The 48,268-nt window shown below is 35.8% G+C and carries 46 protein-coding genes (1 of these 46 only partly in view); 12 read left to right on the top strand and 34 right to left on the bottom strand.

Features of this window, described 5'->3' with window-relative positions; translation table 11 throughout:
* From ACY2RS_RS07800 to ACY2RS_RS07790, 3 genes are all read right to left on the bottom strand, one after another.
* Nucleotides 1–239, bottom strand: a 239-nt coding sequence (locus ACY2RS_RS07800; protein WP_490098070.1) for a hypothetical protein, incomplete at its 3' end; no start/stop codon positions are given.
* A gap of 180 nt (nucleotides 240–419) precedes the next feature.
* Nucleotides 420–896, bottom strand: a complete 477-nt coding sequence (locus ACY2RS_RS07795) for a hypothetical protein (RefSeq protein WP_490098069.1) — start codon at nucleotides 894–896, stop codon at nucleotides 420–422.
* A 28-nt stretch (nucleotides 897–924) separates the two neighbouring features.
* Nucleotides 925–1,875 carry an NAD-dependent epimerase/dehydratase family protein gene (locus ACY2RS_RS07790; RefSeq protein ID WP_490098068.1) on the bottom strand — a complete coding sequence of 317 codons (951 nt, stop codon included), beginning with the start codon at nucleotides 1,873–1,875 and terminating at the stop codon, nucleotides 925–927.
* Nucleotides 1,876–1,989: 114 nt separating this feature from the next.
* On the opposite strand from ACY2RS_RS07790, the gene ACY2RS_RS07785 reads away from it, so the two are divergent.
* Both ACY2RS_RS07785 and ACY2RS_RS07780 read left to right on the top strand, forming a co-directional pair.
* Nucleotides 1,990–2,583 (top strand): hypothetical protein, encoded by a 594-nt coding sequence (locus ACY2RS_RS07785; protein WP_490098067.1) that lies wholly within the window; start codon nucleotides 1,990–1,992, stop codon nucleotides 2,581–2,583.
* Between the two features lie 61 nt (nucleotides 2,584–2,644).
* On the top strand, nucleotides 2,645–4,690 hold the full coding sequence (locus ACY2RS_RS07780) for a M13 family metallopeptidase (protein WP_490098066.1): 2,046 nt from the start codon (nucleotides 2,645–2,647) through the stop codon (nucleotides 4,688–4,690).
* 172 nt (nucleotides 4,691–4,862) lie between these two features.
* Here the strand turns inward: ACY2RS_RS07780 and ACY2RS_RS07775 are convergent, their stop codons facing one another.
* The 3 genes from ACY2RS_RS07775 to ACY2RS_RS07765 all read right to left on the bottom strand — a co-directional run bounded on the left by ACY2RS_RS07775 (nucleotide 4,863) and on the right by ACY2RS_RS07765 (nucleotide 8,816).
* Complete coding sequence (locus tag ACY2RS_RS07775; protein ID WP_490098065.1) at nucleotides 4,863–5,669, bottom strand: Rossmann-fold NAD(P)-binding domain-containing protein; 807 nt, start codon at nucleotides 5,667–5,669, stop codon at nucleotides 4,863–4,865.
* Nucleotides 5,670–5,683: 14 nt separating this feature from the next.
* Nucleotides 5,684–8,026 carry a M28 family peptidase gene (locus tag ACY2RS_RS07770; protein WP_490098064.1) on the bottom strand — a complete coding sequence of 781 codons (2,343 nt, stop codon included), beginning with the start codon at nucleotides 8,024–8,026 and terminating at the stop codon, nucleotides 5,684–5,686.
* Nucleotides 8,027–8,459: 433 nt separating this feature from the next.
* The gene (locus tag ACY2RS_RS07765; protein WP_490098063.1) at nucleotides 8,460–8,816 is read right to left on the bottom strand and encodes a DNA gyrase inhibitor YacG; all 357 of its coding nucleotides are present in this window, start codon (nucleotides 8,814–8,816) and stop codon (nucleotides 8,460–8,462) included.
* Nucleotides 8,817–8,955: 139 nt separating this feature from the next.
* Between ACY2RS_RS07765 and ACY2RS_RS07760 the strand changes: the two genes are divergently transcribed.
* Nucleotides 8,956–10,260, top strand: a complete 1,305-nt coding sequence (locus ACY2RS_RS07760) for a phenylacetate--CoA ligase family protein (RefSeq protein WP_490098062.1) — start codon at nucleotides 8,956–8,958, stop codon at nucleotides 10,258–10,260.
* 386 nt (nucleotides 10,261–10,646) lie between these two features.
* On the opposite strand, the gene ACY2RS_RS07755 is transcribed toward ACY2RS_RS07760, so the two are convergent.
* The 7 genes from ACY2RS_RS07755 to ACY2RS_RS07725 all read right to left on the bottom strand — a co-directional run bounded on the left by ACY2RS_RS07755 (nucleotide 10,647) and on the right by ACY2RS_RS07725 (nucleotide 18,491).
* On the bottom strand, nucleotides 10,647–11,456 hold the full coding sequence (locus ACY2RS_RS07755; protein WP_490098061.1) for a glycosyltransferase family 2 protein: 810 nt from the start codon (nucleotides 11,454–11,456) through the stop codon (nucleotides 10,647–10,649).
* Entirely contained in the window at nucleotides 11,425–12,780 is a 1,356-nt protein-coding gene (locus ACY2RS_RS07750; RefSeq protein ID WP_490098060.1) for an exopolysaccharide biosynthesis polyprenyl glycosylphosphotransferase, read from the bottom strand. The genes ACY2RS_RS07755 and ACY2RS_RS07750 overlap by 32 nt, the downstream gene beginning before the upstream one ends.
* Nucleotides 12,781–12,785: 5 nt before the next feature.
* On the bottom strand, nucleotides 12,786–13,775 hold the full coding sequence (locus ACY2RS_RS07745) for a UDP-glucuronic acid decarboxylase family protein (RefSeq protein WP_490098059.1): 990 nt from the start codon (nucleotides 13,773–13,775) through the stop codon (nucleotides 12,786–12,788).
* 49 nt (nucleotides 13,776–13,824) lie between these two features.
* Nucleotides 13,825–15,135 (bottom strand): UDP-glucose dehydrogenase family protein, encoded by a 1,311-nt coding sequence (locus ACY2RS_RS07740; protein ID WP_490098058.1) that lies wholly within the window; start codon nucleotides 15,133–15,135, stop codon nucleotides 13,825–13,827.
* A 90-nt stretch (nucleotides 15,136–15,225) separates the two neighbouring features.
* Nucleotides 15,226–16,452 carry an O-antigen ligase family protein gene (locus ACY2RS_RS07735; protein WP_490098057.1) on the bottom strand — a complete coding sequence of 409 codons (1,227 nt, stop codon included), beginning with the start codon at nucleotides 16,450–16,452 and terminating at the stop codon, nucleotides 15,226–15,228.
* Between the two features lie 54 nt (nucleotides 16,453–16,506).
* A complete protein-coding gene (locus ACY2RS_RS07730; protein ID WP_490098056.1) occupies nucleotides 16,507–17,253 on the bottom strand; it encodes a WecB/TagA/CpsF family glycosyltransferase in 747 nt (248 codons plus the stop codon).
* A gap of 29 nt (nucleotides 17,254–17,282) precedes the next feature.
* A complete protein-coding gene (locus ACY2RS_RS07725) occupies nucleotides 17,283–18,491 on the bottom strand; it encodes a glycosyltransferase family 4 protein (RefSeq protein WP_490098055.1) in 1,209 nt (402 codons plus the stop codon).
* Nucleotides 18,492–18,947: 456 nt separating this feature from the next.
* Between ACY2RS_RS07725 and ACY2RS_RS07720 the strand changes: the two genes are divergently transcribed.
* On the top strand, nucleotides 18,948–19,787 hold the full coding sequence (locus ACY2RS_RS07720; RefSeq protein WP_490098054.1) for an O-antigen ligase family protein: 840 nt from the start codon (nucleotides 18,948–18,950) through the stop codon (nucleotides 19,785–19,787).
* 11 nt (nucleotides 19,788–19,798) lie between these two features.
* Here ACY2RS_RS07720 and ACY2RS_RS07715 read toward each other — a convergent pair whose 3' ends face one another.
* The 13 genes from ACY2RS_RS07715 to ACY2RS_RS07655 all read right to left on the bottom strand — a co-directional run bounded on the left by ACY2RS_RS07715 (nucleotide 19,799) and on the right by ACY2RS_RS07655 (nucleotide 35,085).
* Complete coding sequence (locus tag ACY2RS_RS07715) at nucleotides 19,799–21,553, bottom strand: right-handed parallel beta-helix repeat-containing protein (RefSeq protein WP_490098053.1); 1,755 nt, start codon at nucleotides 21,551–21,553, stop codon at nucleotides 19,799–19,801.
* A 187-nt stretch (nucleotides 21,554–21,740) separates the two neighbouring features.
* Nucleotides 21,741–23,063, bottom strand: a complete 1,323-nt coding sequence (locus ACY2RS_RS07710; protein WP_490098052.1) for an O-antigen polymerase — start codon at nucleotides 23,061–23,063, stop codon at nucleotides 21,741–21,743.
* Complete coding sequence (locus ACY2RS_RS07705) at nucleotides 23,050–24,243, bottom strand: hypothetical protein (RefSeq protein WP_490098051.1); 1,194 nt, start codon at nucleotides 24,241–24,243, stop codon at nucleotides 23,050–23,052. Before ACY2RS_RS07705 ends, ACY2RS_RS07710 begins: the two co-directional genes overlap by 14 nt.
* Nucleotides 24,236–24,736 carry an acyltransferase gene (locus ACY2RS_RS07700; protein ID WP_490098050.1) on the bottom strand — a complete coding sequence of 167 codons (501 nt, stop codon included), beginning with the start codon at nucleotides 24,734–24,736 and terminating at the stop codon, nucleotides 24,236–24,238. Before ACY2RS_RS07700 ends, ACY2RS_RS07705 begins: the two co-directional genes overlap by 8 nt.
* The gene (locus ACY2RS_RS07695; protein ID WP_490098049.1) at nucleotides 24,726–25,916 is read right to left on the bottom strand and encodes an MATE family efflux transporter; all 1,191 of its coding nucleotides are present in this window, start codon (nucleotides 25,914–25,916) and stop codon (nucleotides 24,726–24,728) included. The genes ACY2RS_RS07700 and ACY2RS_RS07695 overlap by 11 nt, the downstream gene beginning before the upstream one ends.
* 92 nt (nucleotides 25,917–26,008) lie before the next feature.
* The gene (locus ACY2RS_RS07690; RefSeq protein WP_490098048.1) at nucleotides 26,009–26,998 is read right to left on the bottom strand and encodes a hypothetical protein; all 990 of its coding nucleotides are present in this window, start codon (nucleotides 26,996–26,998) and stop codon (nucleotides 26,009–26,011) included.
* A gap of 1 nt (nucleotide 26,999) precedes the next feature.
* On the bottom strand, nucleotides 27,000–27,857 hold the full coding sequence (rfbD, locus tag ACY2RS_RS07685) for a dTDP-4-dehydrorhamnose reductase (protein ID WP_490098047.1): 858 nt from the start codon (nucleotides 27,855–27,857) through the stop codon (nucleotides 27,000–27,002).
* Complete coding sequence (gene rfbC / locus ACY2RS_RS07680) at nucleotides 27,854–28,399, bottom strand: dTDP-4-dehydrorhamnose 3,5-epimerase (protein ID WP_490098046.1); 546 nt, start codon at nucleotides 28,397–28,399, stop codon at nucleotides 27,854–27,856. The genes rfbD and rfbC overlap by 4 nt, the downstream gene beginning before the upstream one ends.
* A 109-nt stretch (nucleotides 28,400–28,508) precedes the next feature.
* Nucleotides 28,509–29,366 carry a glucose-1-phosphate thymidylyltransferase RfbA gene (gene rfbA / locus ACY2RS_RS07675; RefSeq protein WP_490098045.1) on the bottom strand — a complete coding sequence of 286 codons (858 nt, stop codon included), beginning with the start codon at nucleotides 29,364–29,366 and terminating at the stop codon, nucleotides 28,509–28,511.
* 21 nt (nucleotides 29,367–29,387) lie between these two features.
* A complete protein-coding gene (rfbB, locus tag ACY2RS_RS07670; protein ID WP_490098044.1) occupies nucleotides 29,388–30,404 on the bottom strand; it encodes a dTDP-glucose 4,6-dehydratase in 1,017 nt (338 codons plus the stop codon).
* Nucleotides 30,405–30,417: 13 nt separating this feature from the next.
* The gene (locus tag ACY2RS_RS07665; RefSeq protein WP_490098043.1) at nucleotides 30,418–32,100 is read right to left on the bottom strand and encodes a DUF6909 family protein; all 1,683 of its coding nucleotides are present in this window, start codon (nucleotides 32,098–32,100) and stop codon (nucleotides 30,418–30,420) included.
* Between the two features lie 587 nt (nucleotides 32,101–32,687).
* Nucleotides 32,688–34,202 carry a GH3 auxin-responsive promoter family protein gene (locus ACY2RS_RS07660; RefSeq protein WP_490098042.1) on the bottom strand — a complete coding sequence of 505 codons (1,515 nt, stop codon included), beginning with the start codon at nucleotides 34,200–34,202 and terminating at the stop codon, nucleotides 32,688–32,690.
* Between the two features lie 16 nt (nucleotides 34,203–34,218).
* Nucleotides 34,219–35,085 carry a M23 family metallopeptidase gene (locus ACY2RS_RS07655; RefSeq protein ID WP_490098041.1) on the bottom strand — a complete coding sequence of 289 codons (867 nt, stop codon included), beginning with the start codon at nucleotides 35,083–35,085 and terminating at the stop codon, nucleotides 34,219–34,221.
* A 120-nt stretch (nucleotides 35,086–35,205) separates the two neighbouring features.
* Here ACY2RS_RS07655 and ACY2RS_RS07650 point away from each other — a divergent pair, with 120 nt between their 5' ends.
* Nucleotides 35,206–35,385, top strand: coding sequence for a Sec-independent protein translocase subunit TatA/TatB (locus tag ACY2RS_RS07650; RefSeq protein WP_490098040.1), 180 nt, complete (start codon nucleotides 35,206–35,208; stop codon nucleotides 35,383–35,385).
* A 54-nt stretch (nucleotides 35,386–35,439) separates the two neighbouring features.
* On the opposite strand, the gene ACY2RS_RS07645 is transcribed toward ACY2RS_RS07650, so the two are convergent.
* Nucleotides 35,440–36,180 (bottom strand): lysophospholipid acyltransferase family protein, encoded by a 741-nt coding sequence (locus ACY2RS_RS07645; RefSeq protein WP_490098039.1) that lies wholly within the window; start codon nucleotides 36,178–36,180, stop codon nucleotides 35,440–35,442.
* Between the two features lie 104 nt (nucleotides 36,181–36,284).
* Here ACY2RS_RS07645 and trpS point away from each other — a divergent pair, with 104 nt between their 5' ends.
* From trpS to ACY2RS_RS07630, 3 genes are all read left to right on the top strand, one after another.
* Complete coding sequence (gene trpS, locus ACY2RS_RS07640; protein WP_490098038.1) at nucleotides 36,285–37,253, top strand: tryptophan--tRNA ligase; 969 nt, start codon at nucleotides 36,285–36,287, stop codon at nucleotides 37,251–37,253.
* Between the two features lie 129 nt (nucleotides 37,254–37,382).
* Entirely contained in the window at nucleotides 37,383–38,519 is a 1,137-nt protein-coding gene (locus tag ACY2RS_RS07635; RefSeq protein WP_490098037.1) for an ATP-binding protein, read from the top strand.
* Nucleotides 38,519–39,256: a metallophosphoesterase gene (locus tag ACY2RS_RS07630; protein WP_490098036.1), complete on the top strand. Its 738-nt coding sequence runs from the start codon at nucleotides 38,519–38,521 to the stop codon at nucleotides 39,254–39,256. Before ACY2RS_RS07635 ends, ACY2RS_RS07630 begins: the two co-directional genes overlap by 1 nt.
* On the opposite strand, the gene ACY2RS_RS07625 is transcribed toward ACY2RS_RS07630, so the two are convergent.
* The 4 genes from ACY2RS_RS07625 to amaB form a co-directional block, all read right to left on the bottom strand.
* Nucleotides 39,253–39,621 carry a carboxypeptidase-like regulatory domain-containing protein gene (locus ACY2RS_RS07625; protein WP_490098035.1) on the bottom strand — a complete coding sequence of 123 codons (369 nt, stop codon included), beginning with the start codon at nucleotides 39,619–39,621 and terminating at the stop codon, nucleotides 39,253–39,255. The genes ACY2RS_RS07630 and ACY2RS_RS07625 overlap by 4 nt on opposite strands.
* Before the next feature lie 183 nt (nucleotides 39,622–39,804).
* Nucleotides 39,805–40,377: a hypothetical protein gene (locus ACY2RS_RS07620; RefSeq protein WP_490098034.1), complete on the bottom strand. Its 573-nt coding sequence runs from the start codon at nucleotides 40,375–40,377 to the stop codon at nucleotides 39,805–39,807.
* 25 nt (nucleotides 40,378–40,402) lie between these two features.
* Nucleotides 40,403–41,350 (bottom strand): OmpA family protein, encoded by a 948-nt coding sequence (locus ACY2RS_RS07615; protein ID WP_490098033.1) that lies wholly within the window; start codon nucleotides 41,348–41,350, stop codon nucleotides 40,403–40,405.
* Nucleotides 41,351–41,546: 196 nt separating this feature from the next.
* Complete coding sequence (gene amaB / locus ACY2RS_RS07610; RefSeq protein ID WP_490098032.1) at nucleotides 41,547–43,100, bottom strand: L-piperidine-6-carboxylate dehydrogenase; 1,554 nt, start codon at nucleotides 43,098–43,100, stop codon at nucleotides 41,547–41,549.
* Between the two features lie 247 nt (nucleotides 43,101–43,347).
* Here amaB and ACY2RS_RS07605 point away from each other — a divergent pair, with 247 nt between their 5' ends.
* Nucleotides 43,348–44,007, top strand: coding sequence for a DUF4395 domain-containing protein (locus ACY2RS_RS07605; protein WP_490098031.1), 660 nt, complete (start codon nucleotides 43,348–43,350; stop codon nucleotides 44,005–44,007).
* Nucleotides 44,008–44,072: 65 nt separating this feature from the next.
* Here the strand turns inward: ACY2RS_RS07605 and ACY2RS_RS07600 are convergent, their stop codons facing one another.
* The 3 genes from ACY2RS_RS07600 to ACY2RS_RS07590 all read right to left on the bottom strand — a co-directional run bounded on the left by ACY2RS_RS07600 (nucleotide 44,073) and on the right by ACY2RS_RS07590 (nucleotide 45,862).
* Nucleotides 44,073–44,558: a hypothetical protein gene (locus ACY2RS_RS07600; RefSeq protein WP_490098030.1), complete on the bottom strand. Its 486-nt coding sequence runs from the start codon at nucleotides 44,556–44,558 to the stop codon at nucleotides 44,073–44,075.
* A gap of 5 nt (nucleotides 44,559–44,563) precedes the next feature.
* Nucleotides 44,564–45,103 carry a 3-hydroxyanthranilate 3,4-dioxygenase gene (locus tag ACY2RS_RS07595; RefSeq protein ID WP_490098029.1) on the bottom strand — a complete coding sequence of 180 codons (540 nt, stop codon included), beginning with the start codon at nucleotides 45,101–45,103 and terminating at the stop codon, nucleotides 44,564–44,566.
* Nucleotides 45,104–45,358: 255 nt separating this feature from the next.
* The gene (locus tag ACY2RS_RS07590) at nucleotides 45,359–45,862 is read right to left on the bottom strand and encodes a CAP domain-containing protein (RefSeq protein ID WP_490098028.1); all 504 of its coding nucleotides are present in this window, start codon (nucleotides 45,860–45,862) and stop codon (nucleotides 45,359–45,361) included.
* Nucleotides 45,863–46,102: 240 nt separating this feature from the next.
* Between ACY2RS_RS07590 and ACY2RS_RS07585 the strand changes: the two genes are divergently transcribed.
* The 3 genes from ACY2RS_RS07585 to ACY2RS_RS07575 all read left to right on the top strand — a co-directional run.
* Nucleotides 46,103–47,161 carry an isoaspartyl peptidase/L-asparaginase family protein gene (locus ACY2RS_RS07585; RefSeq protein WP_490098075.1) on the top strand — a complete coding sequence of 353 codons (1,059 nt, stop codon included), beginning with the start codon at nucleotides 46,103–46,105 and terminating at the stop codon, nucleotides 47,159–47,161.
* Nucleotides 47,162–47,320: 159 nt separating this feature from the next.
* Nucleotides 47,321–47,749, top strand: a complete 429-nt coding sequence (locus ACY2RS_RS07580; RefSeq protein ID WP_490098027.1) for a hypothetical protein — start codon at nucleotides 47,321–47,323, stop codon at nucleotides 47,747–47,749.
* Nucleotides 47,750–47,782: 33 nt separating this feature from the next.
* Nucleotides 47,783–48,268 carry the 5' end (the start) of a bestrophin family protein gene (locus tag ACY2RS_RS07575; RefSeq protein ID WP_490098026.1) on the top strand. It continues 570 nt past the right edge of the window, so only the first 486 of its 1,056 coding nucleotides appear in the window; its start codon is at nucleotides 47,783–47,785; its stop codon lies beyond the right edge, outside the window.

Raw genomic sequence — 48,268 nt, 5'->3', positions numbered from 1 at the left:
ATTTGCGAGCTGTTGTTCATTTTCAGTAACGACTTGTTTACCTTTTTTTCCCGATGTTGTCGGGACAGGTCATGCGCTAAACTTTCCTTTTTTTGCAAAGAATCTATCTTTTCGCTATCGCGGGTATCTGCGTCAAATGTCCACTGGACATTTGGTTTTTTCAAAACGTCACTAGATACCGTAGCGAGCACATCAATTTTAGTGATGTTTTTAATGTAGTTTTTTGTGAGCCGTTTCACTTTATTCTAGAACGACTTGATTTCCTTTTTTTCCCGATGTTGTCGGGACAGGTCATGCGCTAAGGAGTTAATTATGTTGAGAAGTCGACGAGTTTAGGGGTTTAGTTTTTTGGCTTCAGTTTCGTTCCGATAGCTATCGGGATCGATTTCAAAAGGTAATCTTTAGTAGAAAAGGAATTTTTACAGGGAAGTAGTTGTGATGCTTTTAAAATATCCTTCAACGATATCTTTATCTTTTTGGGTCTTTAACACAAGCAAATCATGTTCTTTATGTGTTTTGTATTGCATCATATATTTTGTCTTTCCACTTCTCGTCATTTCTTTAAAAGATAGCTGAGATGGATCATACTTTTCAGTTAGTACCAGCGTTTCGATAGTTTTGTTTTTGTGTTTTTTTAGTTGTGAAAAGCTACCAGTGGTTTGATTTAAATGAAATTCATTGTATTCCCATGAAGATGTTATTCTGTAAAGGGAATAACCAATGCCGGCTAGCATTCCTGCAACAAGTCCTTGAAACCAGCCCACCCAATAAAATAATGGTAGAAATACAATAACAGGAACTATAAGTACTTCTTTCCATTGAAAAGACACTTGATCTGACAAGATGTGTATGTCTTCTACTTTTGAAATTTTGAAGTAATCCTCGTTTTCGTTCATGCTATAAGAGATCTCAGAAGAAGGATCTTTAAGAATATTCTTTTTTCAAATTTTCAATCATCACCTCTGTCATTTGGTCCAAATTCAACTCATGTTCCCAACCCCAGTCTTTTCTTGCTTCACTGTCGTTTATGCTTTGTGGCCAAGAGTCGGCGATAGCTTGTCTAAAGTCTGGTTCGTATGTGATGGCAAACTCTGGAATGTGTTTTTGGATGCTTGCAGTAATTTCTTCTGGATTAAAGCTTATGGCCGCTAAGTTGTAGGCGTTTCTAATTTTCACATCTTCTTTAGCAGCTAGCATGATATTTACAGTTGCTCGAATAGCATCGTCCATGAACATCATGGGTAAGGTAGTTTCAGCATTTAAGAAACAGATGTATTTTTTATGTTTTAATGCTTTGTGATAAATATCTACCGCATAATCTGTAGTACCACCTCCAGGGAGCGTTTTGTAGCTTATTAATCCAGGATAACGAATACTTCGTACGTCTACATCATAGCGTTTGTTGTAATACTCACACCAACGCTCACCCGTTTGTTTGCTTATTCCATATACTGTAGAAGGCTCCATAACTGTGCGCTGTGGTGTATTTGTTTTAGGAGTTGTAGGTCCAAAAACAGCAATACTAGAAGGCCAAAATATTTTTTCAATTTTCTTGTCTTTGGCCAGATTTAATACGTTAAATAAAGAAGTCATATTTAATTCCCATGCTTTCATCGGGAACTTTTCTGCTGTGGCACTTAGCATGGCAGCCATGAGATATACATCGGTAATTTCATAACTAATTACAATGTCTTGAATGGCATCATAATCCATGGCATCAAGAATTTCAAAGGGGCCGCTTTCCATGACTATGTCACTAGCTTCACGTATATCACTTGCAATTACTTTATGATTTCCATAGATGCTTCGTAAGTACATGGTGAGCTCTGTTCCAATTTGTCCGGATGCTCCAATGATTAAAATTCTTTTTTTCATAGCAGTATTTTCAAAATTTTGACTGTAAATATAGCATTATTTCATTCGTTAAAATAGTATAAAAATGCCTCAAATGTAACAGAAAAGCTATATTTGTAGTCCTTACAGTACTTTATGAAACGGGACTACGTATTATTTTTATTTCTAGGCTTTTTTTTAAGTATTCTAAGTTGTGGTGATACTGAAAATTTAGATACTCAAACTGCATTAGAAGATGCGACACAAGATCAAGTGTTTGGTGTGAAAAATAAGCCACTTCCTACCTTTACTGAAAACGCTGCAAACTATATTGCCACCTGGCCCGTTTTTGAAGATGTTACCAGCGAAGTAAAAGCCATAAATGGCGCAACGCTCAAAGAGATTAAAGAACGAAGTGCTTTCCTTGTCTCCAGAATGGATTCGCTCACCAAAAAAATTCCTGATACGCTATATACACAAGCCATTCTTTCTCGTGTTATAGTAGCCAAAACAAGAGCTGCAATTATACAACAAGAAGCCAACAAAGGGAGATTAGATTCTCTTGGGATGCAGAAAGCAATTCAAGAGATGCATACAGCTACTTCAAACTTAATCGTTCAAATCAATGAAAAGTTTGAGAAGGATAGTGAAGATAGAAAAGTAAAAGACAACGAAAAGAAAGAGATGGAATTGCGCAAAAAGCGTTTAGATTCTATTTATAAAGCAGAATTAAAAGATCAAAATAAATAGTGGTGGTTTCTTGTAACATTTCAGAAGAAAACACTACTAACCTAATCAAAAATAACCAAGTATGAAAACTAGAATATGGCTCTTTGCAGCCGCTGCAAGTATTGTATTTACAGCATGTAACAACAAAGAAACCGCTAAAGAAGAACGCGGTATCATATTATCTAACATGGATACCACAGTAAGTCCAAAAACTGATTTTTACAATTATGTAAATGGAAATTGGATGAAAAACACAGAAATCCCAGCAGACCAAGTGCGTTGGGGTGGTTTTGGTGTATTACGTAAAAGTACAGATAAAGATGTATTGGCTATTTTAGATAAGGCCGATAAAAGTGGCACCTATGCTGCGGGAACAGATCAAGCAAAAGCCATTGCTATATTTAACACAAAATTAGATACAGTTGCTAGAGATAAGGCGGGTATTGCACCATTACAACCTGCTTTAGATGCTATTGCTGGGATACAAACAGTAGCAGATTTTCAAAAGGTTATTACGCAATATGCTACGAGTGTTTCACAACCATTTTTTGGATTAGCAGCGTTTTCAAACCCATCAAACAGTGCGATTAATTCTGCATATATCACACCTGGTGGTTTAGGTTTACCAGATAGAGATTACTACACAAATACAGATGCAAAGTCTATAGAAATTAGAGAACAGTACGTAGACCATATCACTAGAATGCTTCAGTTTTTAGGAGATGATGAAGCTAGTGCTCGTTCACAAGCTGAAACTATTTTAGCTTTCGAAACAGCACTTGCAATGCCAAGATTGGATAAAGTTCAGAGCCGTGATTTTAGAAACTTCAATAATCCAAGATCTATGGCGCAAATTCAAGAAATGGTGCCAGCAATTACTTGGAAAACGGCCATTAAAGATTTGGGTGTAGAAAAAGAGTTAGATACCCTTATTGTAATGCAACCAAAATACATGGAAGTAGTACAAAACACCTTTGCAAAAGGAGATATTGACACTTGGAAAACAGTAATGCGTTGGGCTACATTTAACGATGCTACCGGACAACTAACAACCGAAATAGAAAAAGCAAATTGGGATTTTTACAGCAAAACATTGAGTGGTGCTAAAAAACAACGCCCAGCAGATGAGCGTGCACTCGGAACTGTAAACGGTACTGTTGGAGAAGCTTTAGGAAAATTATACGTTGACGAAATGTTTCCTCCAGAAGCAAAGGATAAAGCAGAGAAAATGATTGGAAACGTAATTGCTGCGTACCAAGATCGTATCATGGCATTAGACTGGATGAGCGACGAAACGAAAACCAAAGCTGTGGAGAAGCTAAATAAGTTTACCGTAAAAATTGGATATCCAGATAGCTGGGAAGATTACAGTAAAATGGAGGTAAGCGCAGACAAGAGTTATTATGATAACATGCAAGCAGTAAGTGCTTGGGGTTTCAAGAAAAACTTATCTGAAATCAACGAGCCAGTAGACAGAACAGAGTGGGGAATGTCTCCACAAACTGTGAATGCTTATTTCAATCCGTTTAACAATGAGATTGTATTCCCTGCAGCTATTTTACAGCCACCTTTCTACGATTATAAAGCAGACGACGCTGTAAACTATGGTGGTATTGGAGCTGTTATCGGACATGAAATTTCACACGCTTTTGATGATAGTGGCGCTCGTTTTGATGGTGATGGTAACCTTGTAAACTGGTGGACCGATGAAGACTTAAAGCAATTTGGAGAACGTGGTAAAGCATTAGCTGACCAATACAGTAAAATTGAAGTAATTGATAGTGTGTTTGTAAATGGTGAATTCACCTTAGGAGAAAACATTGGAGATCTAGGAGGAGTTTTAGCTGCTTATGATGGTTTACAACGTCATTTTAAAGAAAACGGAAGACCAGAAGATATCGATGGTTTTACAGCAGAACAACGTTTCTTTATGAGCTGGGCTACGGTTTGGAGAACGAAGCAACGTGATGAGTCATTACGTACACAAGTAAAAACAGATCCGCACACGCCAGGGCGTTGGAGAGCGACAGAACCTCTTAAAAACGTAGATTCATTTTACGAAGCCTTTAATATTGTAGAAGGAGACCCAATGTATGTTGCCCCAGAAGATAGGGTACGTATTTGGTAGAGTATTAAAACAGAAATTTTAAAGACCTTATAAAAAGTTGAAAATTAACTTTTTGTCTGGTTGAGCGCAGTCGAAACCTATCTTAAATTGTTAAGTGGGTTGTAGTTCTCTCCCGAAGCTTCGGGAGCGCTCGAACAGACATCTACGTTTGCTTTTTATAGGGTCTTTATTATTATATCATTTCTTTAAAGGTATACCCAAGGATTTTTTCTAGATGAAGCGAATTTATTTGTTTGACAGTATCCTTTTCTGTTTCCTCTAAAAATTCTGGTGGTGTAAGTTGAAGCGCGAGTGCTTTTTCTTTATAATATTCTTTTTTTAAAGGGTGTTTTGGGTGTACGCCGTTAAAAATATGTCCGTAGGCTTCTTGTCGTATGATCTTGCTAATAATACCAATGCAATCGTTTCTATGAATAAGATTTACGGGCGCATTTGCACCACGCAATTCGGTTCTACCAGCAAGATACTTTACGGGTTGCCTAGAGCCTCCAATAAGACCTCCAAAGCGTAAAATGCTTGTCTGTAATCCAGGAGCGTTAAAAAATAATTGCTCTACCTGAAATAATTGTCTCCCAGCTTCAGTGCTTGGTTTGGGGATGTCCTTTTCAGTCACTACTCCTTGGGTGTCGCTATATACAGAAGTGCTACTAATAAAGATAACATGCTGCACTTGGGCTTTTAAAATTTCAGAAAGAAAATGAGACATTTTTAAGACATAATCTGCTCCAGTGTTTCTTCGCAAACCAGGGGGTATCATGATTACTAAGGTCTCCACATGTTTTAAAAAACCTTGTACGGGACCTACAACCCCATCTTCTGTACAATTTACAGCATAGGCATCGATGCCATTTTGTTGTAAGGTGGTTGCTTTATCCTGTGAGGTAACAGAACCTTTGGTGGCATACCCTAATAGATTTAAATGCTGGGCTAAGGGGTTTCCTAACCAACCTAATCCAGCAATAGCGATTGTTTTTTTCAAGCCGAAATTTTAAATTATTGAAGACTGTCTTGTTGTGTTCTAAAGTCGTCTATGCTAAATGATTTTGCATTGATCACGGCATCGGTATTCACAAAGGGTTTGGGCGTCATATCCTTACCTCTTGGTGCTACATTTAACATTGGATTACTTAATAAATCAAAGCCATATTCGAGTACTTTAAATCTTGGAACTGGCGCTTTGTCGGGTAAGGAATAGGATACATGCAACGAATCTGTATCGGCCACATAATATCGAAGTAACCCATCATTTTCTCTGTTAAAGAAATACTGACCGAGGCTGTCTTTTTCTGAAACGTTCACCCCATTAAAGGCAAGCGATGTAAAATCAATGTCTTTGTTAGTGTACAATCGCATTTGATGCACATCTCGTTTTGGTGTAATGGTATATTTCACAGTACGCATCCCGTTTTGGACACTATCTTGATGCACTTGAACGTCAAACGATGGAATAGCAACCACAGGAGCTTTTGCTGCAAATTGATATCCTGTGTTGTATTTGCTACCCGCTGCACTCTCTACATAAGTAGCTGCTTCTTTTGGATCTTCTCCTAGATAGGTGCGTGTCCAGTCATCTAGTAGGTCATCATAGGTAACCCAATAGGCTTCTCCTGTATCAATGTTATTATAATAGGATAAACTATTTGGTTTTTGACGTACCTCAGAAAAAGAGCTTTGTAGGTGTGAAATAATAAAAAAGACCAAAGCAAGTCCTAAAAATAGATAGGATAAGATGTTTTTAAGTTTGTAAAAACCAAAAATGGGGAGTAAAAGACCAAATAGGAATACCGTAAACACACAACTTATCACAATATGATCTGATCCTAAACCAATAGGGAAAAATTGAATCAACGGTGCAAATAAAAACAAAGCCGGAGCAGCTAGTAATGCCATGCCAATAAAACTTGGATTTGGCCATTTTATAAGGATGAACCATGAAAGGAGTCCGAAGAATACTGGAATAATAAAGAAAGCTGCTCCTTTTAAGTATATAAAAACAACCACATTAATAACGAGCCATAAAAATAAGGGAGCTGCCAGTAAATTAACAACACTGTTGTGTTTACCAAAAGAGTGGTATATTTTAAATAGTATACCAATACATAGGGCTACAAAAAACCCAATATAAACATGACCATTGTATTTAAATCCGTGTTGTATTTCTCCATATTGTGGGTAGATAGCTTCTAGTAATTGCCAGCCATAATAACCAATAAGACCACAAATTACTAGGGCTAGAAGTAAAGGTATAAATCCTTTTAAAATACCATTAAGATGTAGTTTGTGTTTTGCAAGGCCATAGGCTAAAATGACAATAAATAGTACAAATGCTAGGATAAGCATTGGTAAAATCCAAGCAAAGGGATAATGAATAAATGTTACTAGCGGCATGTTTACATATACCGAGTCGTCTTCTGCTTTCAAGCTACTTAGATCTGAAGCAGCAAAGTGATGTAACAAAGGAAGCAAGTAACTTCCTTGGTGTTGTAGGGTTTCAATATCAAGATTCTCAACCGTGTCGTTAGCGGTATGGTAATCGAAATGGTCGTCTATAAAAGCAAAAAACATGCTTTCTATATCGCCGTCTTCCCTAAAAATGGTAGAATCTGTATCGTTGGGGAGCATTTTATAAACGCTATACATAAGCGAAGAGGCTACTGGGTATTGAACATCTGCTGCTGTAAATGCCTTGATCAGGTTGGTATTTCCGCCATTGGTTTCTACAATCATGTTGCTTTGTCCGCCACTTCCTCTTGCTTCAAAGTTGAGCACAAGACCACTATTTTGTGCCCAAGGATGTTGCTTTACAAAAAGAGAAGCACCATCGAGTCCTATTTCTTCGGCATCGGTAAAGAGCACAATAATATCATTAATCGGACTAGCGCCACTCGCGTTATAGGCTCTAAGACTTTCGAGTATGGTAACCACACCACTTCCTGCATCACTAGCCCCAAAAGATGGCACTAGCGCACTATCATAATGAGATAGTAGGACCAATGCTTTTCCATTTCCAATTCCTTTTAAACGGGCTACAATATTTTTTGGCTTGATAAGACCTTGGTACGAATTGCTAAGTATAAAATCTTCTTGAACCTGTGTTTCTAGTCCTAGTTTTTCTAGTTCTGAAATGATATAACTCCGTACGCGGTTATGTTCATCGGTACCATGGTAATGGGGTGCTTTTGCAATTTCTCGAAGTGGTATTAAAGCACGTTCTGCAGAAAATTCGGTATCTGGAGCTGAAGCTGGAGTGGCACTGGAAGGTAATAGGCTGTCAAAACTTAAGCCAATAAGAAGCCCAATGACTATAAACGAAACAAGAGCACTAATGTATTTCATGGTAAGGGAGTTGGTTGGTTGTTGTATGTATTATTATAATTTGTAATTAATCTTACACATTTTAAATGTATTAAAGACAATTAATCAATAATGTTAAAATCTAAAGTTTAATATATTCTTTTTTGCATTGCCCAAAAAAGAAATCTACAAAGGAGATTCACGAACACTTAAACAATAAATACGCGTAAGCTAATCAAAAAAGTCTAGCCTTAACCTAACAAGTCACCCAAAACGCTTAAAAAAGCTAAACAAAATGAACTCGCCTTTACTTTTAAAATTAACTGAAATTAATATATTTAGTTAGGCTCAAACAGCCTTTTGTTTTGACGCTTTTTCAAACTATGGGTCCCGACTTCTTAGCTTAGGGCGATTTTTCACTCAATAAAATAAATCATTATTTCTTTAAAGTACAATATAGAATATTGAATATGCTTTATAAAGTGATATCTACTTTTACGAGTAGGTACCAATCGTTGTCAAGTGCTAAATAGCCTTGATCATATACATAATGATACACAGATCCTGTTTTTGTTACATACTGACCGGTATAAAATTTAAAACTAAACTGGTGTTTTAGCAGCGTTTCTTTTTTGACTTTCGTTTTGTCTTTGCTGTTTAATGTTTTTAGGATACGATAGTTTTTACGAAGCCTGTTATTAATATTTCGCACCAGATTATTGCCGTCTTTATTGAGGTTGTTATTATGCGCATTGCGACAGCCATCACTACAGAATTTTTTATCTGCACGGCCAATAATTTTATCGCCACATTCTGGACATGTTTTTTCCATAGCTTTAAAGATACTAAATACTAGCCGTTTACAAATAGTTGTTATTGAATTTAGTTTCTAATAAAATCTGCTTACTGCAACTGAATACTGAGTACTTGATTATTACTATCTTTAACCCCTCACTACCAACAGTACTTTTTTGAGTTTATTTAATTTTAGTCTTCGCGTTAACGGATTTCCTATTGAGGAAGCCAAAAAACAGTTACAGCAAATCCAAGCCGTTCCTGAACAAGACTATGAGGCTTTTATTTTAAAAAAGCGAAGTGAGATAGTAGCCTATCATCTAGCGAATAATGACTATTACAAAGAACTTGTCGGGGCAAATCATACAGATTGGTTATCCCTTCCAGTACTAACCAAGGCCGATTTACAGCAGCCTCTGCAAAAACGATTATCTAAAGGTTTTACACCCAAAAATAGTTATGTGAACAAAACCTCTGGTTCTAGCGGACATCCTTTTGTCTTTGCTAAAGACAAAATGTGTCATGCCTTAACATGGGCAGAAATCATGGATAGGTTTGGTTGGTTTGATATTGATTTTAACAGCACTTTGCAAGCCCGTTTTTATGGGATTCCGTTGGATAAAGTAGGCTATTTTAAAGAACGTTTAAAAGATCGCTTAAGCAGCAGGTATCGCTTTCCAATTTTCGATTTGTCAGATACAAAACTAGCCTCGTTTTTAGGACATTTCCGTAGGAAAAAGTTTGAGTATATTAATGGCTATACTAGTTCGATTGTCTTGTTTGCAAAGTATGTAAAAAAGCAAGGGTTTGTACTCAAAGAAGTATGTCCATCACTACGCTATTGTATTGTGACCAGTGAAATGTTGTTTGATAGTGACAAAGCATTGCTTCAGAAAGCTTTTGGCGTTCCTGTGATTAATGAATATGGAGCAAGCGAATTAGATTTAATAGCATTTACCAATGCGCAGGACGAATTTGTGGTTAATAGTGAGACGCTTTTTGTTGAAATTTTAGATGCTCAAAATAAGCCCGTCCCTCACGGAACAGAGGGGCGTATTGTAATTACAGCTTTGTATAATAAAGCCCATCCCTTAATTCGATACGATATAGGAGATACCGGAAGTTTTACAGAAACGAGCACGTTTAAAAAACCCGTATTAAAAACCTTGATTGGCCGCACCAACGATGTAGCAACCCTACCTAGTGGGAAAACGGTGCCAGGTTTGACCTTTTATTATGTCACCAAAAGTGTGATTGAAGATGACGGAAATGTAAAAGAGTTTGTGATTGAGCAGTTGGCATTAGACCACTTTAAAATTATATATACTTCAGAACGTCTTTTAACTGATATAGAAGAACAGCATATTAAAGACGCTTTATACACCTATTTAGAACCAGGTTTGACCTTGGTATTTGAGCGTGTAGAAATTCTTGATAGAGCGAACAGAGGGAAGTTGAAGCAGTTTGTTTCTCGAATTTAGACCACTTACTCCTTCGCTTAAAGCTACGGCGGCACAAGGTCGCTGCTAGAAGATGGACCATTGTGCCTCCGCTAAAGCTTCTGCGACACGCGGACGCTTGCGCTCATTGATAGAAGTTAGATCGTTCACTTTGTTCACTGGTAGAGGATAGAAGTTTAAGTGTTTATATGTTTAAGAGCTTAAAGGAGTAGCAAAAAAGGGTTTACAAATCTTTCGCTCGTCACTCGTATATAAGTTTTAAAGGCGCAAAGGTGCAAAGATGCAAAGGGCCAAAGTAGCAAAAGGGGGATTTTTCAAAGTATTACATTAGTAATTTTCAAATTAATTTCACCCGTCACCCGTATTGAAGTTTCAAAGACGCAAAGACGTAATTTCAGAGTATCACCTTAGTAGTTTTCAATTTGTTTGGGGCGATGTATAAAGTATTCCCAGAAGAAACGCAGTAAATGCATAGAAGATTTGAGTGTTGAACAGCCTAAATATTCTTTATAAAAGGCATAATTGTATTTAATTAAGTTTAGTTTGTTGCCACTCATATTGTTTTCGTGAACTCTATAATACGCCAAGTCTTCTTGGATGCCTAGAGCTGGTTTGCCGCTTTTTTTGATGGCTTCTAACCAAACCGCCCAATCTTGACGCTTGCGAATGTTAGGGGCAATTATTTTACCTAGTGTTTTGCAATTGTAAATGCCCGTAAGATTTCCGATGTAGTTATTACTGTGTTGTTTTTGGTAAGAAAGAGTAGGAAGGGCTTTGATACGTTTTTGTAATGGGTTTCCTTTTCCGTCAATGTGTGTATAGCTTGTGTAGGATACTTCACATTGCTGTTCTTGCATAAAAGAAATTTGGCGCCCTAACTTTTTCGGGTGCCATAGATCGTCAGCGTCTAAGAAGGCAATAAAATCTCCTTGTGCTAGTGTTGTTGCTTTGTTTCGACAATGGGCAGCACCTTTATTTGTAGTGCCTTTAACCAGTTTTATTCTAGTGTCTTTTTGAGCTAGTGTTTCAACAATTGAGATACTGTTGTCTGTAGAAACATCATCTACAATAATATGTTCCCAGTTTGAGTATGTTTGGGATTGTACCGAATGTATGGTTTGTGAAATGTAGGGAGCTGCATTATACAGCGGTGTGATAATGGAAACCAGCGGTTGCTCAAGGGGGTTAGTATGCTTTTTCTTCTCCTCTAATGGCATTGTAAATGGTTTGAAAAACAATTTTAATATCCATGATTAAAGACCAGTTTTCTAGATAGAAAATATCGTGCTTTACTCTATTGATAATATCTGAATCTGATTCTACCTCACCTCTATAGCCACTTACCTGTGCCAAACCAGTAATACCAGGCTTTACAAAGTGACGTACCATAAATTTGTCAATTTTTTCGGCATACATGTGGGTATGACTTACCATATGAGGTCTTGGACCCACCACAGACATATCGCCTTTGAGGACATTTATAAATTGTGGCAATTCGTCCATACTCGTTTTTCGAATAATACGACCTACTTTAGTTACCCTTTGGTCTCCTTTGGTGGCTTGGTACAAATCTGCTGTAGGACTCGGTTTCATAGACCTGTATTTGTAACAATTAAATTCTTTGTAGTCTAAGCCGTTTCTTTTTTGTTTGAAGAAAACAGGGCCTTTAGACTCTAGTTTAATAAAGAGTCCTAGAAGCGGTGTCAACCAAGATAAAATAAATACAATTACAAACAGCGATAATGCAATATCAAACGCTCTTTTTATAAATTTATTGAAGGGCTCGTCGGTAGGAATTTTTCTTAGAGATAGAATTGGCAGGTATCCATAATATGAGAAATCAAGCTGTTTTCCGAAGATTTCTTTATTGTCTGGCAGAAATTTTAGCACCTTTAAATTATTGTCGGCAAAATCTATTACTTTGGCCATGCAGGCGTCACTTAATTCATTTACAGAGGCATACATTTCATCTACATTACTTTCGCTTATTTCTTTAAAAACACTCTCAAGAGTATTGTCATCATCATTCTCTATGTCATAGCTTTTTACAAGGGTATAGCCATATTCGGTATTGACATTAAAAAAGTGGGCAAGTTCTTTTGTTTTGTCATTTACGCCAAGAATAACCACTCTTCTAACATTTCCGCCGAGAAAACGCCTATATTTTTTAAGTAGAAAATAAATAGAGGTTTTAATTAAAATAATGACACCCATCACGGTACCCACATATTTTAAAATGGTGCCAGCTTCTTGTTCTAGTTCTTTGTAAAACCCAAAGAAAGCAAATACTAATAGTAAAAAAATGATGGCTTGTTTGGAAGCTAATGAAAGGATTTTTATAAATTTAGTAAACCTATAAATCTCATAAAAATTAAGAATCATGGAAGAACTTACCCATGCAATAGACATAAAAAAGATGTAATTGGTATACGTAGAGCTTCCTTCAAATAATAGGTAGGCAAACCCATGAATGACACATAAATCTATGGCATACGAAATAGGTCTTAAAAACCCTGAATATCGACCTCTTTTAAATATCATGTACCTTAGGCTCTTATGTGTTTTGAAAAATCTTTATGTTCACTTTTAAAGAGTTCTTCTTTTGTCAAGCTTTTAAAATAGTTGTAGGTAATTTGCATGCCGTCTTCTCTTGAAACTTTTGGCTCCCAGCCTAATATTTTTCTCGCTAAGGTAATGTCTGGCTCGCGCTGTAAGGGATCATCTTTAGGTAACTCTTTAAAGATAATTTTTTGTTCTGTACCCGTTAGTTTGATAATCTCTTTGGCAAAATCTAGGATGGTAATTTCTTCTGGATTTCCAATGTTTACTGGGTCACTGTAGTCGCTTAATAATAGTTTGTACAAGCCATCTACTTGGTCATCTACATAACAGAAAGAGCGTGTTTGTAATCCGTCTCCAAAAACTGTAAGATCTTCTCCTCGTAGCGCTTGCCCAATAAAAGCAGGGATAACACGACCGTCATTGAGTCGCATTCTCGGACCATAAGTATTAAAAATTCTTGCAATACGTGTTTCTATGCCATGAAAACGATGGTAGGCCATGGTGATCGATTCTTGAAAGCGTTTCGCTTCATCGTATACCCCACGAGGGCCAATGGTATTTACATTTCCGTAATAGGTTTCTTTTTGCGGGTGCACTAACGGATCACCGTATACTTCGGAAGTAGATGCGATCATAAATCGCGCATTTTTCTCTTTCGCCAACCCTAATAAATTATGCGTCCCTAAAGACCCCACCTTAAGGGTTTGAATAGGGATTTTTAAATAATCTATAGGACTCGCAGGAGAGGCAAAATGTAAAATATAATCTACATTACCAGGTACGTGAACAAATTTGGTAACATCATGGTGGTAAAAGTCGAAGTCCTCTAACTGAAAGAGATGTTCGATGTTGCGTTTATCTCCAGTAATAAGGTTGTCCATACCAATCACTTTATATCCTTCGGCAATAAATTTATCGCAAAGGTGTGATCCTAAAAACCCAGCAGCTCCAGTAATTAAAACAGTTTTTTTCATGTGTTTTTTTTATACTTTCTGAAATTTTATTGGTTCAGAAAATAGTTTGTTACCCAACATCGTTTCTACCAATCGAAATATATGTAAATGCCTCGGCTTGCATATCGTTTGTATTGTATAGGTTTCTACCATCAAAGATGACAGGTTGCTTGAGAAGTTGCTTCACTTTTTCAAAATCTGGTGTTCTAAAAATACTCCACTCGGTACAAATGCATAATGCATCTGCTCCATCTAAAGCTTCATACATGCCTGAAGTGTATTTGAGTGAGTCTCCAAAACGTTTTTTGATGTTTGGCATTGCTTCAGGATCAAACACTTGTAAGGTAGCACCTCTTTCTAAGAGCCCTTTCATCATATATAAAGAAGGTGCTTCTCTAATATCATCTGTTTCTGGCTTAAAAGCAAGTCCCCAAATAGCAATGGTTTTACCGGTTAGATCGCCCTTAAAATGACTTGTTATCTTAGGGAGTAAAATTGTTTTTTGAGAATCATTTACTTGAATAACCGAGTCTAATATTTTGAAATCATAGGCAGCATCACGTCCTGCTTTTTGTAATGCTTTTACATCTTTTGGGAAACAAGATCCTCCATAGCCAATACCAGGGAATAAGAATCTTTTTCCAATTCTAGAATCGGTTCCCATACCTACACGTACCTTGTCAACATCTGCGCCTACCTTTTCACAGTAGTTGGCAATTTCATTCATGAAGGTAATCTTGGTCGCTAAAAAAGAGTTAGCAGCGTATTTGGTAAGTTCTGCACTCTTTTCATCCATGGTAATGATTGGGTTTCCTGAACGCACAAACGGACTGTATAATTTTTGCATTAACGCCGTTGCTCTTTCACTACTAGATCCAATCACAATACGTTCTGGTTTTAAGAAATCGTCTACCGCAAATCCTTCTCTTAAAAACTCCGGATTAGAGACCACATCAAAATCGCAAGAAGCATTTTTGGCGATGGTCGCTTGTACTTTTTCGGCAGTACCTACGGGCACTGTACTTTTGTCTACAATTACTTTATAGCTTTTAATTTTTTGACCAATGTCTTCACTTACACCTAAGATGTATCGTAAATCTGCACTTCCATCTTCGTCTTCAGGGGTGGGTAAGGCTAAAAATACAATATCGCCATGGTCTAGGCCTTCGTCCAAAGAGGTGGTAAACGTTAATCTTCCCGCGTTGATATTGCGTTCAAATAATACATCTAAGTGAGGTTCATAAATGGGTACAACACCGTTTTGCATTTTGGTCACTTTGTCTGCATCAATATCTACACACACGACTTCATTTCCCGTTTCGGCGAGACAGGTTCCTGTTACTAAGCCTACATATCCAGTTCCAACTACGGTTATTTTCATAGAAAATTTTATTTAGTCATTTCCGCGAAAGCAGAAATCTAATTTTTTTATTTTTTATAAGATGCTGCAAAAATACACTTTGCTAGCTTTTTATGCTTCTTTTGGGGCATCGATTTCAGTATAAGTGCGGTTTGCCAATACAATTATGAGTATTAATCCAACATAATACACACCTATTTGACGATGAAAGATATTTTCAATCATGGCATACTCAATAAATGTGCATAAAATAGCTGTTTGAAAAAAGTGCTCTCGATTTTTCATAAAGGTCCAAACTAAAAACAAGCCAAAGAATAGCAGCCCCACATATCCACTACTTAGTAGGATATCCAAAAATTGATTATGACTATTGTATCGTTGCGACACAAAGAGTTCTTTTTTTTCTGGATTAGATATTTTTGCATCATAGCAAAGCGCCAATGCATCTTTAGTTGCTTTAAAGCCTATTCCGTTTAAAGGAAGCGCTTCGTTTTTTAATATTTCAGCACTACAACCCCACGTAATTAATCTTGTTTCTGTGGTGTGTGACGCTTTTAGATTTTTGTTTAAAAAAGAGGCAAATGAAATAGGCGTTGTGCTTGTTTTTTGTTGCTGAAATTTTAGATAAAATAACCCAGCTATTAAGAGACCCACAAAACCAATAGCAATGGGAATACGAATGTTTTTTTTGCTGCCGTACACTTGACGCAATAATAATAGCCCAAGTAATATAAGTCCTGCAATTTTTGAAATCACTAAGACAATAAACAAGAGGTTAATGATAATGGCGGCTAAATAATACGCATTGTGTGGATGGTATGTTTTGCGCATAGAACGGTACGAAAACAAAATACTTAATACGCTTATGAGGCCAAGATACAACCTGTCTACCAGTAGTGCTTCTATCATCATGCGACTATCTCCAAACATGAAATTTGGGTTGGTGTTGGCGCTATACACAATACTAATTACCGAAAAGACAATGGCTGCAATGGAGGAGGCGATCACTGCTTTTTGCACTTTTCTATCGTATTGTATGGGGAGGTATAAAATCACGAGGCCCAGTGCAATCGCTATTTTTTTTAGTACGGTGACATCTGTTTCAAATCTCCCAGAGAGTAGGCTATTGAGTACAAGATACCCGAAGAATAATAAGAATAAAAAGAAAGGGACTTTTTTAATTTTCTGAAAATGCTCTCTTTTAATAATTGCCGGAAAGGTAATGGTAAGGATGATGAGTAGAATATTTGGCAATGCACGAATGTAATCATCAAAAGGAATGATGAAAAATAAGAGCATAAATGCAAAGGGGTAAATAGAAGCAAGTAGTATTCTCATAATATTTCCGAAGCCATTAAAAGGCTCAAGGTACTCAACAATGTGCAGATAGCCTTATGCCTTTTTAAATTTTTCTTTGAGTACCAAATAGATAAATTTACTGTTCCCAATTAGGTATCGTTTCCACATGCGCTTGGGTTCTTGTAAAAATCGATAAAACCATTCCAATCCGGCATTTTGCATCCAAACAGGAGCTCTTTTGGTGACACCCGCAATGACGTCAAAACTACCGCCGACGCCCATTTTAAAATTAACGTTTTTCAGGATTTCTTGATTTCTGTACAAGAAATTTTCTTGAATAGGAGATGTAATGGCTACAAAGAGGATGTTAGCCTTACTTTCCACAATACTTTGGGCAATTTCTGTTTCTTGGTCTCTTGTAAAATAACCGTTTCTGTATCCAGCAATAACAGATGCGTCATATTTGTTCGTGTAGTTTTTGATAACACCCGTTACGACTTCTTCTTTAGCCCCTAAGAAAAATATTTTATATCCTTCTTTGTGAGACATTGCAACCAAATTTTCTAACAAGTCTATCCCTGCTACTCTTTCTTTTAATGGCTTTCCTAGAAATTTAGAAGCCCAAATAACAGCTTGTCCATCTGCTTGTATTACCTCGCTTATTTCGATGCTAGTTTTTAACTCAGGGTCTTCATTTATTTGAATAATTTTACCCGCATTGATATCGGCTAGGTTTATGCTTTTGTTTTGCGAAATAACATCCTTTACCATTTCAATGGTTTCCTGCATCGTAAGGTTGGCGATGGTGTTATTTAATATAGAAATAGTATTTAAATTCAATTGTATTGTTTTAATTTCCTAACGAAAGACTAATGTAATACCGAATGATAAAGATTTACATAGCGTTCTACATTTTTTATCCAACTTTTATTATCAATTACGTATTGTTGCGCATTTGTTATAATACGGTCCTTTTCGTTGAGGGGCATAGCGCTTATTTTTAAAAGAGCATCTTTTAAGGATTGTTTGTTTTCTGCTTTAAACAAAAGGCCATTTTCATTGTGCGTTATTATTTCTTTGATACCGCCAACATCACTCCCAAGCACTAGCTTTTTATATGCAAAAGCCTCTAGTGGTTTTAAGGGCATTACAGAGTTTGTAACATTATTACTTAATCTTGGATTTACAATAATGTCTATAGTGTTAAATGCTTCGTGGATTTTATCTGAATCAATACGCCCTTTAAAAACAATATTTTTTAAATCGGGTCGTGATTTTATTTTATCAATAACGTTAGCTTGACTAATACCGCCACCGTACAATACTAGATCAAATACATGACCTTGATCTGCTAATTCTTGAAAAGTTTCAACAAGAAATTCGATTCCTTCATATGCTGTTAAGGTTCCAATATAACCAAATACCATTGCTGTATTTTCTTTTTTAGAAGGTACAATGCTATTGTTAATTAAGGTAGTGTTTATAGCATTGTTTACAACAGTACTGTTATTAAAATGATATCCTTTTTCTGTAAAATAAGTTCTTAGTTTATCATTTAAAAAAACCGCATGTGTCGCTTTTTTTAAGGTAAACGCTTCGATTTTAAGGAGTAAAGATTCTGTGTATTTTTCAAAACGATTTTTTACAGTTTCTTTTTTCTGAAACATCCATAGCGATCTAAATTCGTAAACCACAGGTTTTTTTAGCAATTTGCCAACAAGAATAGACGGGATACCACAAAAAAACATGGCGTGTGCATGAATGATGTCTGGCTTCTCCTTTTTTGTAAGTTTATACAAAGCAATTGCAAAGGTTACAATCGAAAATAATTTACCAATTCTTGATAAAATACTTTTTTGTTGGTCTGAAATAGAATTAATCTTTGTTTTTGAAGTTCTATAATAGTTAATTGAATGAATTTGATCACAAGCAGTACCAGTTACTGAATTTTGAAAGGGAGATGTTATAGCAAGTACATCAATACCTTTTTCTTTTTGTGAAAGTAAGATATCTCTACTTCGAATACTAGATCCAGAAATTTGAGGTAGCGATTGATATAATACGTGAAGAACTTTCAATTTAATTTATTGTAATGTGTTTATAAAAATTTATATTATAGCTTTGCAAAGCTACATTAATCTATGACTGTTTTACCTAAAATAAATAAACATTTTGCTGGACTTTTTTTGCTCATATTTTTTGTTGCAAGCCTCCCTTTAAAAAATAATATAAATAGTATTGCAATTATATTATTGTCTGTTTATAGTGTTTACTTTCAATATAAACATCGTAGTTTTAATAAAGAGATATTCAAAAAACTTTTCCCTTTTGTACTCTATTTTTTAATGGCCTTACTAAGTGTTTTATACTCTGAAGATGTTTCTAGGGCTTTTAAAACAATAAATAGATTACTCCCTTTCTTGCTTTTCCCTTTTGTTTTTTCTACACTATCGATACAAAAAAAGGAGATATCTGTTCTATGTAAGTTCTTTGCAATTTGGATTGTTTTTCTATGTCTGTTCTCGCACACGCAAATGCTTATTAAGCTATACAATAATAACGATGTGTTGTTTAATTTTTTTAATAGCCATTACTCATACATGAGTTTGTCTAATGAGACTTTGGGCATCCATAGTACATATTACGCTTATTTTGTCCTTATCGCGATTATTCTTTTTGTAGACCTACTTATAAGAGAGCATTCTTTGAAATGGAAAGTTATATGGCTCTTAGCAATAGGCTATCTAACATTTTTTATTTTTCACCTTTCGGTGCGATTACCTATCGCAACACTTTTTCTACTCTTTAATATTGCCATAGTGTATTATTTCATGAAGAAAAAGGCATTAAAGAAAGGAGTATTGTATTTATTGTTACTATACGGACTTACGTTCTTTGTAGGATATAATGTGAGAATTACACGATATCGTTTTCAACAGGTCTTTGGGTTTACTTATGCTGGCGGATATGAATACAATGATGGAGCAAATAAACTAAAACAGTGGGAGGCAGGAATAAAGGCAAATACAAATGTACTTTTAGGAGAGGGAATTGGTGATGCTAATAATAGCATATATGCTTCTAATAGAAATTTAGGTTTAGATGAATATGCCGAAAAAAAGTACAATGCTCACAATCAATACATACAAACATATGTTGGTATAGGAGTGCTTGGAGTACTTGTTTTGTTATGGATATTTGGAAATAGCTTGGTCAGTTACTTTAGGCGACGAAACTTTGTAGGGATTCTATTTGTAACTAGCTCATTCATGCTTTTTATTACAGAATCAATTTTAGAAAGACATCATGGAATAGCCTTATTTTCTTTTTTAGTTTGCTTTTCTTTTCTGATGAATCCGACAAAAAAAACCTAACATTTCAGAATTTAATCTTCAAACTTTATCACTTTAATAGTACCATCTGGTAATTTTATTTTTAATTTATTGTCGTTAGCGTCTAAAAATATAGTTCCGTATTCGTTGTTATACTCAATTTCTTGAGGAGCTACTTTTTTAACACCAACTGATGTTGTAAGTAAATTTGAAGATAATCGCATGAGGTTATTCTTCAACCTTTCTAAATGAATATCGAAATCGTTCACCCCGTCTCCCCAATTTAGTTTACCACTATTTTCGAGACTAAAATTTGGTGCATAAGATGCTTCTGAATCTCTTAATGTTGTTTGAAAAACAGTCTCTTTGTTTGAGTCGTTTTGGTATTCAATAACACTATTTTTATTGTACACTTTAGAGGTTCCTTCGGCTGTAAGGTCATCATAAAAACTTGCTTTCTGAGAGGGATCTCCATCAAAGGTTATTTTTTTAGTGTTTTCATTTAATAGTTTCCAATGGCTGCCTTTAATAACAGTACCTCTTGCTTCTTTTCCTAGATGTATTACAGATTTTGTGTCTACATTTTTAACACCAAAAAAGTAATTTGAAATAATAGAAGTTCCTACAGTATATTCTATGTCAATTTCGTGGGCATCATCATTATAGATTCCATTTCCACCAAAAAGGCTTCCAATAATTAAAGGGGCGTCTGTATATTTACTATCGGTCCCTTGAATTTTAATGCCTCCTTGTCTGTTTGCATTAAAAGAACAGTATGATACTACTGTTTGTTCACTTGCATATAGACGAATACCATAATTTCTATTTCTAGTAAATTGTGTGCCTAAAATAGTACAGTTAGAGGCAACCCAGTTTAATAAGATACCACTTTCTCCATTATTAGAAATAGCGCAATTATTCACTTCTAAATGATTAGACAAGAGCGAAACACGAATACCATAGCCTTCGTTGAGTTCTATCGTAGAATTTAGAACAGAGAGCATAGAACCATCTTCAAAAAAAATACCGTCTCCTTTGTGTCTATAAATAGTTACATCTGAAACTACAATAGCATCTCCTCTTTGGGCAAATCCATCTCCATCCCACGGATCTGCAAATTCATTATTAAATGCGTATGCAATATGAATACCATTATTTCCTCCTCCAAGTTGGGCCTTTATGTAAAGTTTTTTAAACCCCATACCATGCACTCTATTTTCATTGGTACCAATGGCTTCGATGGAATTTTTATTATCTGAAATATTATAAATCACAGAGCCGTCTCCTTCACCTTCAAGTTGTACTTTGTTTTGCATACGAATAGTATCATCAATGATATAGGTTCCAGCAGGAAAATAAACGGTTCCTCCTCCACTTTGGTTACAAAAAACAATGGCTTTGTTTATGGCTGTTTGATCTGGAATGTTGTCATTCGTTTTTGCGCCAAACCATTGTGGGAAAAAGCGATCTGTGGTTGGCTTCCCTGTAACGGTAAGACCGCTACTTGTGTCAAAAATTTGATGCAGCCCGGCTTGGATACTTGCATTAACATTTATTGTTCCTTTGCCTTTAAAAAGACCACTAGTTTCAAAAACTAGATGAATGGATGCGGGTATGGTGTGTTTTTTTTTGAGAAGAACATTTCCAGTAACTTTAAGGGTACAAGATTTTGAGCCAATCTCTCTTAAAATAGATTTTAATTGTTTGTCTGTGGTGGCTTCCGTTAAAATATATTCGCAGGGGTTTTGAGAGAATAGGGTGGATGTGGCAATGAGGAATGTTAGGAAGAGAAGGATATGTTTTTTCATTGTATGTGAAGTTGTATTTCTTACAATATACTTAATACCTTTTATATATTACAATCTTCATTTAGGACATCTTAATTATTGGCATTTAATATGTTACTAATGTCAAAACTAATTTCATTAAATAGAAATTATTCACTATGTTCAGGTGTAGAAAATGAAATCGGTGTGGATTTTTAGTTAATTAAACTCATTCTTCAACTTTAATGATTTTAGCTACAGAAACATAAAAGAGTATGATGATATATGCTACGAGGTATTCAAACTTGAAAAACCCGCGATGGTATAAATGTAAAAACTGTGTGAGTGTAATTACATATAAGAGTTTGTTTACGTCACTAAAGAATGATTTTTTGTAGAAATAGTAGATAAGTAACGAGATAAAAAATAATACGACAACCGTTCCATATTTAAAATCCATATACAAAGCGCCAAAAATTCCAGGGGTAATACCGCCTCCAATTCTAGAGTTGTATAATTGTTTTGAAAGTAAAATACCCGGAGATATTTGCTCACCAGGCAGCAGCGTGGCTATTTCTGAAAAGAAGATGGGATAATCGAACCATTTATTGTAAAAGTTGTTACTCACAATTTTTTCGGTAATACCCACAGTTTCTCTAAGTGAAAAATACAAAGGAGCTATTAAAATATAATACCAAGTAACTTTTGAGAAATAACGCATTACCAAGTCGTTTGTTGAGATAAATGCATCCGAAAATATTCTTCGTGTGTAATAGGTTATTTGTATCAATAAGAAGGAAAGGAAACCATACTGATAGATTCTAAATTTATACTTTTTCCAGAGGTCACTATCGCGTAAGTAATAGCGTCTATTTCTTGGAAACCCCTTTAGAATAAAAAGGATCATTAAGGACATGACTATAATTAAAACCGTCCCTCTACTCCCAATAAAGAATGGTGGTATGAGTGGGAGAATGATAAAAAATAAGATATTCTTTTTGCTAAATTGAGATCTATTGAAAAAGACTATAAATAGTGGAATGTATAAAGTAGATTTTAAAATGTACGCTATTTTAGGATTTAAAAAGAAACGTAATTCTTGGTTCACAAGTATGTTTCCAATACTAACATATACATACGCCAAGATAGCAAATACAATAAGCAAATGCAGTAAAACAAAATCTGTAAGCCTTTTTGTAACGACCAGTTTTGAATACGGCTTTGGGATTAATTTTGCATTAAAATTTCCGATAGAAAATAAAAACGGAAGTAAAATACAAATGATCCCTATCGTGTAGAGCCTTAATGTTTCAAATGATATAATACCCCTGTAGGTCGATATATTAAGAAAAGGGATAAAGTAATATAGAAACAAAAACAACGCAAGAAACTTCGTATTTAGTGATTTTCTAACAACAACAACTGTAAACAGAAATAAAGAAAATAAGATATGCGTTAGTTCATAAATTTCGAACGGGATAGTAATTATTACAGTGATAAGTAAACACACTAACAGGGTGTCGTGCATTTTTTTGAATCTAACTAATTTCATTACTGCTTATTTTAAAATTAGTATAAAGTAATATGCATAAATATAGTGCTATTGGCGCATTATTAAAAAATGTTCCTGAGAGAAAAGCAATACTTAAAAGTAATGTTATTTGTACTTTTCCAAAACGATCTAAGCTTGTAAATTTAATAATATGCTTAAAATAATACCCAAGGTAGATACACCCTCCTAGGATGCCAAAAAACAAGAATACATCTATAAAATCAAATTCTACACGATATTTTGTAAAGTTAGTGCCACCCACAATATAGTTTAAAAAAGACCAATGCGCTTCTACCATGTCTAAAAGATCAGTCTTTAAATTTATATTTCGATAGGAAGTTGCCATAGTGATAAATCCGCTTTCATTATAGACGGTAACCAAGACTTCAAATGTCTTTTCTAAAACAGATAGAATAGCATTTTTAAAAATTAAAAATACAAGGAAAGCGCCACCTACTAAACCATAAAATAATTTGCTGAGGTAAAATTTATAGACTACAAAAAGATGTAGCAGTGTCAGAAATGTAAATAAGAGTAATGCTTTTGTGCCTACTAATAAACTTGCTAGAGAAGCAACTATAAATAGTACTTTATAGCGCATAGCGTGATTCCATTTATAAGCCAAATAGCTAAGTGATATGGCATAAAAAAATGTTGAAATGCTTGGTACTAAAAATAACCCACTAAAACCAAAACGTGTGCCTTGGTAGGTTTGAAACATCTTAATATCAAACAAAAAACCTATAAAAATAAGAACAGTATTTACGATAATGATCCACTCAAAAGCGGTGAGTACCTTTTTGTTTATAGGGATGTTTTGTATGCCATTGTAAAAAAGAAGTATGGAGAAAATAAATAGAAATCTCGAGAAGAAAATGAAGTTTTTAAAGAGGTGTTCTTCAAAGCCATAAGGTGAAAAAACATAGTGTCCCACAAAAAAGAAACCTGTAAGCACGGTAATAAACAAAAGAGTTTTTTTTCTAAAGGGAGTTAGGTGTAACAGACTTACTAGAATGCTTATTCCAAAAAATAAACCTCTTGTAACCGCACTAAAATTATGAAAATCGCAATGTGCATATACACAAATTTTCACCATTGCATCACCCACAAATAGGAGCAACAACACGAATAGAAGCGAAGTACTGCTTTTTGTAAAAGAGATGATTTTTTCTTTAAGCATTTGCGCCTATTTTTTTTAGTACTCTGCAAGGATTTCCAACCACCAAAGATCCGTTTTCAATATTTTTATTCACCAAAGTATTAGCTGCTATAACGCAGTTGTCTTCAATAGTTACTCCTGGAAGGATGGTAACATTAGAGGCAATCCAAACATTTGAGCCAATAGTAACTTTTTTTTGAGTGTATCCTTGTTGGTAGATAGGCGTGTGTACATCTTCAAAATTATGATTCTGACTATAAATAGTAACGTTTGGACCAATTAGAACATCATTCCCAATTTTAATTCCGCCTCCAGCATGTAGAATACATCTTCTGTTTATGGACACATTATCTCCGAGCTCTAATTTGCTAGGAGAATCAATATGTGTGTGGTCCCAAATACGTACTTTTTTACCATTTTTATAGGGTAAACACATATTTCTAATACGGCACCCAATGCTACCAGGAATAGCTTTTAAAAATGATAATACCCATAACTGTAGTTCATACATCATATGCTTTCATTTTTAATTGTTTTAAAGAATTATAATACCAAATAATAATTCTTGAAACCCAAATTAATAATATAGACAGCGTTACAATTTCAATGCTAGTCATATACGAATATCCAATCCATAGTATTAGAACAATGAAAAACAATGATTGAAAATTTGCATTTCGTATCAATTTTACTGAACCAATAGCGCCAAGTACCGAGGATAGTAGGCTATAATTAATTCTAGTGACTCCTAAGAGCACTAACAAAATAATCAGTATCCAATCTCTTTCAAAAGAAATAGCAGGAATCAAATCAACCTTATTTAAGAGCCAAGAAATACCTATAATACCAATAGCAAGCACAATTGAAAGCACATTAATTCTTACTAACTTCTTCGTTACTATTTCAACAGAAGCATTGGTTTTAAAATATACCAATTCTTTAAAGCCAATATATCCTTGAAGCAATGAAAAGGGAAAGTAAAAAATGGTCGACAGATAAAAATAGTTTCCAAACGTTTCAGAACCGAAGGAACCTTTAATAAAAAAGCGATCAAAAAATGCAATAAAAGTTAGTGTGAGCATTGATAGCGTGAAATGAAAACTGTATCCTAAAATTGTTTTTAATTTTAAGTCGATAGCATACTTTAAAGCAGTGTTTTTTAGCATATACACAGTAAAAACTACCCAAATAATAATACAAGCATATGAAAACAACTCAATAAAATAAGTGATGTCTTTTCCTTGTTGCAACAGCAGGAATAGTGCAATAATTAATAGCAAAAACTTCCAAGCATTATTTACAAATTGTGCAAATGTAAAATCACTTTGTATTCTTAAAACGTTGTAATAGAACATTGTCATAGCGCTTGCAAATGTGAACAGTAAGAGCACCCAGTAGTTAATTTCTAAAGTAAAAAAATAACTAACAAAAAAGAAACTGAGCAAGCTACTAGCTATCAAGCCAACTCCAATAATACCTACAATAACTTTTTTGTCAATTTTTATGACTGAATTTTCAGAAACTTCGGCAATCCTCATAAATACTTGTTCGAGCCCTAAAAGACCAAAAGAAATACAAAGCTGTAAAAAGGTTATAAATATGGAATATTCTCCATATTCAGCATCGGTTAAGATGCCTTTTAAAACAATATTTGTAAGAAAAACAGAACCAGCCCCTACTATAATTAATAGCAATGAGAAATGTTTTTTTATAAGAATTAAAAGTCTCAAAAAGTAATTTTATAAAACCAGAATAAAATCAATGTCATAAAAAATCTGATTGTTTTTTATGCATTAGCTTCCTTCTCTTTAGCAAGGACTTGAACTTTTTTATATGTATTTAATATCCAAACTAAAAAGGTAAAGAGCATTATAAATAGAATGGGATATAATACATATCTCTTTTTGTAAATTGGAATGACATCTACAATAATGTTGTAATCATTCATATTTACAAATGCATTCTTTGAAAAGACAAGATTTTCTTTTAATTCAGTATTTAATTTTTGAAGCTTTGCTTTTTCTTTAAGAATACCATCATAACTGAAGTTCTTATCTACAACAACCAATTGATTGTTAGAAGAAGGTAAGCCTATGCCAGTACCACTATATTTAGAAATAGCAGAATCAATTTGTTTGATGGAAAATTCATTCATAGCAATATTATCTTCCAATAACGTCTTTCCTACTCTTGCTTTTTCTTTTATAAGCGCATTAGAGTTTAAATAAGAATAGATATTATCTAATGTCTCTTCAGTACCATATGAAGATAGTTTCACTTTTACTTCATGGTATTTGTAATCTGCATTAAAAGATTCTGCAATAGTTTCATCATCTTTATATTCTACATTTCTTAATAAAGATTCTAAAGCTCTTTCGTTATCAAGAAATTTCTTAAGAAGATCTCCAAAATCAACAAGAGGGGCAGTTTCAATTTTTTTTATTTCAATAGAATCAGATCTAAAACCATGCTTTGCTAAAAAAACGCGATCTCTCGTTTTTGTTTTCTCAGACAAAGTGTTTAAGGCGTTATATGCATAGACCGCAGTTTTATAATTGGTCAGCATTATGAGTGTTGCACTTTTTTGAGATTTTCGATTTACTTCACTAAAATAGCCTAAGACAATCCCTGCAATTAAAAGACCTAAAACAATATACCAATTTCTAAAAAAGAACTGAATACTATTATAAATACCAATAGAGGCATTTTTAAACAGTTCTTGTACTTTTCTTAGTATAAACCCTAAATCTATCTCATCATTAGTTGTTTGTGACATATTATATTAATTTTTGTGCTATTAAATTTTTTAAACTTGTTCTCCAGTCTACAATGGTAACAGGAGTATGTGTTGTTGCCTTGGTACAATCCATTACGCTATACGCTGGTCTTTTTGCAAAAGTAGGGTAATGGTTGGTCTTTGCAAGGCTTAGGTACTCTATTTCACCTGTTATTTCAAAAATGGCTTTTGCAAAATCATACCAAGTTGCTTCGCCACTATTACTAACATGGTAGGTTCCATAGTTCGTGTTTTTAGTAGCAATGATCTCTAGTATTGCTTTTGCTAAGTCATTTGCATTGGTGGGTGTTCCCGTTTGTTCTGTGGTAATCGTTAGTTCCTTTTTTTCTTTTGCAAAACGCAGCATCGAATTCAAAAAGTTATGCCCGTATTGACTATACAACCAAGATGTTCTAAGTATAAAATGGTTGCTCCAAATTTCTTGAATATATTGTTCTCCTTTTAATTTAGAGGCACCATACACATTAATGGGGTTGGTAGCATCGCTTTCTATATAGGGAGTTTGCTTGGTGCCATCAAAAACATAGTCTGTAGAAACATGAATTAAAACGGTGTTTGTTTTTTTACATGCTTCGGAAATATGCTGGGCTCCAAGGGCATTTGTTTTAAATGCAGCTTCTTGCTCGCTCTCTGCTTTTTCTACATTGGTATATGCGGCTGTATTGATACAATAATCAAACATGTGTTTTGAAAAATAGTCAGAAACCGATGTCTGGTCAGAAATGTCAATACTGGCTCTCGTAGCAAAGGTGAATGCGATATCTGGATACCCTACCGAAACAGCTTTCAAACAGTTCCCTAATTGTCCATTGGCTCCAGTGACGAGTACTTTTTTCATGCTGTTACTGCGCTAAAAGTTGGAAGCTCCAAGTCTTTTTCTGAAACTATGATGTCCTCACTATCAAGCTGCCAATCTAGAGCTAAGGTTGTGTCATTATAGATAATACCACTTTCACTTTCTTTGTTGTAAAAGTTATCACACTTGTAGGCAAATAGGGTGTCTTCTTCAAGTACAGAGAACCCATGGGCACATCCGCGAGGGACAAACAATTGTTTTTTATTTTCGGCAGAAAGTATCACAGCGATGCTTTTTCCAAAACTCGGACTCCCTTTTCTCAAGTCAACAGCAATATCTAGCACTTTTCCTTGCACCACACGCACTAACTTTGCTTGGGCATGATCCCCAGTTTGAAAATGTAAGCCACGAACAACCCCATATTTTGAGGTAGACTGATTGTCTTGAACAAAAGACACGTCCAATCCAGTGTGTGCTGCAAATTGTTGTTTATTGAAAGTTTCAGAAAAGGTACCTCGCGCATCTTCAAACACGCGTGGTGTTAGGATAAAACAGTCTTTTAAGTTGGTTTTTTCTACTGTCAAAATTTGTTTTTTAGTTTAGCAATTTTAATTTTCCGTCATCCGTCATCCGTCATCCGTCATCCGTCATCCGTCATCCGTCATCCGTCATCCGTCATCCGTCATCCGTCATTTAGTCCAGCTGCATTAAATGTTTTCCATAGCCACTTTTTAAGAGTGGTTTTGCTAGCGCATGTAATTGTTCTTTATCAATAAAACCCATCTCATAAGCGGCTTCTTCGATAGCGCCAATTTTTAAACCTTGGCGTTCCTCAATGACTTCCACAAATTGAGAAGCTTGCATTAAAGAAGTAAAGGTGCCTGTATCTAACCAAGCAGTACCTTTGTCTAAAATACTTACGCTTAACTTTCCTTGTTCTAAGTATACATTATTTACATCGGTGATTTCTAGTTCTCCACGATGGCTAGGTGCAATATTGGATGCAATTTCAACCACGCTATTATCATAAAAATAAATGCCCGGCACCGCGTAATTAGATTTTGGGTTTGCAGGTTTTTCTTCAATAGAAAGTGCTTTCCCAGCGGCATCAAAGGCAACCACACCGTAACGTTCTGGGTCTTGAACATGGTAGGCATATACAATGCCTCCATCTGGATTGTTGTTGGCTTGTAACAATTGTTTTAGTCCAGAACCATAAAAAATATTATCTCCTAGAATAAGCGCAACTTTGTCATTGCCTATAAATTCTTTTCCAATAATAAAGGCCTCTGCCAATCCATTGGGTTGGGCTTGCTCTGCATACTGAAAATCACAACCTAATTTCTTTCCATCTCCCAACAACTTCTTGAATAAGGGTAAGTCTTGCGGTGTAGAAATAATTAAAATCTCTTTAATACCCGCTAGCATAAGGGTAGATAAGGGATAATAAATCATGGGTTTGTCATACACAGGCATTAACTGCTTACTTACTGCAAGTGTTAATGGGTGTAGTCTGGTGCCGCTTCCTCCGGCAAGTATGATTCCTTTCAATATGTATGGGTTTTAAGAATGTTAAAACAATCGATCGCTGTTGGCTAAATACCAAGTTACCGTTTTTTGGATGCCACTTTCAAAATTTTCATCGGCTTTCCAACCTAATTCATTTTCTATTTTACTGGCATCGATAGCATATCTAAAATCATGACCAGGTCTGTCGGTTACAAAGGTAATTTGTTCTCTATATGAAAATCCCTTGGGTTGCAATTGGTCTAGAATATCACAAATAGTGTGCGCGATATATAAGTTTTCACGCTCATTACGACCGCCAATATTATAAGTTTCGCCTAACCTACCAGTGTCTATCGCTTTTTTGATCCCCACACAATGGTCTTTTACATACAACCAATCTCTCACATTTTTTCCATCTCCATAAATAGGAATGGGTTCTCCAGCAACAGCTTTTCTAATAATGGTAGGGATTAATTTTTCTTTGTGTTGGTTAGGCCCATAATTGTTCGAACAATTGGTCGTCACTACAGGCATGCCATAGGTATGAAAATAACTACGTACAATAAAATCACTGGAGGCTTTTGAGGCGCTGTAAGGACTGTTAGGTGCATAGGGTGTTTCTTCTGTAAACAAACCAGTTTCGCCAAGTGTTCCATACACCTCGTCTGTTGAGACATGTAAAAAACGATTGGTTTCACAGCCAGTTTTAAATGTATTAGGTCCCTCCATCCAAGTTTTGTATGCTGCCTGTAATAGGTTAAAAGTTCCTGTAATGTTTGTCGCAATAAAAGCCCCAGGACCTGTAATAGAATTATCTACATGCGACTCGGCTGCAAAATGAACGACCTCATTAAATTGATGGGCAGCAAATAAATCGTTTACTAGTTGTTCATCACAAATATCGCCTTGTATAAAATGGTAGTTAGGAAGGGCTGAAACACGTTTCAAATTTTTTAAATCACCAGCATAGGTAAGTTTGTCTAAGACAAAAATTTCATCTTTTGTGTCTTCCAGAACATATTCTACATAATTAGAACCTATAAATCCTGCACCTCCGGTTATTAATATTTTTTTTGACATGAATTCTATAGACTTATTCTAATATTAATTTCAACATTTTTTCAGTGATGAGGTAGGTTGGTTTTACACCTGTGGTTCCTAAACCTCCAGAAGCTAATGTGCTTCCTGTTTCTAACGGATTATCACTTGCATAGTAGGCGTACATTACTTTTACTTTCTCACTAATACTTCCTCGTATTTTTGAAGCCGCTTGTATGGCTTTTTGATAATGCGCTCCTTCCATTTCTAAACCAATAACATTCCAAGTAGAGTTATAGAAAAATTGCAACACATCTCTATTTTGTAGCGATGTACCTAATACACTTATCATAGAACCTTTACATACGGTAATTTCATCCCCATCAAAATGAGACACTTTGAGTTTGTTTTTAAAAGGATAATTATCTGCAGTTCCTTCAAAAACGTGTGCAGAAGGAATCATAATATCTCCTTTTCCTCCTTCCAAAATCCCTGCTTTTCCCATGATTCCAATAGAAACAACGTTTAAGAAGTGTGTTTTGGTATCTGTAGTATAGGGTTTTAAAAGTTCATCCATGGTTTCGTAGGCTTGCTCTCCAAAAGCGTAGTCCATCACTATAATAACGGGTTTCTCGGTAGCTGTTTTTGAACAGGGCGGCATGTCATACGGCAAACATTTCAGCTTTGCTGTATCAAAAATTTGCACATTAATATTGGTGCCACTGGTATCTTTAAGGTAGGTCATTCCTTCCTTAAGCGCCAATTGCATGGTCTTATCACGCTGCTTAGAACTGCCAGAATCACTCAACAGTTCATACAAATGCATGCGTCCTTTTTTTGCTTCGGTAGGGAGTGCCTTTTCGGCAAAGAGACTATTCATAACACTGTGCATGTTAGCACTTACAATATGAATAGGACGTTCAAGTAATCCTTGTTGGTCTAGTGTTTCTTTAATGTCATAGGCCCATTGCTCCCCATGAATGTGATGCCCTAGACGCTCTCGTAACACCGGACTAAAGGTAATAATACGTTTTTCGTTTTCTACAATTTCGTTAATAGCACCTTTCCCTAAATGGTAAATGATACTTAAAAAACGATGTTCATTTTCTTTGCATGAAAATGCTTCATACACTTGGGTAACCTCTTCAAAAGTGCGTCCTAAAAAGTTAGCAGTGTGTGTTAAAGCAATCTCTTTGTCCTTTTGAGTTAGCTTCCCTTTTTTGTGAACCGCTTGTTCTAGTTTTTTCCAATCTCGAATTACATCTTCACCATCATTAATCACTACTTGCGACATGATTTTATGAGATTCTATGTATAAGAAAGTGAGGTGCGTAAGGATGTCATATATTTCCGAACGTCCTCTGGTTACCTCAATATTCATTTGCTCCTCATCAATACGGTAACAATTTCGTCTACGTTTTGCTGGGATGATAGGCGTAAAATGAGAATTTTTATACCCTTCATCACTGGTAAGATTAATGTATCTACATTCTTCAATACCATAAGGCAATCTGTCTATAACATAGAGTAGGCCTTGTAATTCTGTCTTTTCTTCTGCAATAGAGCCATAAATTTCGGGTCGTAAGGTGAGCAGCGCTTCTCGTAACGATTCTCCCGAAACACCCATAGGCTTATAAAACCCTCTGTTAAAGAGGTGTCGCATGGTAATGTAAAGGCGTTCGATAGCTCCTGTACTTTCTTGAGCTCTGGATCTAGTATGTGATTTCAATTTTGTCATACACGCAAAGATAACATATTCTTTTTCTGCGGAAATATGATTGGCCCAAATGCATTAGGGCATGATACATGGTAATGGGGTTGGGAGGTTTGAATGGTTTATGATATGTGTTGCATTTATTTTATATGAAGCTTCAAAGTTCCAAAGAATCAAAGAATCAAAGGGTCAAAGGGTCAAAGGGTCAAAGGGTCAAAGGGTCAAAGTTGCAAATAGATAAATTCATTAAGATACTATTTTACAATCTAAAGGCACCCTTTAAAGGCGGGGTTTTTCCTAAAAATTGAAGTTGATAAGGTAAGAAGTTTAGGTGTTTATGAGTTTATAGGTGGTAATAAAAAGTTTATAAGTTTAAGTGTTTAAGTGTTTAAGTGTTTATGCGTTTATAAGAGTGAGCTATTTTAAAACCTTGAATAATGAATAGCGAATAACCAAATCCAAGTCACTGCACTTCGGCTTCAGATAGTAGTGACAGTGTAATGATGTATTGTGTAAAGTAAGTTTAGATGTTTATAGGTTTAAGTGTTTATAAGTGGGAACTATTTTAAAACATCCCCCTAGCCCCCTTCAAAGGGGGAGTCCAGAAAATTTTATTTTGTTATAAAAACTAACAAACCATCTGCAATCTTCCTATCATTCGATAATCTAGGGACTTTATTCTGTCCTCCTAATTTTCCTTGCGATTTCATGTAAGCTTGGAAAGCTCCTTTTTGTAGGGCACTAATTTTTAGCGGTTGTAGCATATTTCCGTCGCGCAAATCTTTATAATAACTGTTTTGATGTTGCATGGCGACTTCTAATTTTTGGGCAATAGCTGCGAGATTATCTGGACTGTCCCGAAAGCTTTCGGGATCAAATTCAATAAACCATTCGTGGTAGGCCAATTCTCCTTCGTTGGGATTGGTTTGTGGTGCTACAGTAAATTCTGAAATAGAGAAGTCAAAGACATCCATGGCTTCTTTCATGGCGGTTTCTACTTCTTTGCCAATCACGTGTTCACCAAAGGCGGAGATATAGTGTTTGATACGTCCAGTTACTACCACTCGGTAGGGTTTTAAGGAAGTAAACATAATTGTGTCTCCAATATTATAACCCCATAATCCCGCATTGGTAGAGATAAGCAAGACATAATTTGTGTCGAGTTGCACCTCCCCAATGGTAAGTCGTTTGGGGTTTTCAGTAAAAAATTGATCGGCTTCCACAAACTCATAAAAAATACCACTATCTAATTGTAATAACATTCCCTTTTTGGTCTGACTGTCCTGAAATGCAAAAAAACCTTCACTAGCAGGAAACAATTCGATACTGGGTACTTTTCGGCCAATAAGCGCTTCAAACTTGGCGCGATAGGGCTCAAAATTTACACCTCCGTAAATAAAGAGTTCGAAATTTTTAAACAAATCGCCAGTCTTTTTGCCCGTCGCTTCAGTAAGTTTTTCAAAATACATTTGTACCCATGGCGGGATTCCGCTAATCACGGTCATGTTTTGGTCTTTTGTTTCTTCGACGATAGCATCAACTTTAGTTTCCCAGTCTTCGATGCAGTTGGTTTCCCAAGAGGGGAGTCTGTTTTTTAGAAGGTATTTGGGTACATAGTGGGCAACAATTCCTGAGAGTCTACCCAAACCAATCCCATTTTGTTGTGTCATTTCTGGACTTCCTTGTAAGAAAATCATTTTACCATCTACAAAGGCAGCATTTCCAGTTTCATGAATGTAACACAGCAAGGCATTTCGAGCTGCAGCAATATGTGTGGGCATCGATGCTTTGGTAAGTGGGATGTATTTTGCACCCGAAGTAGTTCCCGAAGTTTTTGCGAAATAAAGTGGTTTTCCGGGCCATAAAATATCTTCTTCTCCAGCAACCACACGATCAACATAAGTGCGCAACGCTTCATAATCTCTAATGGGAACTTTAGCAGCAAAATCTTGAGGTGAGGATATTTCAGCAAAACCATGATCCTTACCAAAAGCCGTGTTTTTGGCAGTAGTAAGTAATTCTTTAAACACTTTTTCTTGTGTTTTTACAGGAGTAGCAGCCCATCTATTGATACGATTGACTGCAATTTTTGCAAAGATTTTGGCGCCTGTAGCTTTTAATGACACGAGGGATGGTTTTGGGTTAATTAAAATCTATATAGTCTTCTGGATTCACAGGAGTTCCTTCTCGCCATAATTCAAAATGTAGATGTGGTCCTGTACTTAATTCTCCGGTATTTCCTACGGTAGCAATTACCTCGCCGCCTTTAACGATAGCACCTTGATTTTTGCTTAGGGAAGCATTGTGTTTGTAGGCCGTTATGGTATTATCACTGTGTTTTAAAATAATGACATTTCCTGTGTCTGCCGTCCATCCTGCAAAAATAACAGTACCATCTGCAGCCGCTTTTACGGGAGCGTTTTTAACAGTCACTATATCGATAGCAAAATGTTTGGTCTCTGGATTATATCCATCAGAGATGGTTCCTTTTACAGGGGCAAAAAAGACCACACCAATTTCATTGGCATTTAACAAAGGGTTGTATTTGTCTTCTTGTGCAACTTTTTCGCGCAATAAAGAATCTTCTTTTGAAGGGGTAAAATCGAAATTTGAGGCATCGAGTTTTGCAGCTTCAAGGATAGAATCTTTGTTAAATTCTACAGTTTCGACATCTCCAGACAATACTTTTCTAATAGAGATTAGATACTGCTCGTTGATGTTGATGATGTTTTGTAAAGAATCTGTTTTGTATGAGAGCTCTGTGGCTTTTTTCTTTAAAGAAGTAGAAGAATAGCCAGGAATGTATTCTCTTAAGGGTGTAAAAGCAATGATAACTGCAGTGATGGCAATTAAAAAAATGGCAAAGAGGGTGCTAAACACAAAGACATTGAGTCTGTTTAGTTTAAACGAAAAACGTTCTTCAAAAGTCTCTTCGTTAAGTACCACAAGGCGGTACTTGTGTAAGAGTTTCTTTTTAATTTTTTTAGATCGTTTTTCTTTTTTTTCCATTCAAAAAGGGTTGTGCTGCACAAATATAAAATAAACCATCATTGTGAGCAGTGTATTCTTCAAGACAAAACGTGTAATCTAAGGATTTCTTGTTACCTTTGTACTATAAAATATTGTATTATGGTATCATTAGCATTTTTCTTAGTCATTGGTTGGCCTCAAATCGTTTTAATAGCAGTAGTTATTTTACTATTGTTTGGTGGTAGAAAAATACCAGAATTAATGCGCGGTCTTGGAAGCGGTATTAAAGAATTTAAAGATGCCTCTAAAGACGAAGAAGACAACAAAATAGAGCCTTAATAGCTCCAATAGAACAATATAAAAAAACCTCTTGCATGCTGCTAAGAGGTTTTTTTATACCGTAGGGTTTTCTAATTCTTTTAAAATAACCGATCTGGTGTGGTCATTAATAGCGCGTTTATCATCTAAGGTCTTTCCTTGAGTGGATATTAGTGGAAGTATCTTTGCTCTTAAAACACCTGGGCTGCCTGTTAAAAAAGTATATGAAAATCGTTTTTTATTGTCGTGAAAAACCATAGGTGCAATAGGGATTTGGTGTTCTATAGCTAATCGAAATGCACCATCCTTAAAAGTGTCTAATACGATAGAAGTATCATCTGGAACACCACCCTCTGGGAAAATACAAATACTTAAGCCTTGGTGTAATCTCTTTTGCGCACTTTCAAACACTTCTTTTCTACTTCTTGGATTTTTTCGATCTACCAAAATACAAGTGCGTTTATAAAAGAAGCCAAAAAGTGGAATTTTACCCAGTTCTTTTTTTCCAACAAATACAAAAGGGTTTTTGGTAACGTAGAGCATCAACATAACATCTGTCATAGATGTATGGTTGGAAACAAACATATAACTCTTCTTTTTTTGATATTGAGTGTCTCGCTTAATCTTTGGAACTAAGCCCATGCCATATAATATAATGGTGGCCCAAACACGTGCCATTTTAAAAAAGGCAGGATACCATGTTTGTTTTGCAATGCTCATCAATAAGAAAGGAAACATGACCAAAATAGGAATGGCTAGTAGGATATAAAACCAAATCCTGTAGAGAATAATAAATGGATATGCCAATACTTTCATATGGGCCAAAAATACCAAATAGAAGTATCTAATAGCACCAAAAGGATTAACTTTGTGCTTTATTTTGTTTTATTAAAGAATTTTTCGCCCAAGCGAACCGCATTATGTCAAGAATACTCACTGGAATACAAAGCACTGGAACCCCACATTTAGGAAATATATTAGGTGCCATTGTACCCGCTATTGAAATGGCAAACGATCAAAAAAATGATAGTTTTTTATTTATAGCCAATTTACACACCCTCACACAAATAAAAGACGCAGCCCTATTGCGCGAGAATACCAATAGCACGGCAGCAACATGGTTAGCTTTTGGATTGGATGTTGAAAAAACGGTTTTTTATAGACAGAGTGATATCCCTCAAGTAACAGAACTATCTTGGTATTTAAGTTGTTTTTTCCCGTACCAACGACTTACCCTAGCACATTCTTTTAAAGATAAGGCAGACCGTTTAGAAGATGTAAATAGTGGGTTGTTTACCTATCCAATGCTCATGGCAGCAGATATTTTGCTGTATGATGCAGAGTTTATTCCAGTAGGGAAAGATCAACTGCAGCATATTGAAATGACGCGTGATGTAGCTTCAAGATTTCATTCGCAAGTGGGAGAAACTTTTGTGCTTCCTGAAGCTAGAGTGCAAGAACATACAAAATTAATTCCTGGACTTGACGGGAATAAAATGAGCAAGTCTAGAAACAATACTATTAATATCTTTTTACCAGAAAAAAAACTGCGCAAGCAGGTCATGAAAATTGAAACAGATAGTACGCCACTAGAAGATCCAAAAGACTGGAGTACCTGTAATTGTTTTGCTATTTATAGTTTGTTAGCTTCGGAAGCTGAAGTAGCAAGTATGAAAGAAAATTATGAAGGTGGTAATTATGGCTACGGGCATGCAAAACAAGCCTTGTACGAATTAATCCTGACAAAATTTGAAACAGAACGTGAACGCTACAATCACTTCATGGAAAACACGCACCTTATTGATGAAGCATTGCAAGTTGGTGCAAAGAAAGCAACACAAGTCGCAAATGATGTACTTCAAAGAGTGAGAGAAAAATTGGGGTATTAATGCCTCTTTTGAAAGAACTTTTTTGGGCGATGCAAAAAAGAAAGAGTTATATCTTTTGTTTAAGATGTGTATCAAATTTTGTTACTTTAGAAAGATTGAAAATTTCTTACCGCATTGTAAGACCAAACTATGATTAACAAACGCCTTCTTATTAAAAACTTACTGGCTCATAATGATGAGAGTAGTTTTTATGATAAAAAGCGTAAAATTGATCTAGGAAGCAAAGAGGGGAAAGCCAAATTTTTAAAGCATATCTGTGCGCTTAGCAATAGCAATCCAGCCAACAATAGCTATATCGTTATTGGGGTAGAAGACGCAACGAACGAAATTACAGGTGTCGATTTTTTTGACGATAGTAAGATTCAAAACCTTATCAATGCCTACCTCACCAATGCACCTATTATTACATACGAAAATGTAGCCTTTCCAACCTTACCGACACATAAGGTAGTGGGTTTGGTCACCATTCGCCCTAACGGGAAAATAACATCGTTACGCAAAAACATCTGGAAATATTGGGGTGGTTCTATTTTTTTAAGAGATGGTAGTATCTCCATGCCTAAAGATTTTGATATTGAAATCAAAGATGTAAATAGCGAACTTGTAAAGGCCATAGAAAATAAGGCGAAAAATAATATTGAGCACACCTTAGATGGAGTGATCGATTTCACCAATAAAAGACATAAAAATCTCGATGCGCATTACAAAGTATTTAAAGAACTCTTTGTGGTTTGCTGGGCGGGAACTCCCAAAATTCATAAAGGAAATACCTATTATTCTAGAGTCGATATAGAGCTAATTAATGAACAAGTACGGTTATTTTACTCGGCACTTGATGAGGTTAGTATTGCATATACAGAGGATGAGTTTGTGATTACAGAATATGTGTTACTAGGTCTTAACAATCAACATAAATATTATCCTCTAGAAGAGGTGTGCATTACCTTTCAGGAAAACGGACTCTATCAAATAGATACTACCTTATTGTTTGAGCCGCCGCAATACAATAAGAAAACACTCCATCATATTTTTAATGCCAATAATGCATTAGTGACTAAATTGAAAAATGGAATACCCTTAAGGCCTAATGAAAAACGAGATTTAAAGCAACTTCCAGCTACCTATCTTATTTGCTATCTTAACGGCTTTGAGGATGCCAAAGAAAAGTTGTCTGCCGCAAAACAAGTCTTAAAACCCTATGAAGATGTGTACGCTTCTTTTAAAGAATCTGTTCGAATTCTTCGGAAACTTAAATACAACGCTTAATGATTTCTACAAAAAGAACCCTTGTTATAGGCGATATTCATGGTGGCCTCAAAGCTTTGAAGCAAGTATGGCAACGCGCTAACATTTCCGAAGAAGATACCCTTATTTTTCTAGGAGATTATGGTGATGGTTGGAGTGAAGCTGCCCAAGTAATTTCGTTTTTAATAGGCCTTCAAAAAACCCACAACTGTATTTTTATTAGAGGGAACCACGACTATTTAGTACATCGTTATTTAGCTAAAAATGATACCAATCCTATGTGGTTAGCACATGGCGGAGAACAAACCAGAGAGAGTTATAAGGATATTTCCGAAGCAGATAAAAAAATACATATCGCCTTTTTGGAACAGTTACAAAATTATTACATAGATGGTCAAAATAGATTGTTTGTACATGCCGGTTTTACACACCAAGAAGGTCCCGAGCATGAGTTTTATTCAAATTTGGTGTATTGGGATAGAACCCTTTGGGAAACGGCTTGTAGTGTAGATCCAAACCTTTCGAAAGACAGTGTGTTGTATCCAAAACGATTGCTATTGTTTAAAGAAGTCTATATTGGGCATACACCCACTACTCGAATAAGGAAAGAGACACCCACCCAATATGCTAATGTTTGGAATGTAGATACAGGAGCAGCTTTTAAAGGTCCTTTATCTGTGATAGCTATTGAAACAAAGCAATATTGGCAGAGTGACCCTGTATATTCGTTGTACCCACTTGAAAAAGGGAGAAACTAGTTGGGTTGTAATGTGAAATCTCGAGTTTGTGTAATTACATGACACTCGTCTGCACCAACAGATATAGGGTCTGTAACCAGTGTTTGATACCCTTCAGCTTCTATGGTTAAAATGTAAGTTCCTGCACGTTCTCCCGCACCAACAAAGGTGTCAAAATTAAAATCAAGTACTTCTGTGTAATCACCATCTACAGCTGTAACCGTAATATTTTGTAGAATAATAGCGTCGGTATTGGCATCTCGTACTTGAATGCTTAATCCAAAGACAAAGATTTCTGTACAATTCGTGACTATATCCCCGGGATCGTCATTGTTATTGCAGCTTAGCGTGAGTGCGATAAGACAAAAAAGAATTAATTTTTTCATGATATTTTTTTAAAATAAAAAGAGGTCGTACAAAACAACCTCGTTATTAATGTCTGGTTGAGCGCTCCCGAAGCTTCGGGACGAAACCTACTTAGAAAATAAATTCTTTAGTTTAGTTCTCGACTGCGCTCGAACAGACTGGGAAACATTTTGTGTAACCAAAATTGAGAATGGAAGAAAAGATTATTTCTTACCGTAATCATGTTCATCCTGCCATTTTTTAAGGGCTTCCCATTTTCCTTCATAAGCCATTTTTGATTGCATAGGCCATGTTTCTGGGTTGTGTACCTTATAACGTTCTCCTTGCGCATCTAGTATGCCTTGTAAACGAGATACAGCCGCATCTCCTAACATTTGCCATGTTGTAATACCATCGGCTTTAAAGAGTTCTTCAATTTTTGGACCAATACCTTCCACCACTTTTAGGTCGTCTTGTTTAATGTTTTTTCCAAAAGCTGCTTTTGCTGCAGCAGCATCGAATGGTATTGCAGCAGCAGTTGAGGTTGCGGCACCAGCTGCGAAAGAGGAAGCCATACTTGCTCCACTAGCTCCCATAGAAGGATTTCCTGCTCCAGCAGATAATTTTGCTTTACAAGCAGCAAGATCTGCTTCTAGTTGTTCACTTTTATCTCGCCACATGTTAATACTTGCAGCATCTTGATTTGTGTTACCACCAGCTAATAATTTACCTAGTAAATAACCTAGAAGAGCACTTAATAGCCCTACAATTAATGGAATTAATATACACCAGTTCATATGTTTATATTTTTAAATGTTGTTGTTATTTTATTGTTACTTCAGTTCTACGGTTTTTGGTTCTTCCCTCTTCGGTAGCATTTGTTGCTACGGGTTGGTCTGGACCTTGAGAACTCGTGTTTATTTTAGAGGCTGCTATCCCGTTTCGTACAAAATAGCCCTTTGCAAAGTCTGCTCGTTCTTGTCCTAATCGTACATTGGTGGTTCGAGAGCCTGTATTATCTGTGTGACCCACAATAGTGACCATCCCATCTGGGTTTTTGTCTAGGTATTTTGAGATGTCTGCAATTTTTTGACGCTGTGCTGCTGAAAGATTGATGCTAGCTTGCGCGGTATCAAAATACAATACCAATGGATTTGCATTGATATTGTCACGTAATGCTTTCATGTTAGCAGCCTCTTCTTTTGCAGTATCATCTGTAGTTGTACCAATACCATAGGTGATGGGTCCTTTATAAACAGTACCATCGGGCACTAGAGATTCTGTTAATTTTCCGAAGGTATTCATTTGTCCAGAGGAGATACCTTTAGAGACAAAATAGTTTTTTACAGCATTGGCTCTAGCTAAACCAAGATTTGGATAGGCCGAGTTGTTGGTCTCTCCAGAAGTGTAAAGCCCTGTGATGTTTACGGTCTTGTTTTTATTCGCATCGAGATATGCTTGTAGTTTTCCAATTCCTGCATCTACTTGTGCATTAATAGGTATTAATGCGTCATAGTTTGAGGCGTTAAAATTGAAATTTTCATTAGCACTAAAGCTAAAGTCACCATTTGCATCATTCAATGCAAAGGCATTGTTTGTTGCAATTTTTGTGTTGGCATCTACTTCATTACTTATAGTACGTTCGGTTCTATCTCCAGCCTTGTCGGCATCTCCATCACAACAATCGTTGCAACAAAGTTTCCAATAGAAATACGTACCAATAAGTATGGTAAGTAAAATACCAAGCAAGTATACTGTTTTTTTACTCATTTGGTTGATTATTAATGGTTAATGAAATCCTAAGGTAAAAATTATATTTTTCAAAAACATACTGAGAAGCTGTAATTCGTTGAAAGTCAATATTATCGGATATACACATCAAAAAACCCGTTCAAACGTTATGTTTAAACGGGTTAAAGATTCTGAAATCTTAAAATTTCAGTATAAAACATAGACCTTCAAGTGGTTACAGGTCAAATTTGATTCCTTGCGCTAATGGCAATTCATCAGAGTAGTTCACCGTATTTGTTTGTCTTCTCATGTATACTTTCCAAGCATCAGATCCAGACTCACGTCCGCCACCTGTTTCTTTTTCACCTCCAAAAGCACCTCCAATTTCGGCACCTGAAGTTCCAATATTTACATTGGCAATACCACAGTCACTTCCTGCAAATGATAAGAATTTTTCAGCTTCTTTCATTTCGTTGGTCATGATCGCAGAAGATAACCCTTGCGCAACACCATTTTGCATATCAATTGCATTTTCTACTTCTCCAGAATACTTCATTAGGTATAAGATAGGTGCAAATGTTTCGTGTTGTACAATTTCAAAACTGTTTTTCGCTTCAATAATGGCTGGTTTTACATAGCATCCGCTTTCGTAACCAGCACCTTCTAACACGCCACCTTCAACCAATACATTTCCACCTTCTGCTTTTGCTTTTTCAATAGCAGCTAAATAAGTGTTTACTGCATCGGTGTCTATAAGAGGTCCAATATGATTCTTTTCGTCTAATGGATTTCCAATTGTTAATTGCTTGTATGCACCCACAATAGCATCTCTTACTGTATCATAAACGCTTTCGTGAATGATCAATCTTCTAGTTGAAGTACAACGCTGGCCACAAGTACCTACGGCACCAAACACAGCACCAGGAACTACAACTTTTAAATCTGCAGTGGGTGTAATAATGATGGCATTGTTTCCACCTAATTCTAATAATGATTTTCCAAAACGCTCTGCTACTGTAGCTCCTACAATACGTCCCATTCTAGTAGAACCTGTTGCAGAGATTAAAGGAATTCTTGTATCGGTAGTCATCATTTCACCTACCGTATAATCACCGTTGATGATAGAAGAAATACCTTCTGGCATGTTGTTGTCTTTTAATACTTCAGCGATAATGTTTTGACAGGCTACTGCGCACATAGGTGCTTTTTCAGAACCTTTCCAAACACATACATCACCACATACCCAAGCTAAGGCTGTGTTCCAAGCCCATACAGCTACTGGGAAGTTAAATGCAGAAATAATCCCTACAATACCTAACGAGTGCCATTGCTCTCTCATGACATGTCCTGGACGCTCACTCGGAATCGTTTGTCCGTTTAATTGTCTAGATAACCCTACTGCAAAGTCACAGATATCAATCATTTCTTGAACTTCACCGTATCCTTCTTGTAATGATTTTCCCATTTCGTAAGAAACAAGCTTCCCAAGAGGCTCTTTTAATTCACGTAATTTATTTCCAAACTGACGTACAATTTCTCCACGTTGCGGCGCAGGCATGGCTCTAAAAGATAGAAAAGCTTCTTGAGCTGTTGTAATAACTTTTTCGTATTCTTCTTTAGAAGTGGTGGTAACTTTACCAATCAATGCCCCATCTACTGGAGAGTACGAAGCGATTTCTTCGCCACCAGGATACCAAGTGTTTCCGGTTGATGTACCATGATTTATGGCCTTAAGACCTAGTTGTTTCAATGCTTCGTCCATCCCGAAGTCTTTTGCTACTGTTGACATAAAAAAATTTATTTTTTCTCTCCGCAAGCGGAAATTTTAGTTTTATTAAAAATGCTTGAATACTAAAAATTTCTTTAGAAATAGTAAGAGCATCAAACCGTTGCGCGAAGATACAATTTTGCTTAAGTACAAAAAAGGAATAACCAAATTCCAAATAAAAGATAGTTTCTTATGCGAATGCTATAGGCAACTATTTATGTGCCTATTGCGTCTACTAAAGTAGCAACCACCAATTAATTTAAAGAGTATGAGCAAAGTCATTCAATTTGGAGAAACCGTCGAAGGATACGCAATTCCTGTATTAAACGAAAGAGAAATAAGAGCATCTGCGGGGATATTATTCCTGTTAATGCTTATCTCTATACTCACCGTTATTTTTGTAAATGATTTTTTATTACTCAAATTTACGGTCATGATTTTTATGACAGATATGGCGATACGTGTATTGGTCAATCCTAAATATGCTCCCTTTTTAATACTAGGCAGGTATATCGTTAGAAATCAAGTTCCAGAATATGTAGGGGCTCCACAGAAAAAATTTGCATGGAAAATAGGATTTGTACTTTCGATTACCATTTTTTTATTGCAAAATGTAGTGAACTCTTTTAGCCCAATTACAGCACTGATTTGTTTGATTTGTTTGGTGTTTTTGTTTTTTGAAACGGCTTTCGGAATCTGTTTGGCTTGCAAATTGTACGCACGGTTTTATAAGAATAAAGTTCAGTATTGCCCTGGTGAAGTTTGCGAAATAAAAGACAGGCAGGAAATTCAAAAAACCTCTAGAGCACAATGGTTCATAGTATTGGGGTTTGTAGGCTATATTGTGCTTATATCTTTTGTACTTTATAACACCTTTAATGAACACCCTTCATCTCTATGGAGTATTGTTACGGGTTCTATTGAATGAGAATTATTTGTTTTCTTCGGAAATATGAAACTAGCAGGTAATGCTATTATTCAAAATTTGAGGCTTTAATTTTTCTTTTCCCAGTCAGCCAACTCAAAGGTGAAGATATATACGCCTTGGGCATTTTTTTTCATTTCTTGCGTTTCCCAAGCATATTCAAAAGGAATGATGCGACTTGGGTTTCCTGTGGTTACGTTACCAAAAATGATAGTAGAGATAAAACCACTTGTGCCATTTGTAAAATCTTTAGCGCTTTTTATGACAACATTATCTCCCTTTTTTAAGACATGTGCAATGGTGGTGCCTTCGTATAGTTGCGAACCAACTGCATCTAGGTATAAAGGTTCTTCATGTACAAAATGCTCATAATTATTAACTAGAATAGCGTCATTGCCTAAAATCACTTTGGTGCCAATAAATTCATCAAAAGGTGGTTGGTCAGAAATATCGTTAACTTTTGTTCGAAGTGTTAGGTATAACATCAAGCAAAAAAGAAGTAAAAGCATGAAGCCTCCACCAATGATGATCCCGATCACTTTTTTAGAGGTCATAAGATTTACTCGTCTGCCGTAAAGCGATCATCAACTTCCATCACCGTACCGCAATTGTTGCAGGTTCTTAGATCCTCACTACCATAAAAGGTTTTAAAATGAGAAAAGAAATCTGTTTCAACATCATTGAGCGGGAAGTATACTTCATGGAGTTTGTCATTACAAGAGTCACAAAACCATAAGAGGCCGTCTTTGCCCACTAATTCTTTACGGTTGCGTTCTATAACTAAACCAATAGAGTTTTCACCACGAACTGGAGAATGCGGAACTTTGGCTGGATGTAAATACATGTCTCCAGGTCCAAGTTCCATGGTTTTCTTTACACCATCTTCCTGAATGTGCACTTGAATATGACCTTCTAATTGATAGAACAACTCTTCGGTTTCATTGTAATGATAATCTTTTCTAGCGTTGGGTCCACCCACGATCATGACAATATAATCTCCAGCTTCTTTGTATAGATTTTTATTACCAACAGGTGGTTTTAAATGTTCTCGATTTTCTTCAATCCATTGATTGAGATTAAATGGTTTTTGAATGGCCATACCAATATAGTTTTGTTATCCTATAAAAATACAGCATTTTTTATCGATTTGCCTTTAGGGGTTACTTAAAATCGACAAAAGCATTGAGAATGTCTTTGATTGTTACTAGCACCATAGTTTTTTCTGAAATGTGAGTACTCGAAAAGTAGTAGGAGTTAGGAAATTTCAGAAACACGAAAAAAAAAAAAGAAACTCCAACACTATTGCTTGGGGCAAAAATACGCTGGAGCTCTTAAGGTTTAAGTAAGTAGGTAATTATCTTTTGTAAAAAAGTTGTGTAAAGTAGTATGATCCATTTGTTGTTGGGATGATACCAAAGCCAGAATGTGTGTAATCACCTTCGATAGCTCTTTTATGACTTGGACTATTTAACCAAGCTGTTACTACACTTTGGGCATCATTGTAACCAAAAGCTACATTTTCCCCCACTTTTTGAGCACCTTGATGTTTAAGGGCTTCTGTGCGATAGTGGAAGTTATCATGATTAATTTCTTCTATATCGATCATGTATTTTGTATGATCTACAGCATATGCAGATGCGTGTTGTTGGTCTTTACGAATAGCACTCATACCTAGTGTGGCTCTGTGCTCATTTACTAATTGTAAAATTTCTTCTGCCATCTCCCAGTCTGTCTCGTTGGCAAGATTTAAATCAATAGTATAATCTGTTGTAATATCATTAGAAGTATCCTCTGTTGAGCAAGAAGCTAATGAGATTAATAATACGATAGCAAGTAGGTTAGTTTTTAATAATTTCATAATTTGGGGGACAACTAAGTTTGGGGCTGCTGTCTATCCAAATATAGAAAAATATTGTACTCATACAACACTTAAGCTGATTTTAAGTGCACTTAATCGATGTTTTTACACAATTGTAGGAAAAAAGACAGCGTTTTTTCCTACAATAAATACCCGTAAATAAACAATTCATCGACGAACAACATAACATTGAAAAAAAATGAAAAAAATGAATTTTTAGCGCTTTTAGTCGGATTTTTAATGCTTTTTAGCTGTAATTCTGACAAAAAAGACACTTCAAAAACGTCAATTCCTACAAATAAAGAACAAATTATCGATGAAATGCACAGTCAAAACTTCGGAATTGTCATTCATGGAGGTGCCGGTACCATTCGCAAAGAAAACATGAGTGATTCATTAGAAACTGCGTACAAAGAAAAACTCACCGAAGCCATTACAAAAGGCCATGCCATTTTAAAAAATGGTGGTACCGCCATGGAAGCTGTAACTGCTACCATAAATATTATGGAAGACTCTCCTTTGTTTAATGCAGGGAAAGGAGCTGTGTTCACTCATGAAGAACGCAACGAACTAGACGCTTCTGTGATGGATGGTGCTACCTTAAATGCTGGAGCCGTTGCTGGAGTGAGTAGGATTAAAAACCCAATCGACTTAGCCGTATCAGTCATGAACGATTCAGATCATGTGCTACTGGCTGGAAAAGGAGCCGAAACGTTCGCTGCATTAAAAGGATATACCTTGGTAGACCCTTCCTATTTTTATACCGAGCGCCGTTTTAAATCGGTGCAACGCGCTAAGGCAAAAGCAAAACTTGAATTGTCTGAGAGCGATAAAGTCTCAACCCGCTATACAGAAGATCCTTTTATTAACGACTCAAAGTTTGGAACCGTTGGATGTGTCGTGTTAGACACACATGGCAACCTTGCAGCGGGAACCTCTACTGGAGGAATGACCAACAAACGCTGGAATCGTATTGGTGATGCACCCATTATTGGAGCGGGTACCTATGCCAACAATGCAACCTGTGCAGTCTCTTCTACAGGTTGGGGAGAATATTTTATTAGAGGTATGGTAGCCCATGATATTAGTGCCATGATGGAATATAAAGAAATTCCACTAAAAGACGCCACCCATGAAGTGATCCAAAATAAGCTTGCCAAATTAGGAGGTACAGGAGGAGTGGTATCTATTGATAAAGACGGAAATGTCTCAATGGACTTTAATACCGCAGGGATGTATCGTGCTCACATGGACGGTTCAGGAAACCTAACCCTAGGAATTTATAAAGAGAACTTCTGAACCCAATAGTAAAGAAAACAGAAACAACGTAAGCAATTAACGTATATTAAGACTTACATTTAATAGAACTAAAAATTGTATTGATTATCCCTTTAGGGTCTGGGAAAAATCAATACGGTTTTTAGTGAGATAAACCACTAAGACCTATTCAAAAAAACAATGATACAAGCTCTTATTCAAAAACTAAAAGAAACTCCAACAAAATTATACCTAATATATTTGGTAGTCTATATCCCATTTGGGTTTGTTATGAATGCCTTTGGCGAATGGGCCGAAATTGCTAAGTTCACCTATTGGTGGCAAGTGCTAACCTGCTATGGATTGTATATGATTCCAATCTCTGTACTATTAAGAGGCTATTCTTTTTTCAATCAATATGCCTATGGATTAGTGGCTATGGGGATTTTAGAATTCTTAGGCTATGCCCTACAAACGAGTTATGCCTATCCAAATAGTTTGTTAGATCAATTTTTTCAACCCCAAAATTTTGCCTTAGGAATGGCACTTTTCTTTGCTGTGTATTTCCCGCTCGGAAATTGGGTTGTTGGATCAATTTATAAACGTTTTTTTGTAAAGGAGCGTTTATAAATTTAGTACTACTTTTTATGTAACTTTGAGGGTATGCATATCAAGAAAAAATATACGGCCTTTGAAATGGCCATTTGGACCCGATTTGAAACCCTTTTATTTGTTGTAATAATTACTGCCATTGTAGCAGCATATTACTTTTTTGATTTGTCTTGGCTCAAAATACCCTGGACACCATTAGCCCTTATTGGTACTGCTGTAGCTTTTGTAATTGGGTTTCAAAATAATGCGTCCTATGATAGAATATGGGAAGCTCGTAAAATTTGGGGTGGTATTGTAAATACATCAAGAACGTTTGGGATGTTTGTTCAAGATATGGTAAATAATCAGCATACTTCCGCTCCATTAGAAGCAGTAGAACTACAAAAAGAGATCAAAACTCTTACCTATAGGCATATTGCTTGGATGACTGCTTTAAGACATGCAATGCGAGCTTCAAAGCCATGGGAAACAACAGTAAATCATAAAACCAATAGAGAGTGGGATGTTCGAGCACCAGAAAAAGATGCAGATCTTGAA

The sequence above is a fragment of the Patiriisocius sp. 208BN25-11 genome (genome assembly GCF_058147145.1).
This window is presented reverse-complemented; position numbering and strand designations above follow the sequence as displayed.

Coding starts and splice junctions, on each gene's coding strand:
- ACY2RS_RS07795 (WP_490098069.1), bottom strand. CDS start 896: ATGAACGAAAACGAGGATTACTTCAAAATTTCAAAAGTAGAAGACATA.
- ACY2RS_RS07790 (WP_490098068.1), bottom strand. CDS start 1,875: ATGAAAAAAAGAATTTTAATCATTGGAGCATCCGGACAAATTGGAACA.
- ACY2RS_RS07785 (WP_490098067.1), top strand. CDS start 1,990: ATGAAACGGGACTACGTATTATTTTTATTTCTAGGCTTTTTTTTAAGT.
- ACY2RS_RS07780 (WP_490098066.1), top strand. CDS start 2,645: ATGAAAACTAGAATATGGCTCTTTGCAGCCGCTGCAAGTATTGTATTT.
- ACY2RS_RS07770 (WP_490098064.1), bottom strand. CDS start 8,026: ATGAAATACATTAGTGCTCTTGTTTCGTTTATAGTCATTGGGCTTCTT.
- ACY2RS_RS07765 (WP_490098063.1), bottom strand. CDS start 8,816: ATGGAAAAAACATGTCCAGAATGTGGCGATAAAATTATTGGCCGTGCA.
- ACY2RS_RS07755 (WP_490098061.1), bottom strand. CDS start 11,456: ATGCCATTAGAGGAGAAGAAAAAGCATACTAACCCCCTTGAGCAACCG.
- ACY2RS_RS07750 (WP_490098060.1), bottom strand. CDS start 12,780: ATGATATTTAAAAGAGGTCGATATTCAGGGTTTTTAAGACCTATTTCG.
- ACY2RS_RS07745 (WP_490098059.1), bottom strand. CDS start 13,775: ATGAAAAAAACTGTTTTAATTACTGGAGCTGCTGGGTTTTTAGGATCA.
- ACY2RS_RS07740 (WP_490098058.1), bottom strand. CDS start 15,135: ATGAAAATAACCGTAGTTGGAACTGGATATGTAGGCTTAGTAACAGGA.
- ACY2RS_RS07735 (WP_490098057.1), bottom strand. CDS start 16,452: ATGAGAATACTACTTGCTTCTATTTACCCCTTTGCATTTATGCTCTTA.
- ACY2RS_RS07720 (WP_490098054.1), top strand. CDS start 18,948: ATGCTTATTAAGCTATACAATAATAACGATGTGTTGTTTAATTTTTTT.
- ACY2RS_RS07715 (WP_490098053.1), bottom strand. CDS start 21,553: ATGAAAAAACATATCCTTCTCTTCCTAACATTCCTCATTGCCACATCC.
- ACY2RS_RS07710 (WP_490098052.1), bottom strand. CDS start 23,063: ATGAAATTAGTTAGATTCAAAAAAATGCACGACACCCTGTTAGTGTGT.
- ACY2RS_RS07705 (WP_490098051.1), bottom strand. CDS start 24,243: ATGCTTAAAGAAAAAATCATCTCTTTTACAAAAAGCAGTACTTCGCTT.
- ACY2RS_RS07700 (WP_490098050.1), bottom strand. CDS start 24,736: ATGATGTATGAACTACAGTTATGGGTATTATCATTTTTAAAAGCTATT.
- ACY2RS_RS07690 (WP_490098048.1), bottom strand. CDS start 26,998: ATGTCACAAACAACTAATGATGAGATAGATTTAGGGTTTATACTAAGA.
- rfbD (WP_490098047.1), bottom strand. CDS start 27,857: ATGAAAAAAGTACTCGTCACTGGAGCCAATGGACAATTAGGGAACTGT.
- rfbB (WP_490098044.1), bottom strand. CDS start 30,404: ATGTCAAAAAAAATATTAATAACCGGAGGTGCAGGATTTATAGGTTCT.
- ACY2RS_RS07665 (WP_490098043.1), bottom strand. CDS start 32,100: ATGACAAAATTGAAATCACATACTAGATCCAGAGCTCAAGAAAGTACA.
- ACY2RS_RS07655 (WP_490098041.1), bottom strand. CDS start 35,085: ATGGAAAAAAAAGAAAAACGATCTAAAAAAATTAAAAAGAAACTCTTA.
- ACY2RS_RS07650 (WP_490098040.1), top strand. CDS start 35,206: ATGGTATCATTAGCATTTTTCTTAGTCATTGGTTGGCCTCAAATCGTT.
- ACY2RS_RS07645 (WP_490098039.1), bottom strand. CDS start 36,180: ATGAAAGTATTGGCATATCCATTTATTATTCTCTACAGGATTTGGTTT.
- trpS (WP_490098038.1), top strand. CDS start 36,285: ATGTCAAGAATACTCACTGGAATACAAAGCACTGGAACCCCACATTTA.
- ACY2RS_RS07635 (WP_490098037.1), top strand. CDS start 37,383: ATGATTAACAAACGCCTTCTTATTAAAAACTTACTGGCTCATAATGAT.
- ACY2RS_RS07630 (WP_490098036.1), top strand. CDS start 38,519: ATGATTTCTACAAAAAGAACCCTTGTTATAGGCGATATTCATGGTGGC.
- ACY2RS_RS07625 (WP_490098035.1), bottom strand. CDS start 39,621: ATGAAAAAATTAATTCTTTTTTGTCTTATCGCACTCACGCTAAGCTGC.
- ACY2RS_RS07620 (WP_490098034.1), bottom strand. CDS start 40,377: ATGAACTGGTGTATATTAATTCCATTAATTGTAGGGCTATTAAGTGCT.
- ACY2RS_RS07615 (WP_490098033.1), bottom strand. CDS start 41,350: ATGAGTAAAAAAACAGTATACTTGCTTGGTATTTTACTTACCATACTT.
- amaB (WP_490098032.1), bottom strand. CDS start 43,100: ATGTCAACAGTAGCAAAAGACTTCGGGATGGACGAAGCATTGAAACAA.
- ACY2RS_RS07605 (WP_490098031.1), top strand. CDS start 43,348: ATGAGCAAAGTCATTCAATTTGGAGAAACCGTCGAAGGATACGCAATT.
- ACY2RS_RS07600 (WP_490098030.1), bottom strand. CDS start 44,558: ATGACCTCTAAAAAAGTGATCGGGATCATCATTGGTGGAGGCTTCATG.
- ACY2RS_RS07595 (WP_490098029.1), bottom strand. CDS start 45,103: ATGGCCATTCAAAAACCATTTAATCTCAATCAATGGATTGAAGAAAAT.
- ACY2RS_RS07590 (WP_490098028.1), bottom strand. CDS start 45,862: ATGAAATTATTAAAAACTAACCTACTTGCTATCGTATTATTAATCTCA.
- ACY2RS_RS07585 (WP_490098075.1), top strand. CDS start 46,103: ATGCTTTTTAGCTGTAATTCTGACAAAAAAGACACTTCAAAAACGTCA.
- ACY2RS_RS07580 (WP_490098027.1), top strand. CDS start 47,321: ATGATACAAGCTCTTATTCAAAAACTAAAAGAAACTCCAACAAAATTA.